This is a genomic window from Xanthomonas sp. NCPPB 1067 (assembly GCF_020783795.1).
In the GTDB taxonomy this organism is placed as follows: domain Bacteria; phylum Pseudomonadota; class Gammaproteobacteria; order Xanthomonadales; family Xanthomonadaceae; genus Xanthomonas; species Xanthomonas melonis.
In genome coordinates, this window is record NZ_JAJGQG010000032.1 from 1 (window position 1) to 46,551 (window position 46,551).

Below are 46,551 nucleotides of genomic sequence, written 5' to 3' on the forward strand. Positions count from 1 at the left end.
GGACCCGGGAAGAACCAAAGCCGGTGCCCGACGGGTCATGGCTGTCGCTGTCGCTGTCGCTCTTCCCGGGTCCCCGGTCCCCGGTCCCGGGTCCCGCCAGCTTCTCAGCCACCCGCAACACCGCGCTGCGGGCGCGCGGGTTGACGCTCAGTTCGGCGTCATCGGCCTTGATGGCGCCGCTGATCAGCTGCAGCGTGGGCACGAACGGCTGCGCTTCGGGCAGGCGGCGGTTGCTCGGCGGGGCCTTGGCGTAGCGGGCCATGAACTGCTTGACGATGCGGTCTTCCAGCGAATGGAAGCTGATCACCGCCAGCCGGCCGCCCGGCTTGAGCGCGTCCAGCGCAGCGTCCAGCCCGGCTTCCAGATCGTCCAGTTCGCGGTTGATGTAGATGCGGATCGCCTGGAAGCTGCGGGTTGCCGGATGGGTCTTGCTGTCGCCGCGCGGCATCACCGAAGCGATCAGATCGGCCAGCTGTGCGGTACGCAGCAGCGGCTGTTCGGCACGCCGCGCCACGATGGCGCGCGCGATGCGGCGGCTCTGGCGTTCTTCGCCGTAGGTCCACAGCACATCGGCGATCTCGCGCTCGCCAGCCTGCGCCAGCCACTGCGCCGCGCTCTGGCCACTGTCCGGATCCATGCGCATGTCCAGCGGGCCGTCCTTGCCGAAGCTGAAACCGCGCCCGGCCACGTCCAGCTGCGGCGAAGACACCCCCAGATCCAGCAGGATGCCGTCCACCGTCGCGGCCGCGACCACCTGACCGAGCGTGGCGAAACTGCCGCGATGGATGGACACGCGCGCATCGCCACCGAACCGTTGTTCGGCCACTGCGATCGCGTCGGGGTCCTTGTCCATCACCAGCAGTCGACCTCCCGGTCCAAGGTGTTCCAGCACGCCGCGTGCGTGTCCGCCACGCCCGAACGTGCCATCGAGGTAGGTTCCGTTGTCGATCACCTGCAGGCCGTCCAGAACCTGCGTGTACAGCACCGGCACATGCGCCGCCGGCGGCTGCGACACCGGGTGACCGGGCTGCGCTTCACCGCGCATCCGGGCACCCCGGCTCACAACCTGAGATCGAGCAATTCATCGCCCAGATCCCCGTCAGACAATGTCTGCTGGATCAGTGCGCGATGCGCCTGCTCGCTCCACAGTTCAAACTTGTCGCCCATGCCCAGCAGCACGGCTTTTTTCTCGATGCCCACCGCGTTGCGGTGGCTGGCAGGAATGCTCAGGCGGCCATTGGCGTCCAGCTCCAGCACGGCGGACGAGCCCACCAGCTTCTGCTGCAGCGTGCGGACCACGCGCTGGGTATTGGGCTTGGACATCACATCGTCGCGCACCCGCTCCCACTCCTTTTCCGCGTACAGCCACAAGCATCCGGCTTCGAACGGGTTGTAGGTGAGCACCAGGCGATTGCCGCTCACGCGCGCGACCAGGTCGCGATAAGCGGTAGGTACCGCCATGCGCCCTTTGTCGTCCACCGTGATGGCAGTCTCGCCCTGAAACACCGAATGCAACCTCGAATCACCGCTGGGGATCATTGAACCACGAAAAACCACAAAACACCTGGTTTTCCCTCCGATGCCCACCTTAGCAGCGCGTCAAAGGTTGTCAACAACTTTGATGACCCCAAATCGCCAGTCACATCAATGAGTTGCAGCAATCTTTAGAGACTTGTTCAAAGCTTATCCACAAGTTGCTGTTTCGTCTCAGATTTTGAGATTGAACGAAAATTCAGGGCGGTGAAGACCATGTAAACCCGACCCCGGTCTCACTTCACGTTGCGTCAGCTGCACACCGCAACTGCGCAAACCGGCGACAATCTGCAACATGTGCCTGGTTGCCCTTGCCTGGAAATCCCACCCGCGCTGGCGCCTGTTGCTGGCCGGCAACCGCGACGAATTCCATGAGCGTCCGACCGCCCCACTCGCGCGCTGGGCAGCACCCGCCGACAACGTGCTGGCCGGGCGCGACCTGCGCTCGGGCGGCAGTTGGGTCGGGTTGGGCAACGACGGCCGCGTTGCGGTGGTCACCAACGTGCGCGACCCGCTCGCCACTGCCTCGGGCCGCTCGCGCGGGCACCTGATTGCGGACTATCTGTCCGACGGCCTGGATGCCGCCGCGTACGCCCACGCGCTCGCTGGCGCCGCGCACGCGTTCCCGCCGTTCAATCTGCTGCTGTGCGACGCAGACCGCTGCGAGCACCTGAGCAACCACCCACCGTTGGCGCGCCAGCTGGAGCCAGGCATCCACGGCATGTCCAACGGCCTACTGGACGCGGCCTGGCCGAAGACGCGCGCCTTGACCGATGCCCTGCACGACTGGTGTCGCGTCGGCAGCGACGACCTGCAACCCCTGTGGGACGCGCTGGGCAACCGTGCCACCGCACCCGATGCGGTCCTGCCCAGCACCGGCGTGGATCTGGCCACCGAGCGCCTGCTCTCGGCGGCCTTCATCGCCGGCCCGGCCTACGGCACCCGCGCCAGTACCGTCGTGGCGATGGACCATCGAGGCCAGGGATTCATTCACGAGCGCCGCTTCGGCCCGAATGGGATCTTCCAGGGGCAGACCCGGCTGGAAATCACCAAAACGCGCTACTCACCGTGACTGGCCAAAGCGTCATCCTGCAACCGCTGGAAATGACCTCCGTGCCGCTGGCCGCCCTCAACACAGCGGCCGGCACATTGAAGGACCAGGGCCAGAGCATCATCGACGCACTGGGCGAGCTATTCACCCGCTCGTTCGGTTGAGCGCGATACAGAAAACGCCTCAAACAAGCCGCAGCAACGCACGCAGCGTCCGCCGCGAGGGCAAAGCCCAAACCAAGCACCAATGAGCGAAGCACCGGATCGCCTGGATCGCAGACGCGGCTGCACCAAGTGCTCGCCCCCATCCGCCCTTCGGGCACCTTCCCCCGCAAGCGGTGGAAGGGAACCGGCAGGCAGTCAATTGCAGTGCAACCGCCAGGTCCACGCGAAGCCAGAAGTCCCTCTCCCGCAGCCACAGGTGTCCCTTCTCCCGCCTGCGGGAGAAGGTGGCGCGCAGCGCCGGATGAGGGCAGCACCGTCGGTGCCAAGCGCTGCAGGCATGACGACCTGCGGCGCCGGAGTGTGGGCGCCCCCCCATCCGCCCTTCGGGCACCTTCCCCCGCAAGCGGTGGAAGGGAGTCGATCACGTAGTGCGCAGCGCCCCCGCCAACGAACTATCTGCAAGCCCCCTTGAGTCAAGGGGGCGCGGCGACAGCCGCGGGGTTGTGGCATGCCCGGAGCCGGGGCCCGCGTTTTGTACCGCCGAAGGCGGTACGAAGCGTGGGCGCCTTTTTTGGGCCTACGCCCAAAAAAGGCGGCGGAGCCGGCCGATAAGCCGGGTTCTGTCGTGGACAGTCATTCGTCTAGGCGCTACGTCACCGCAGCGCTCAAGCAACCTACCCGGATCCAGCGCGGGCCACGCCAATGGATCCCTATTTGGTCTTGCTCCAGGTGGGGTTTGCCGTGCCGGTCCGTTACCGGACTCGCGGTGCGCTCTTACCGCACCATTTCACCCTTACCGGCCCCTCGCCACCCCTCTGCGGCCTCCGAATGCACTTGGCGATGCAATGCATCGCTGACATGCTCCGGTGGCGACAGAGGGGTGACGAGGGACGTAGGCGGTATCTTTCTGTTGCACTTTCCGTCGGCTTGCGCCGCCCAGGCGTTACCTGGCACCTTGCCCTATGGAGCCCGGACTTTCCTCGGCACCCTTGCGGGTGACGCGACTGTCTGGCCGACTCCGCCAGCGCGCATTCTACGCTATCGCCGGCATGCGAGACGGCGCGACGATTCCGAGCGCGCCACTGCACGCCAGAAACTCCCGGGCGCGAGGGGCCGACCGAGCAACCCTGGGCAGGCACGCCCCTGCCACCACAACCCTAACCGCCGTACAGCGCCTTGCGCGGCGCCCCGGTCAATTCGGCGGCAAGCTTGGCGGCGGTGGACGGCGGCAGGTGTTCGGCGAGCTTGGCATAGACACGGCGGCCTTCGGCGAGCTGGCCGTCGGCGGCGTCGGCGGCGCCCTGCACCATCACCACGAACTCGCCCTTGCGCTGGTTGTCGTCGGCTTCGATCTGGGCCTGCACTTGCGCCAGACTGCCGTCGAGCACGGTTTCGAACAGCTTGGTCAGCTCGCGCGCGATCACCGCCGGGCGGTCGTCGCCAAAGGCAAAGCGCAGGTCGGCCAGCGACTCGACGATGCGGTGCGAGGACTCGTAGAACACCAGGGTGCGGGTCTCGCCGGCCAGCCGCGCCAGGCGTTCACGGCGGGCGGCGCTCTTGGCCGGCAGAAAGCCTTCGAAACCGAAGCGGTCGCTGGGCAGGCCGGCGACGCTGAGCGCGGCGATCGCCGCGCACGCGCCGGGCACCGGGCTGACCTTGATGCCGGCCGCGCGGGCGGCACGCACCAGCTTGAAACCCGGGTCGCTCACCAGCGGGGTTCCGGCGTCGCTGACGATGGCCAGCGACTCGCCCTCGCGCAGCCGCGCCACGATGCGCTCGGACATGGCGTCTTCGTTGTGGTCGTGCAGGGCCAGCAGCGGGCGGTCGATGCCGAAATGGCCGAGCAGCTGGCGGGTATGGCGGGTGTCTTCGGCGCAGATCGCGGCCACGCCACGCAACACCTCCTGCGCGCGCGGCGACAGGTCGGCCAGATTGCCGATCGGCGTGGCGACCACGTGCAGGGTTCCAGGGGACATCATCAGCGGTCTTCCGGGGGCAAAGGGTAGAATCGTAGCGGTTTTCCACGGGCCGCCCTGGCGACCCCTGTCCAATGGATCTGAAATGAACAAGCGTGTTGCAAGGATCTCCGCCCTGTCGCTGCTGGTCATGCTGGCCGCCGGTTGCGCCACCAGCAGCGTGACCCAGACCGCATCGCCGACGCAGAGTGCGGCGCTGGCGTTGCTGGACCAGGGCAAGCCGCGCGAGGCGGCGCAGCAACTGGAAGCCGAGGCCGCCAGCGCCAGTGGCGCACAGCGCAGCCGCCTGCTGGCCGCCGCCGCATTCGGCTGGCACGACGCCGGCGACGACGCGCGTGCACGCACACTGCTGGCACAGGTCAACGCACGCCATCTGGGCGGTGAAGAACGCGCCCGCTTCGGCCTGCTGACCGGCGAACTGGCGGTGCTCGACAAGCAGGGCGCACAGGCGCTGCAGGCGCTGGGCGACAGCCCGCAGGGATTGCCGCAGCCGCTGCAGACGCGCTGGCTGCTGGCCCACGCCGCCGCACTGGAAGCCAACGGCGACCTGTTCGGCGCCGCCGCCGACCGGGCGCGCGCCGACGCCAGCCTGACCGGCAACGCGCGCAGCGAGAACCAGCGCGTCATCGTGCGCCTGCTCGCCGCGCTCGACGACGCCACGCTCAAGGGCCGCACTGCCGCGCTGCCGGCCGGCGACCCGCTGTACAACTTCGCCGGGCGCGCGTTGATCAGCCGCGGCCTGGCGCTGCCCCGCGCCTTCGAGCGTGATGCGCAATGGGGCTTCGACACCAGCAAGCGGCCGCCGGCCGAACGCGACGGTTATCGCCCACCGGTCAAGCTGGGTGTGCTGCTCCCCCTCACCGGCAACCTGGCCACCGCCGCCGCGCCGGTGCGCGATGGCTTGCTGGCGGGCTATTACGCCGAAACCCGCCGCCGCCCCGAGCTGCGGTTCTTCGACACCGCAGGGACCGCCGCCGGTGCCAATGCCGCCTACGACAAGGCGGTGGGCGCGGGCGTGGACTATGTGGTCGGTCCGCTGGGCCGTGACGAAGTCAGCGCACTGTTCGCGCGCGGTCAGCTCGCCGTGCCGGTGCTGGCGCTCAATCGCCCCACAGACAACAAGGCTCCCCCCACCGGCAGTGCCGGCTTCTCGCTGGCGCCCGAAGACGACGGCATCATGGCCGCCGAATACCTGCTCGCGCGCGAGCGCCGCAACGTGTTGATCGTCGGCACTAGCGACGACAACGGCAAGCGCACCATCAAGGCCTTCCGCGACCGCTTCACCGAACGCGGCGGCAGCGTCGCCGGCAGCATCAGCGTGGCCGATGCGCCCGGCGACATCGGCGCGCAGCTGCGCAATTACGGCACCGCCGATGCGGTGTTCCTGGCGGTGCGCGGCAATATCGCGCGTGCGCTGGCCCCGCAGCTGGCGCTGGCCGGTTTTGCCGGCAAGTCGCGCGTGGGCACGTCGCAGCTGGTGGCTGGCACCGGCAAGGTCGAAGACGACCTGGCCCTGGACGGCATGATCTACCCCAGCGAAACCTGGACCGCCCTCGGGGTGTCCGGCCTGCCGGCGGCCAGCCAGGTGGCCAGCACGCTGCCCAGCGCGCGCGGCCCGGCCGCACGCCTGTTCGCGTTCGGCTACGACGCCTGGAAGATCAGCGCCTATCTGGAGAAACTGGCGACCGGCACCGATGGCGGCCTGCGCGGCGCCACCGGCGTGCTGCATCTGGATGGCTTCGGCAATGTACTGCGCACGCCCGCCTGGTCCACCTTCAGCGGTGGCCGCCCGACCCCGATCGCCGACGGCCGCTGATCCCCATGCCGGCAGCGCGCCAGCAACGCGGAGCGGCGGTGGAAGCGGCTGCGCGCGCGTTGCTGGAACAGTCCGGGCTGCGGCTGGTGGCGGGCAATGCCAACTACCGCGGCGGCGAACTGGACCTGGTGATGCGCGACGCTCAGATGCTGGTGTTCGTGGAAGTGCGCTACCGCCGCGATACCCGCTTCGGTGGCGGCGCGGCGTCGGTGGATGTGCGCAAGCGCCGCAAGCTGGTGCTGGCCGCGCAATTATTCCTCGGCGCGCACCCGGCGTTGGCGTCGCTGCCGTGCCGCTTCGATGTGGTGGACGCCAGCGGCGATCCGCCGCAACTGCACTGGATCCGCGACGCCTTCCGCGCCGACGAGTGCTGATCACCCCCGAGACGCGCACCGACGTTCCGATGCCGACGATCATGACCCACGCCGCGGTGCCGCTGGCGCTCTGGTGCGCCAGTGAACGCGGCCGCCTGTCGCCACGCCTGCTCATGGCCGGCGTCGTGGCGGCGATGCTGCCCGATGCCGATGTATTGGCCTTCGCGCTACAGATCCCATATGCCGAGGCCTTCGGTCATCGCGGTGCGAGCCATTCGCTGCTGTTTGCCGGCCTGGTCGCATCGCTCGGCGGCCTTGCGCATCGCCCCCTGCGTGCGGACGCCTTGCAGGCGGCCGCCTTCCTGTTCGTCTGCACCGCATCGCACCCGGTACTGGATGCGATGACCTCCGGCGGGCTTGGCGTCGCCTTGGCGTGGCCGTGGAGCGAGACGCGCTGGTTCGCACCATGGCGGCCGATTCGCGTGTCGCCGTTCGCCAATGGATTCTTCAATTCGCGCGGCCTCTCCACGCTGCTCTCCGAGCTGCGCTGGGTGTGGCTGCCGTTCACCGTCGCAGTGCTGGGCTGGAAATGCATCCAGCGCACGGCACCACAGGATCACCCGTCATGACCGATGTGCTTCCCACTGCCCTGGCCGCATTGCTGGCCGCGCGGCTTGGGCCCGATGGCTGGTTGACCGGCGACGACGCACGCCGCCGCCATGGCGAGGACGATTCGCGCCGCTGGGCGCTGCCCGCCGCCGTCGCCTTGCCGCGCGATACCGAGGATGTGGTGGCAATCGTGCAGGCCTGCCGCGCGCATGGCGTGCCGATCGTGGCACGCGGCGCCGGTACCGGCACCACCGGTGCGGCGGTGCCGTTCTGCGGCGGCGTGGTGCTCTCGCTGGCACGCATGAATCGCATCGTGGCGCTGCGCCCGCAAGACCGCTGCGCGGTGGTGCAGCCCGGCCTGCTCAATGGCGATCTGCAGCAGGCCCTGCAGCCGCATGGGCTGTTCTGGCCGCCGGACCCGTCCAGCGCGGAGATCTGCAGTATCGGCGGCAATCTCTCCACCAATGCCGGCGGCCCGCGCGCGGTGAAGTACGGCGCCACCCGCGACAACGTGCTCGGCCTGGTGGCCGTCACCGGCACCGGCGAGGTGATCCGTTGCGGCGGCGCCTACACCAAGAATTCCACCGGCTATGACCTCACGCATTTGTTGGTGGGTAGCGAAGGCACTCTGGCGATCATCGTCGAAGCGACCTTGAAACTGACCCCGCGCGCGGTGGTGCAGGCCGGGCTGCGCGCGCTGTATCGCGATGCGGCCAGCGCCGCGGCTGCGGTATCGCGACTGATGGCGCAACCGACCACGCCGACCATGCTGGAATTCATGGATGCCAGCGCGATCGCGCTGCTGCGTCGCAATGGCAGCGACGTGCCCGACGCCGGCGCGATGCTGCTGATCGAAGCCGATGGCGACCACGACACCCTGCCCTATGCGTTGCAGGCGCTGCATGACGCAGCCGATGGCGAGGGCGTGCTGAGCCTGGACGTGGCCGCCGACGGCAGTGCGCGCGACAAGCTCTGGGCCGCACGCCGTGCGTTATCGCCGGCACTGCGCACCATCAAGCCCGGCAAGATCAACGAAGACGTGGTGGTGCCGGTCTCGCGCATTCCCGAACTGGTGGCCGGCGTGGAAGCACTGGCGGCGGAATTCGCACTGCCGATCGTCGCCTTCGGCCATGCCGGCAACGGCAACCTGCACGTCAACATCATGTACGACCCGGCCGACGCCGACGAAGACGCCCGTGCGCATGCCGCATTGCCGCGGTTGTTTGCCCTGGTCCTGGCACTGGAAGGCACGCTCTCCGGCGAGCACGGCATCGGCGTGGCCAAGCGCGATTTCATGGCCCAGGCCTTCAATCCCGCCACGTTGTCAGCCATGCGCGCGATCAAGGCGGCGCTGGATCCGGATGGGATTCTCAATCCGGGCAAACTGTTGCCGGACGCCTAGTGACAGGCTCACCTCAACGCGCCACCCCGATAAACCGCAAGCCCACCCCCGGTTCGGTGACGATGTAGTGCGGGGCGGCGGCATCGTCATGCAGTTTCTGGCGCAGCTTGCCGACCAGGATGCGCAGGTAGTGGGTGTCTTCCTCGTGGGTGGGGCCCCACACTTCGCGCAGTAGTTGCGGCTGCGTCACCACGCGGCCGGCGTGCTTGAGCAGCAGCGCGAGCAAGGCGTATTCCTTGCGGCTCAGCGGCACCGCTTCGCCATCGAGGGTGACTTCGCGCAGGCCCAGGTGGATATGCAGGCGGCCATCGTCGAACACGCTTTCTTCCACCGTGCTGCCGGCGCCTGCCTGGCGCAGCAACGCGCGGATGCGCGCCATCAGTTCCTGCACGCCGAAGGGTTTGGTGACGTAGTCGTTGGCGCCGGCATCGAGTGCGGCGACCTTTTCGGCTTCGCCCGCGCGCACGGTGAGCATGATCACCGGCACGCTGGACCACTGGCGGATCTCGCGCAGCACCTCGTGGCCGTCGCGATCGGGCAGGCCGATGTCCAGCACCACCAGTTCGGCGCCCTGCCCGGCCAGCGTGGCCAGGCCTTCTTCGGCGGTGCCGGCCTGCAGCACGCGGTAGCCCTGCGCACGCAGGCTGATGTCGAGAAAACGGCGGATCTGCGGCTCGTCGTCGACGATCAGCACGCGGGCGGGCGGGATGGCAGCGGGGTCAGTCGGCATCGGGGCGAGGTGGCGCGGCGGGAACGAGCAACGGCAGCGTAATGCGAATCGTGGTGCCGTGACCATGCGCACCTGCCAATGCCTCCACGCTGCCCCCGTGCGCGCCGATCATGCCCTGGCAGATGGCAAGGCCCAAGCCGGTGCCGTTGCGCCCGCGGTCGCCACGTTCCACGCTGTAGAACATGTCGAAGATGCGCGCGCGCTCGTCTTCGGGAATGCCCGGGCCCTGGTCGCCGATGTCGATCTGCAGTGCGCCGGCACGCAGCTGCGCATGCACGGTCACCGGCACACCGGCTGGCGAAAATTTCGCCGCATTTTCCAGCACGTTGAAGATGGCCTGCTCGACCAGCGCCGGGTGCACCCAGATCGCCGGCAGGTCGGCAGCCAGGTCCAGCTGCAGGCGCACCTCGGGCTGGTAGCGCTGCAACCGGCGCGTGGCAGAGCCGATCAATTCGTCCACGCCGATCCAGTCGCGATTCAAGGTCAGCCCGGTGTGGCCGAGCCGGGTCATGTCGAGCAGGTTCTGGATGTAGCGGTCCAGCCGCTCGCCCTCGAGCTGGATGGTGTCGAGCAGACTGTGGCGGTCGTGCGCGTCCATCGCATCGCCGTAGCTGGCCAGGCTGCTGGCCGAACCGATCATCGAGGCCAGCGGCGAGCGCAGGTCGTGCGACACCGACGACAGCAACGCCGAGCGCAGGCGCTCGGTTTCGCCACTGACGCGTGCGCCTTCCAGATCGGCGACCAGGCGCGTGCGCAGCGCCGCCTGGCCGATGTCTTCCACCATCGCTTCGGCCAGCCGGCGTTGCTCAAGGCCAGGCCGTTGCGCGGCCTGTCGAAAGCGCAGCGCAGCCACGCCCAGCGTGCCGCGTTCGTGGCGCACCGGCAGGCACCACCACTGCGCCCCGGCCAGGGTATCGGTAAAGCGGCCGGCCGGCTGACCGTGGCGCTGGGTCCACTCTGCCGCGCTGCGGTCCAGCGCACCGAACCCGGGCGGCGCCTCGCTCTCGCGCTGCTCCAGGCGCAGCCAGACGTCGGCATCCAGCGCGGTGGCCAGCGCGCGACGGCCCGCTTCCAGCACCTGGCCCAGATCGGCAGCAGTGCTGAGCTGGCGGGCCAGCGCCTGCAACGCGTTGGCGTGCGCATTGGCGGCGCGCAAGGCCAACACCTGGCTGCGCAGGCGCGAGGCCAGCCGCCCGGCCACCAATGCGGCGATCAGGAACAGGCATACCGTCACCACGCCCTGTCGCGCGCTGATGTGCAGGGTGAAACGCGGCTCGATGAAGAAGAAGTTGTAGGCGACAAAACTCAGCAGCGCAGCGATCACTGCGGCTGCCATACGCGTGCGCGAGGCCACCAGCACCACCGCGACAATGAACACCATCGACAGGTCGTCGATGTCGGTCCAGCGTTGCAGCAACCACGCCACGCCGACCGCGCCGGCCGCGGCGATCGCCGCAAAGGCCAGGTCGTAGCGTTGCAGCCACTGGCGCGGGTTACGCCAGCGCTGACGCGCACGTGCGCGCGCATCGGCGGAGCTGACGATGACCAGTTCGTAATGCGCGCCACGCTGCAGCAATTGCTGGGTCAGCGTGCGGTTGAACATGCGCGCCAACGGACGTTCGCGGGTACGCCCCAGCACCAGGGTGGAAACGCCGTTCTGCGAAGCGAAATCCAGCAGTGCCTCGGCGACGTTGGCGCCGTGCAGCAGGGCGGTATCGCCGCCCAGCCGGCGCGCGAGGGCGAAGGCGCGATCGATCTCCAGCTGCCAGTCCGCATCGGCCACGGTGCGTGTCTGTACCGTGGCGACCGTCCACGGCGCATCGCGGCGCTCGGACAGCCGCCGCGCCACCCGCACCAGATACTCCGAACTGCCGCGGCCATCGATGGCCACCACCACCCGCCGGCGCAACGCGGCGGTGCCTGGCAGGCCGCGCGCGCTCTGGGTGTCGCGCAGATCGCTGTCGACACGATCGGCGGCGGTCTGCATCGCCAGCTCGCGCAACGCGGTGAGGTTGGACGGGGAGAAGAATGCCTGCAGCGCCTGCGTGGCCTGCTCGGGCAGATACACCTTGCCTTGCTGCAGGCGCTCGATCAGCTCGCGTGGCGGCAGGTCCACCAGCACGATGTCGCGCAGGCGGTCGAACACTGCATCGGGCACGGTTTCGGACACGCGCACGCCGGTGATGCGCAGCACGATGTCGTTGAGGCTTTCCAGATGCTGGATGTTGATCGTGGTGAAGACGTCGATGCCGGCATCCAGCAGCTCGACGATGTCCTGCCAGCGCCGCTCGTGGCGACTGCCCGGCACGTTGCGATGGGCCAGTTCGTCGATCAGGGCCAGATCGGGCTTGCGGGCCAGCAGCGCATCCAGATCGAGCTCTTCCAGTTCCCGCCCCTGATAGCTCACCCGCATGCGCGGCAACAGCGGCAGGCCGTCCAGCAGCGCGGCGGTTTCGCTGCGCCCATGCGTCTCCACTACCCCGGCCACCACATCCACACCCTGGCGCAGCCGCTCGCGCGCGCGCGACAGCATTGCGTAGGTCTTGCCCACGCCCGGCGCCGCGCCGAGGAACACCGTCAGCCGCCCGCCGCGTTCGCGTTGCAGTTCGCCGATCAGGGCATCGGCGTGTTGGGTGCGGGCGTCGGACATGGGGGCGGGGATTCGGGATTCGGGATTCGGGATTCGGGATTCGGGATTCGGGGTTGGGGATTGGGGGCGGGACCCGGGAAGCGTAGCGCGCAACGCTGCGCGATAACGGCGCTTGCCGTTCATGCCATCGGGGAGACACAACGCACAGGGCTGAGGTGCCCATGCTTTACCGGGTCCTGGGTCCTGGGTCCCGGGTCCCGGGCCCCGAGCCCCGAGAGTTACCGGTCCCTCGCAGCATCCAGCGCCAGATTCAGCGCCAGCACATTCACCCGTGGCTGCCCAAGCAGGCCGAACTGCGGTTGTTCGGTGGCGGCCTGCAGGAGTGCGCTAACGCGTTGTTCCGGCCAGCCGCGGGCCGCGGCGATGCGGCGCACCTGGACCTGCGCGCCGGCCGGGCTCAGGTGCGGGTCCAGGCCACTGCCGGACTGGGTCAGCAGTTCGCCGGGCACCGTCTCCGGTGCGATGCCGTCGCGTGCGGCGACCTCGGCACGGGTGCTGGCGATGCGAGCCTGCAGGTCGGGATTGGAACGCGCCTGGTTGCTGCCCGCCGCTGCAGTGGGATCGTATTTGGCCGCAGACGGGCGCGGCTGGAAGTAACGCGCATCGGTGAAAGGCTGCGCCACCAGCGCCGAGCCGACCACCTGCGCATCGGAACGCAGCAGCGAGCCGTGCGCCTGCGCCGGAAACAGCGCGCCGGTGATGCCGGTGGCAACCAGCGAATACATGAGACCCAGGCCGAGCAGCGTGAAGCCTGCAAGGCCGAGCGAGGCACGCAGAGCGCCCCCGTCACGCAATGGCAGTGAAGCGAACATGGCAGTGTGTTTGGACGAAGTGGTCATGACTCAGGTACCCAGGGTGGCGGCCAGCGCCAGGTCGATCAGTTTGATGGCCACGAACGGCAGCAACACACCGCCCAGGCCGTAGATCAGCATGTTCCGGCGCAACAGCGCCGTGGCGCTGGAAGGACGGAAGCGCACGCCGCGCAGCGCCAGCGGAATCAAGGCTGGAATGATCAAGGCGTTGAAGATCAGTGCCGCCAGCACCGCATGCCGCGGGCTGGACAACTGCATCACGTTGAGCGCGGTCATCGACGGAATCGCAGCGGCGAACAACGCAGGCAGGATCGCGAAATACTTGGAAACGTCGTTGGCCAGCGAGAACGTGGTCAAGGCGCCACGCGTGATCAGCTGCTGCTTGCCCACTTCGACCACCGCCAGCAGTTTGGCCGGATCCGAATCCAGGTCGACCATGTTGCCGGCCTCCTTGGCCGCCTGCGTGCCGGAGTTCATCGCCAGGCCGACATCGGCCTGGGCCAGCGCCGGTGCATCGTTGGTACCGTCGCCGACCATCGCCACCAGCCGCCCGCCGGTCTGCTCGGCACGGATGCGTGCCAGCTTGTCCTCTGGCCTTGCCTGGGCGATGTAGTCGTCCACGCCGGCCTCGGCGGCAATCGCGGCAGCGGTGAGCGGGTTGTCGCCGGTGATCATCACCGTCTTGATGCCCATCGCACGCAACTGCGCAAATTTCTCCTTGATGCCCTGCTTGACCACGTCGCTCAGCTCTACCACGCCCAGCACGTGCCGGCCTTCGGCCACCACCAGCGGAGTGGCACCGCCGCGCGCGACTTCCTCGATGCGGCCCTGCAGTTCCGGCGAGACCGTGGCGCCCTGCGCCTGCACATGCGCCACGATCGCATCGCCCGCCCCCTTGCGGATGCTGCGGCCACCGAGATCGACGCCGGACATGCGCGTCTGCGCGGTGAAGGCGATGAAATGTGCGCCCTCCGGCTCGACAGCCACCGCACCCTGCTGGCGTGCCAGCTTGACGATCGACTTGCCTTCCGGCGTCGGGTCGGCCAGCGAGGCCAGCATGGCCGCGTCACGCAGCTGTGCGCGATCGACGCCGGCCAGCGGATGGAACGCGGTGGCCTGGCGGTCGCCGTAGGTGATGGTGCCGGTCTTGTCGAGCAGCAGCACGTCCACGTCGCCGGCCACTTCCACCGCCTTGCCGGACTTGGCCAGCACATTGGCCGACAGCGCGCGGTTCATGCCGGCGATGCCGATCGCCGGCAACAGCCCGCCGATGGTGGTCGGGATCAGGCACACCAGCAGCGCGATCAGCAACAGCGGGTCCAGCGTGACGCCGACGAAGCCGGCGATCGCCGGCAGCGAGGCCACCACGATCAGGAAGGTCAGCGTCATCGCCGCCAGCAACAGGGTCAGCGCGATTTCGTTCGGCGTCTTCTGCCGGTTGGCGCCCTCCACCAGCGCGATCATGCGGTCCAGGAAGCTGTGGCCCGGCTCGGCGGTCACCTTGAACACGATCTCGTCGGACAGCACGCGGGTGCCGCCGATCACGCCGCTGCGGTCGGTGCCGGCTTCGCGCAACACCGGTGCCGATTCGCCGGTCACCGCCGCTTCGTTGATGGTGGCAAGACCACGCACGATCTCGCCGTCGGCCGGGACGAACTCGCCCTCGGAGACGATCACGTACTCGCCCGGGCGCAGCTCGGCTGCCGGCACCCGCGTTTCGCGCCCACCGAGCGCGCTGTCCACCCGCCGCGCCACCAGATCCTTGCGTGCACGACGCAGCGAGGCGGCCTGGCCGCGCCCGCGCGCTTCGGCGATGGCTTCGGCGAAATTGCCGAACAACACCGTCACGAACAGGATCGCGGTCACCGCCCAGCCGAAGCCGGCATGCGCGTGCCCGCTGGCGGTGATCACCGCCGCCAGCACCGTGCCACCCATCACCACCGCCATCACCGGGCTGCGCAGCAGATGCCGCGGCGCCAACTTGAGAAAGGCGGCACGCATCGCCGCAACCAGCACGGCGGCATCGAACAACGCTGCGTCACCGCGCTCGCGTTTTTCAGTCGTATCGATCGTAGACATTGCTCAAAACTCTCAGGACGCCGCCAGGGCGAGATGTTCGGCGATAGGACCCAGCACCAGTGCGGGCATGAACTGCAGCACGGTCAGCACGAGCACGATCGCCATCAGGGTCAACGCAAAGGTGGGCGTTTCGACCTGCAGGCTACCGGCCGATTCCGGCGCACGCCGCTTCACGGCCATGCGCGCGGCCACCATCAACGGCAGGATCAATGCCGGGTACCGCCCCAGCGCCAGCACCACCGAACAGCTCAGGTTCCACCAGTACGTGGCATCGCCCAGGCCTTCGAAGCCCGAGCCATTGTTGGCGAAGGCCGAGGTGTACTCGTAGAACACCTGGCTGATGCCATGGAAACCGGGATTGGAGTTGGCCGTGAACGCAGGCACCGCCAAGGTCACCGCAGTGAAGCCCAGCACCACCAGCGGCTGCAGCAGGATCAACAGCGCCAGCAACTGCACTTCGCGCGCTTCGATCTTGCGCCCGAACAATTCGGGCGTGCGCCCGGTCATCAAACCGGCAAGAAACACGCTCAGCAGCAGATACACCACGAACTGCTGCAACCCGCAGCCGATGCCGCCCCAGATGGCATTGATCAGCATGTCCACCAGCGTGACCAGGCCACTCAATGGCGCCAGCGAGTCGTGCATCGCATTGACCGAACCGTTGGAGGTCTGCGTGGTCAATGCTGCCCACAGTGCGGACGCATCGGCGCCGATGCGTACTTCCTTGCCTTCCATCAGCGCTGGCGATATGGCGCTGGCCGAATGCGCTTCGGTCCACAGCAACAACGCCGTGGACGCCGCGGACATCGTCAACATGGTCCCGAACACCAAAGCGGTGAGGCGCTTGCGCCCGGTCAGATAGCCGACCATGAACACCACGCTCATCGGCAGCAGCACCAGCGCCAGGGTTTCCAGAAGGTTGCTCAGCGGCGTGGGGTTCTCCAGCGCCACCGTGCTATTGGGCCCGTACCAGCCGCCGCCGTTGGTGCCGAGCTGCTTGACCGCCACCATCGACGCCACCGGGCCTACCGGGATGGTCTGCTTGGCCATACCGGCGCCGCTGTCCAGCGGCACTGCAGTGGCCGCACCCTGCAACGTGGACGGCACGCCCTGCCAACCGAGCAACACCGTCCACAGCAGGCACAGCGGCAGCAGCACCCGCACGCTGGAACGGATCACATCGGCCCAGTAATTGCCGACGTCGGCTTCGGGCAAGGTCTGCGCCCCGGACATTGCCGGCTGCGATCCCTGCCGCCGCAACGCCGGCTCCGCATCGTCCTGCACGGTCATCCCTGGCCGGGCGCTCGCGGTCGCGTCCGACGCCGACCAGGCATCAGACGAACCTGCGGCGGCTCGCCCACCGAACAAGGCACGCAGCGTCGCCACCGCCAGCGCCAGCCCCATCATCGGCGTCACCACCTGCAGACCGACAATGCCGGTCATCTGCGACAGGTACGACAACTGCGATTGGCCCGAGTAGTGCTGCTGATTGGTGTTGGTGAGGAACGACACCATGGTATGCAGCGCGGTATCCCACCGCATGTTGGGAATGGCATCGGGGTTGAGCGGCAGCCACGCCTGGGTCATGAACACCACCCAGGTCAGCAGGCCGACCACCAGGTTGCTGATCAGGAACGCCATGGCATAACCGCGCCAGGACATGCCCTGCTGCGGGCGTGTGCCGAGCAGCGCGTACAGGGGCCGCTCGATCAGCCCGAACACGCCATCGCCGCGCATCGGAGCACCGCGCATCACCGCCGCCATGTACCGGCCCAGCGGCCACGCCAGCACGATGGCCAGCACGTAAACAAGAAAGGTTTCAGTCATTGCAGCGCACTCGCATCAGAAGTCTTCGGGCCGCAGCACCACGTACAACAGGTACGCAGCGGCCACGAGTACGGCCAGGCCGCACAGCAGGGACAACCAGGCAGGCATGTCGGCTACTCCCCGAAAGACGCGCGAGCGTGCGATGGACCGCCCGCAGCTGCAGGCAGTTGGGTGATGACGACAGGGCAAGGCGCTGCCGCACCGCGCGCGCAACGCCGGTGGGGCAGACAAGTCAAGGGATGCATCGGAATCGTCCACGGCGGAACCGCTCCGCCAACCTGCGCAGTGTCTTCCCCGGCTGCGTAAAATCGCTACGGACCTACGCTGGCCACCGCGTAAATTCCGCATAAATCACCCACTGCAGACGATCCCCGGGGACGATGGCCGGAGCTCGAAACCGATATGCGTGGGAATCATGATGACCTCGGCAGGAAGCGGCATCCCTGCGCTTCCACGCCTACGCTTCTGCTGTGGTCCTTGCCTGTACACCGTCGCGTGACCTTACGCGGCATGGATGCCGCGTCAGCGCCGACAGGGACCTCACTTGCAGCGTGTTCCGCGATGGTGGCCGGCAAGAACCTGCAGCAAAGGCGCAGCACTGCGCCTGCAGAGCTGCAACGCCTTACCGCAGCGGCACCGTCAACACCGACGGGGTTGCGGCCGGCGAGGTGAAGGTCACCGTGCCGCCGCCATCGCTGGCATCGGTGTAGCGCGCATCGCGGGTATCGACGACCAGCACCAGCCGCTGCCCGGCCGGGATTTCGGTGGCAGCGGCCTGCAACGGCCAGTCCAGCGTCACCGCACGGCCGGCAGTGACACCGCGCAGCGAGTAGGGTGCATGGGTCACCAGCTGCGCCACGCCCAGCGCGTCCATGCGGTAGAGATACGCGAACAGACTCACGTTCGCCTGGCTGGGCACCACGGTCACGCGCAGCGACGGGCTGCCGGCCAGGCGTCGCGTACTGCTCGATGGCGCGCCCACCCAGACGGCGGCACCGGCGCGATTGACCAGCGGAATCGAGGTGGTCACCGGCACGCCGATGCCCTGCAGCAGACCGCTGACCAGCACCACGCCGGAGTCGGCCAGGGTGGGCACATCGGTGGCGATGCGCGACTGCCAGCCACTGGCGTTCCCGCCGATCAGGCCGCCGGTGGGACTGAGCAGGCCCGTAGGCGCAGAGAGGCCCAGCCGGGTGCCGCCCTGCTGCACCGCCGCCCAATCCGCGAACTCCAGCCATTGCCCGGCGCGCGGCGACAGCCGCACCGGCGCTTCGGCATCCACGCCGTTGTTGCGCTGCTTGAGATGGCGATCGAACCAGCGCGTGGCCGCAGTGTAGATCTCGTTCGGCAGGCCCAGCGCGCCCGGCAATTCGGTCGTTGCATGGTCGCCCTGGCTCAGCAGCAACTGTTTGGGTCCACGCAACCGATTGAAGAACGCGACGGTCTGGTTGGGCGGGAACAGGCCATCGTTGAAGGCGTTGCCCAGCAGCACGGCAGTGCGGTTGGCGTTGAGTGCGTCCACCCCGCTGGCCGGGCTGCGTGAGGCGGCCTGCGGCAGGAAACCCTGCACCGCGCCGTCGTAATCGCCTGCGGCGACCCGTCGACCGATCTGTGCAAGGTCGGGACCGGGCCGGCCGGTCAACGCGCCCGCCCCGACCAGCAGCCCGACACCCTGCTGGCTGACCGTGCGATTGGAATACAGCGAGGCCTCCAGATCGGCCCAACCGCTGAGCGCGGCCACTGCCTTGATGCGTGGATCGCGCTCGGCCGCGAGCAGGCTGATCCCGGCCCCGTACGAGATCCCCGACGCGCCGATCGCATTCGGGTTGGCCGGCGTATGCGCCAGCGCCCAGTCGATCACTGCGCTGACGTCTTCCACCGTGTCCGGCCCGGCGATATCGATCTGCCCGGCCGAATCCCAGAAGCCACGCGAGGTGTAGCTGACCACCACGTAGCCGTCGCTGGCCAGCTGGGTGGCGCGGCCGAGATACTCCAGATTCGGCAGCGACCAGCTGGCCGGCATCACGATCAGCGGAAACGGCCCGGCGCCCTGCCCCTGCGGCACCAGCACCAAGGCTCCCATCTGCGCACCATCCCAGCCGGGGATGCGTTCGTAGGTCTTGCGGAATGCGCCCGCCACTGCCGACGCCGATGCCATCAGCAACGCCAGGACGGCGATGCCACGAATCCAACGCTTGCTCATGCTGCTGTCTCCACGAAGGCCGGGCCGGGATGGCCCAGCGGCGACTGCCATGCATCCGTGGTTCGGGGGAGAACGCCCGTGAAACGTACCAGACGGTACGGTATGGCTCAAGGGCCGGGATTCGGGATTCGGGATTCGGGATTCGGGATTCGGGATTCGGGAGTCGGGAGTCGGGATTCGGGATTCGGGAGTCGGGAGTCGGGAGTCGGGAGGCGGGAGTCGGGAGTCGGGAGGCGGGAGTCGGGAGTCGGGAGTCGGGAGTCGGGTCTTGCTGCGCAGAGGCAGGTAACCCGCACGCGCCAAGCCAGCCACGATTCACCGGCACACCCCCTTCTCCCGCCTGCGGGAGAAGGTGCCCGAAGGGCGGATGAGGGCACCCAGTGGATCGGCACTTCCGACCATCGCCTCCGCAGCAACGCAGCGCTCGGTTACACCACGCGCTCGGCGCAGATCCCGCCCCGCTTTCTTCCCGCAAGCGTCAGCCGACGAAGTGCTGGTAGCCACGCTGCGGCGGATGCCACAGCGCACCGTCGGCGTCGTGCACGACCACGCCCGGTGCGGCCACGATGTGACCGATGCGTGTTGCCACCACGCCAGCGAACCCCATCGCCTGCTCCACCGCATCCCGATGCGGTGGAGCAGCGGTGAAGCAGAGCTCGTAATCGTCGCCGCCGCCAAGCTGCCAGCCCAGGCAGGTGTGCGCATCGATGTCGGCGCTTCGCCGCATCGGCGGCAATGCGGCAGAGAGAATCTGCGCGCCCACACCGCTGCGTTCGCACAAGTGGCCCAGATCGGCCAGCAGACCATCGGAGACATCCACGCAGGCGTGCGCAAGCCCACGCAGACGCAAGCCGGCCTGCACGCGTGGCTGTGGGCGCAGCAGACGGCCGCGCCAGGCCTCATGCAAGGGATCGGCCGCCACCTGCGTGACATCCAGCCGGCCGGCCTGCCACAGCGACAATGCGGCGGCCGCCTCGCCCGGCGCACCGGTCACCCACACGTCATCGCCTATGTGCGCGCCGTCGCGACGCAAGGCCGCGCCCGACGGCACGCTGCCGATCGCGGTCACCGCGCACGACAACGGCCCGCGCGTGGTATCGCCACCGACCAGGACGATGTCGTGCGCATCGGCCAGCGCGAAGAACCCATCGGCGAACGCATCCACCCACGCCGGATCGTCGCTGGGCAGCGACAGCGACAAGGTGCACCAGCGCGGCTGCGCGCCCATCGCGGCCAGATCGGACAGATTCACCGCCAGCGTCTTCCAGCCCACATCGGCAGCCGGCGTTTCGTGCGGGAAATGCACGCCGGCATTGAGCGTGTCGGCGGTGATCGCCAATTGCTCGCCCGCCGGCGGCTGCAGCAACGCCGCATCGTCGCCAATGCCCAGCGGCACATCCACGCGCGCGGCGATGCGTGCGCGCAGACGGGCGATCAGATCGAATTCGGGCATTTGAAGGGCCGGGATTGGGGATTTGGCATTCGGGATTCGTCACAGCGGGCTTGGTGAGGTGCGGCACCGGAGCTGGCCGGCCTCACGAACAATGAATGCGGCAGGGCGGAAACGGCCTCACTCGACCCACGACTGCCCGACTCACGCGCGCACCTCGCATCGGCGGAGTCGTCGCGCGCGACCAATCCCGAATCACGAATGCCGAATCCCGGCGTTTCAGGCGCCAGACTCGACCTTGCGCCACTCCACCGCGGCGCGATCGAGCACGCCATTGACATAGGTGTGGCCATGTTCGGAGCCAAAGCGCTTGGCGGTTTCGATCGCTTCGTTGATCACCACCCGGTACGGCACGTCCTGCCGGTACAGCAGCTCGTAGGCGGCCAGCCGCAGCACCGCACGCTCGATCGCATCCACCTCTTCCACGCCGCGGTCCAGATACGGCGTGAGCGCGGTATCCAGTTCGGCGCGATGGGCAATCACGCCATCGACCAGATTCTCGAAGTACGCCAGATCGGCGACTTCATGCGCCTGCTCGTGCGCGAACTGGGCGATCACCTGCTTGGCGAAGCCGCCAGAGATCTGCCATGCATACACCGCCTGCAAGGCACGGCGACGCGCGCGCGAACGCAGCACCGGGTCGATACCGTCGCGACGGCCGTGACGGGCGTGTCCACCGGACCTGCTCATGGCAACGCCTCCATCAGGTTCACCAGTTCCAGTGCCGCCAGCGCGCATTCCTCGCCCTTGTTGCCGTGGCTGCCACCGGCACGCGCTTCGGCATCCTCCACGCGTTCGACCGCCAGCACGCCGTTGAGCACCGGCACCCCGGTCTGCAACTGCACGCTCATCAGGCCTTCGGCACACAGGTCGGCCACATGTTCGTAGTGGCGGGTATCGCCACGGATCACGCACCCCAGCGCGATGATGGCACCGTGCTGGCCGGACTGCGCCACGCGATTGGCGGCCACCGGAATCTCCCACGCGCCCGGCACGCGGACCACGTCGATGGCGTCCTCGCCGATACCGTTGCCGGCCAGGCTCTGGCGCGCACCGGCGACCAGCACGTCGGTGATACGGGCATTCCAGCGGCTGGCGATGATGGCAAAGCGCGCGGTGGTGGGGCGAAGATCGCCTTCGTAGTGGGTCATGCGGGTCGGCAACTCGAGGGGGCGGCAAGTTTAACAGCTGCCGGGGCCAGCCCCCGGCCAGGGATCGTAGACAGCGGCACAAGCAGGCCCGGCCTGGCGGCCTGAGGCCCTGGCATGGCCACGATGCGCATGTGGCGGCGGCACCGCCGGCCGCTGCGCCCAAGGGCACCGGGCCGGGCAGCAGCGCCAGACCGTGCCTGGCGCCACCGATGCAACGCCGCGACGGCAACGCCGGCGCGGGAGGACCCACCACCGCACATCGCGCACGACCGGGCCGGGCGCACGCTTGGCGTGTGGCACTGCGCGTGGCGGTGGAGATACCGGGCGCATGCCTGCCTGATGGTCCCTGGCGCCCGCGTGAGCGCACGCGGTCTTACGGCATCGCGCCTGGCGGCACCGGGCGCATGCCTTCGCCGGGATGGCACTCCAGATATTCCACCACTTCCAGCCCGAAGCCGGCCAGGCCGATCTGGCGGCGCGGCGTGCCCAGCACGCGCAACTTGCCCAGGCCCAGTTCGGCCAGGATCTGCGCGCCGGCGCCGTTACGCCGCCACTGGCTCACGTCCTTGGCGTTGGCGGCCGCTTCGGGCTGCTGGCGCAGGCGTGCCAACAGCGCTTCGCCGTCGCGCGGCGCCGACAGCACCACCATCACGCCCTGCCCTTCGGCGGCGATGGCGCGCAAGGCGTCGGTGGCAGCGACGCCGAAGTCCTCGCGCTGCCAGTGCAGCAGGTCGGCCAGCGGATTCTCCACCTGCACCCGCACCAGCGTGGGCGTGTGCGGATCGGGAGTGCCGCGCACCAGCGCGAAGTGCAGGTCGTGCGCGATGCGGTCGCGATAGGTCACCAGCTGGAACGGCCCGAACTCGGTGGCGATCTCGCGCGCGTCCACGCGCTCGACGGTATGCTCGTTGGCCAGGCGGTAGGCGATCAGGTCGGCGATCGACCCCATCTTCAACCCATGCTCGCGCGCGAACACTTCCAGCTGCGGACGGCGCGCCATGCTGCCGTCCGGATTGAGCACTTCCACCAGCACCCCGGCCGGTTCCAGGCCCGCGAGCATCGGCAGATCGCTGGCCGCTTCGGTGTGGCCGGCACGCGTCAGCACCCCACCGGGCTGGGAAATCAGCGGAAAGATATGGCCCGGCTGGCTCAGGTCCTGCGGCTTGGCATCCGGACGCACCGCGGTACGCACGGTATGCGCGCGGTCGTAGGCGGAAATGCCGGTGGTCACACCCTCGGCCGCCTCGATGCTGACGGTGAAGTTGGTCTGGAACTGCGCGGTGTTGTTGCGCACCATCGGCGCCAGGCCCAACTGCGCGCAGCGCTCGCGGGTCAGCGACAGGCATACCAGACCACGCGCGTGGGTGACCATGAAATTGATGTCCGACGGCTTGACCAGCTCGGCGGCCATGATCAGGTCGCCCTCGTTCTCGCGGTCTTCGTCATCGACGATCACCACCATGCGCCCGGCGCGCAGTTCGGCGATCAGCTCGGGGACCGGCGCGAACTTCATGCCGCACCCCGCGTGCCGAGCAGGCGTTCGACATAGCGCGCCACCAGATCGATCTCCAGATTCACCGCCGCGCCGATCGCAGTGGCGGCGAACGCGGTATGCGCCACCGTGTGCGGGATCAGGGCGACCTCGAAGCCGGCATCGTCCACTTCGTTGACGGTCAGGCTGACCCCATCCACGCAGATCGAGCCCTTCTTGGCGATGTAGCGCAGCAACGCGTCCGGCGCGCTGAAGCGCCAGCGCTGCGCGCGGGCATCGCCATGCACCGATTGCACCTGACCCAGGCCATCCACATGCCCGCTGACCAGATGGCCGCCGAGCCGGTCGGTGGGGCGCATGGCGCGTTCGAGATTCAGCACGGCGCCTTCGGGCAAGGCACCCAGCGTGGTCAGCGCCAGGGTTTCGGTCGAGGCATCGGCCTGGAAGCTGCCGGCGTCGAACGCGATCACGGTCAGGCAGACGCCATTGACCGCGATGCTCTCGCCCAACTGCACGGCGTGGAACGGCAGGCTGCCGATGGCAAAGGTGAAGCGCACATCGCCACCCTGCGGCTGGCGCGCGGCCAGGCGGCCGACGCCTTCGATGATTCCGGTGAACATCAGCGTGCCCCCTCCTGCAGCGAAAGCTGCACGACTGAAGGGCAGTGATTGCATGCGGCAAGGCGGAGCGGGTGATGCAAGGACATTGTCGTTTCTCGCAGGAGTTGAGCGAAAAACGCCACCAGGCAAAGCAAACGGGCGCGCGCGCCGCCGCGAGGCTGCGCGTTGGCCGTCTTCTTTCATCCGGACTATACCGTCGGCTCCGGCATCGGACCGGATCTGCTGACCTTCTCCACCGTGCCCGCACGGGGCGGATCGGCGGCGAAGCGCTCGCGGGCTCGCACGTGTGCACATGCCTACCGCCGGTGGGGAATCGCACCCCGCCCTGAAGACGTTCGTGAGTGCCGGAGGACCGGCCGGCAGAGTCTACCAGCGCCGTGAGGGGCGTTCGCTGTCTGCGAGACATCCGCTGGCAGGACGCTGCGTCATGTCAGGGATTTCCCCATAGCCAGTATTGTGAAGGTTCTGTTAAATTGCGCGCCGCGACGGGAGACGTCGCCCCCGTCCCGCAACGGGATGGACTTACGGATATCACTGGAGAGAAGCACCCCATGCGCAACACCCTCATTCTGGCCGCCCTGCTGGCAGCCGCACCGTTCGCTGCGTCCGCCGAAGGCCTGAGCTACAGCTACGTGGAAGGCGGCTGGAACCGTACCGAGATCAGCGTGAACAGCGATTCCGATGACCTGGACGGTGGCTACATCCTCGGCTCCTGGCAGATCGCCGAACCGGTCTACGTGTTCGCCGGTTACCAGCGCGCCGAAAAGGACTTCAACCTCGGCGCAGGCTTCGTGCTCGAAGGCACCCTGCAGCGGGCGAACCTGGGCATCGGTTACCGCCAGGAAATGACCGAGCGGGTCGAGTTCATCGCCGACATCAGCGTGCTGCGCTCCAAGGTCGAATCCGACCTGCGCCGCGGCAACCGTTCGCTGGGCGATTCGTCCGATACCAGCACCCTGGGGTTCGGTAACCTGGGCCTGCGCGGCAAGCCCTCGCCGCGTACCGAAGCCTGGATCAAGGCTGGCTACATCGATGGCAGCGACGTGGACGAAGGCGAATTCGTCGGCACCCTCGGCGGCCAGGTCAACTTCACCCGTACCTGGGGCCTGGTCGGCGAAGCTCAGTTCATCGACAACGCGAACCAGTACCGAGTCGGCGTGCGCGCCAGCTTCTGATCGATCGCATCAGCGCAATACCAAGGCCCCGCATGCGGGGCCTTCTTGTTGGCGGGATCGCGGCTGTCTGGCGAGGATTCATCTGCTGGAACATCAATCCGCCGTCACTGGCGCATAGCGCAGGCGCAGGTCCTGCCCCAGCTGGCGAAGGTCGAGCAATTGCAGCTGTTGCCGCTGCGCCAGGGTTGGGATCTGCAGCCCTGCCAACAGCGGCCGCGCGGTATCGCCCAGCAGCACCGGCGCCACATAGACCAGCAGCTCATCGACCAGCCCGGCCTGCAGCAGCGCCCCGCTCAGGGTGGCGCCGGCTTCCACATGCACCTCGTTGATGCCGCGCCCGGCCAGCGTGGCCAACACGGCCTCCAGGTCGAAACGCCCCCCGTGCAGCGGCATGCCGAGGAACTCGGCATCTTCCAGCTGCGGCGGCATCACCGCTTCGCCATGCAGATACAGCGTCGACGCACCGCCCTGGCGGATGTTGCCGCAGGCAAGCGTCCCCAGGCCGGCATCCAGCACCACCCGCAGCGGCGGCACGCACGGCGTGTCGTCGCCCAGGCGCACCGTCATCGACGGGTCGTCGGCCAGCACCGTGCCGGCGCCGGTCAGGATCGCGCCGGCACGCGCGCGCCAGCGCTGCACATCGGCGCGCGCGTCGGCACCGGTGATCCATTTGGATTCGCCACTGGCCAGGGCAGTGCGTCCATCCAGGCTGGCCCCCAGCTTGACCCGCAGCCATGGCCGGCCGCGCTCCACCCGCGACAGAAACCCGTGATTGAGCGCGCGCGCCTGCGCCTGCAGCACGCCTGTGGTCACCGCAATGCCCGCTTCGCGCAGCAGCGCGAATCCGCCGCCATTGACCTGCGGGAACGGGTCGGCCATGGCCGCCACCACGCGTGCGACACCGGCCTCGATCAGGGCCAGCGCACACGGCGGCGTGCGCCCGTAATGCGCGCACGGCTCCAAGGTCACATAGGCAGTCGCTCCACGGGCATGCTCGCCGGCGGCACGCAGCGCGAACACCTCCGCATGCGGACCACCGGCGCGTTGATGGAAGCCTTCGCCGACACAGACGCCATCGCGCACGATCACGCAGCCCACCATTGGATTCGGCCGCGTGGTATAGGCACCGCGTTCGGCCAGGCGCAGGGCCTGCGCCATCCAGCGGTGGTCGTCGGCGGTGGCGGTCACGGCGCAAACGCTATCGGTCACGGTGCTGTCTCCTGCGGCGCGATGCACATCACCACGACCTGCATTGGCCCAAGTACGACTTCGGTGTGTATTTGCCATCCCAGGCGTCGATAGAACGGCGCCAGTTCCGGCAGGCAGTACAGGTACAACCGGCCGACGCGCAGGTCTGCAGCGGCCCGCACACAGCGTGCCACCAGCGCCTGGCCGACCCCGTGCCGGCGCGCCTGCGGCCGGACGTAAAGCGAGGCCAATCTGGGCGACCACTGCCGGTCGATCGCATCGTCGGCGTGCAGCAGGCTGACCGACCCAAGCCATTGCGCGCCATCGAGCGCAACCCACGTCGTTGCCATGGCATCGCCGTGCGCATGGCTGCGCAGCTGGTTCAAGGCCTCGGCAACGTTCCAGTCCGGCGACCACCTGCCGAACGCCTGCACATGCGCCCGCGCGATGGCCGGCAGATGCTCCGGTGCTTCCGCCACACGGGCGATGCGCACCAGGCGTCAGCGCTTGCCGGGCTTGCCGGCACGCTCCAGTGCCGCTTCCAGCAACGGCAGCTGCTCGCTGCCGACCGGAAGCTCCCGCTCGAGTTTTTCGATCTCTTCGCGGAAATCGGCCACGTCCTGGAAACTGCGGTAGACCGAGGCAAAGCGCACGTAGCCCACGTGATCGAGCTTGCGCAGCTCGGCCATCACGTACTCGCCTACCCGCAACGAACCGACCTCGCGCTCGCCGGACATCCGCAGCTGATGCACCACCGAACGCACAGCCGCCTCGATCTGCTCCTCGGCCACCGGCCGCTTCTGCAGCGCGCGATCGAAGCTGGTGCGCAGCTTGCGTGCATCGAACGCCTCACGCGCGCCGTCGCTCTTGACCACGGTGGGCAACTTCAGCTCGATCGTTTCCAGGGTGCTGAAACGCTCGCCGCAGGCTTCGCACTCGCGACGCCGCCGGATCGTGGTGCCGTCTTCGGACACGCGCGAATCGATCACGCGGGTGTCGTTGTGCTGGCAGAAGGGGCAGTGCATCAGGAGCGCCGGGACTCGGGACCCGGGACCCGGGACCCGGCAAAACACGAATCGCGCCCCGGTTGCGGGGCTGCACGCATGGCGGCTGGGATGCCCGCTCTTGCGGGTCCCGGGTCCCGGGTCCCGGGCGCCAGCATCTCAGCCATACACCGGATACTTCCTGCACTGCGCGGTCACCGCCTCGCGCACGCGGGCGATGACGGCTTCGTCGGTCGGCGCGTCGAGCACGTCGGCGATCCAGTTGGCCAGCTCGATGCTGTCCTGTTCCTGGTAGCCGCGGGTGGTGATCGCCGGAGTGCCCAGACGCAGGCCCGACGTCACGAACGGCGAACGCGGATCATTGGGCACGGCATTCTTGTTGACGGTGATATGCGCCTTGCCGAGCGCGGCCTCGGCGTCCTTGCCGGACACCTCGCGGCCGATCATGTCCACCAGCATCAGGTGGTTTTCGGTACCGCCGGAGACGATCTTGTAGCCGCGCGCGATCAGCGTGCTGGCCATGGCCTGGGCATTCTTGACCACCTGTTGCTGATAGGTCTTGAAGGCCGGCTCCAGCGCTTCCTTGAAGGCCACCGCCTTGGCGGCGATCACATGCATCAGCGGGCCGCCCTGGATGCCGGGGAACACGATCGACTGCAGCTTCTTCTGCAGGTCTTCGTCCGCCCCCTTGGCCAGGATGATGCCGCCGCGGGGGCCGCGCAGGGTCTTGTGGGTGGTCGAGGTGACCACATGCGCATGCTCGAGCGGGCTGGGATAGACGCCGGCGGCGACCAGGCCGGCGACGTGCGCCATGTCCACGAACAGGTACGCGCCGACGCTATCGGCGATGGCGCGGAAGCGGGCCCAGTCGATCTTCTGCGAATACGCGGAAAACCCGGCCACCACCATCTTGGGCTTGTGCTCGGTGGCAAGACGCTGCACCTGGTCGTAATCGATCAGGCCCTGTTCGTTCACGCCGTACTGCACGGCGTTGAACAGCTTGCCCGACGCGTTGACCTTGGCGCCGTGGGTCAGGTGGCCACCGTGGGCGAGGCTCATGCCCAGGATGGTGTCGCCCGGCTGCAGCAGCGCGAAGTACACCGCCTGGTTGGCCTGCGAGCCACTGTGCGGCTGCACGTTCGCATAATCGGCGCCGAACACCTGCTTGATGCGGTCGATCGCCAGCTGCTCGGCGATGTCCACGTACTCGCAGCCGCCGTAGTAGCGCTTGCCCGGGTAGCCTTCGGCGTACTTGTTGGTCAGCTGGCTGCCCTGCGCCTCCATCACCAGCGGGCTGCAGTAGTTCTCGCTGGCGATCAGCTCGACATGATCCTCCTGGCGGCCGGCTTCGTCGGCGATGGCCTTGGCCAGTTCGGGGTCGTAGGTTTCCAGTCGAACGTCGCGCGAGAACATGCAGAGCTCCGGGGCAGCTGTGGCCAGTGAGGCCGCCGATTGTAAGCGCCTCGCGTACGGGTGACCAATCCGCGCGCACTGGCGCAGCCTGCGCCAGGAGAGTGACAAACGCGACGGGCGCACCGAAGTGCGCCCGTCGCCTGGCTGGCTCACGGCGGCGGGCCTGCCCGGCCGCTGCCGCCTCGGTTGCTGCTGCCTCAGTTGTTGAGGACCAGGTCGGCAATCACGCCGGTGGCGATGGCCACCAGCAGGAAGTTGCCGGTGTTGTCGCGCTGCCAGCGGTAGCCGCGCGGCGGATAGCGCAGGTTGTAGCGGTCGTAATCGTTCACCACATAGACCGGACCGTGATAGCGGTGGCCACGCACATAACGCGGCCCGCCGTAATACCGCGGAGCGTCGTAATAGACCGGCGCCGGTACGTAGGTGTAGCCGCGACGGTAGCGGTCGCGGTAGCGCGCGTCCCGGTAGCCCTCGCGGTAGCCATGGCTGTAGACGCGGCGATCCTGGCGCCATTCGCGACGGTCGTAACGGCGGTCGTCGTGGCGCTCGGCCCGCCAATGGCGGTGGTCGCGGCGATCGTCGTGGTGACGGCGGTCGCGGTCGTGACGGCGGTCCCAGTCGTCAGCCGCTGCCGGGGCCACGGCGCCCAAGGCCAGAATGGAAGACAGCACGACGGTGACGATGCATTTGCGGTTCATGGCCAGCTCCTGGTTGCGATGTCGCAATTTCATTAAGGCGCTGGCTGCCTTAACGCCTTCTTGCTGGAAACGCTTACGAAATCGCCTATTCAGGTCATAGCTGGGATGCGGTTTAACTGGCAGTGCCCATCCGCGGCTCCAGGCACTTGCCGGTATAATCGATGGCATCCCTCTTCCGCCGCCTCCGGCCTTGGCCGGCGGGCTGCCTGCGTCTACGGAGCACCCATGTCGCAATACATCTACACCATGAACCGGGTCAGCAAGGTGGTGCCGCCAAAGCGGCAGATCATCAAGGACATCTCGCTGAGCTTCTTCCCGGGCGCCAAGATCGGTCTGCTGGGCCTCAATGGCGCGGGCAAGTCCACGGTACTGAAGATCATGGCCGGCGTGGACACCGATTTCGAGGGCGAGGCCCGCCCGCAGCCGGGCATCAAGGTCGGTTACTTGGCGCAGGAGCCGGAGCTGGACCCGAACAAGAGCGTGCGCGAATCGGTCGAGGAAGGCGTGGGCGAAGTGCTGCAGGCCCAGGCCGCCCTGGAAGCGGTCTATGCGGCCTATGCCGAGGAAGGCGCCGATTTCGATGCGCTGGCCAAGGAACAGGAACGCCTGGAAGCCATCCTGGCCGCCGGCGATGCGCACACCCTGGAAAACCAGCTGGACGTGGCGGCCGATGCGCTGCGCCTGCCGCCGTGGGACGCGAAGATCGCCAACCTGTCCGGCGGCGAGAAGCGCCGCGTGGCGCTGTGCCGCCTGCTGCTGCAGAAGCCGGACATGCTGCTGCTGGACGAACCGACCAACCACCTGGACGCCGAGTCGGTGGAATGGCTGGAGCAGTTCCTGGCGCGCTACACCGGTACCGTGGTCGCGGTGACCCATGATCGCTACTTCCTCGACAACGCCGCCGAGTGGATCCTGGAGCTGGACCGCGGCCGCGGCATTCCGTGGAAGGGCAACTACACCGAATGGCTGACCCAGAAGGACGAGCGCCTCAAGCAGGAAGACAACCAGGAGAAGGCCCGCCAGAAGGCGATCCAGAAGGAGCTCGAATGGTCGCGCCAGAACGCCAAGGGCGGCCGCTCCAAGGGCAAGGCCCGTCTGGCGCGCCTGGACGAACTGCAGTCGCAGGATTACCAGAAGCGCAACGAGACCAACGAGATCTTCATCCCGCCGGGCGAGCGCCTGGGCAACTCGGTGATGGAGTTCAAGAACGTCTCCAAGAAGTTCGGCGACCGTCTGCTGATCGACAACCTGTCGATGATCATCCCGCCGGGCGCCATCGTCGGCATCATCGGCCCCAACGGTGCCGGTAAGTCGACCCTGTTCAAGATGATCACCGGGCAGGAGAAGCCGGATTCGGGCGAGATCGTGGTCGGCCCCACCGTGCAGCTGTCCTACGTGGACCAGAGCCGCGACAAGCTGGAAGGCAACCACAACGTGTTCCAGGAGATTTCCGGCGGCCTGGACATCCTCAACATCAACGGCACCGAGATCCAGTCGCGCGCGTACATCGGCCGCTTCAACTTCAAGGGCCAGGATCAGCAGAAGATGGTCGGCTCGCTGTCGGGCGGCGAACGCGGGCGCCTGCACATGGCCAAGACCCTGCTGCAGGGCGGCAACGTGCTGCTGCTGGACGAACCGTCCAACGATCTGGACATCGAGACCCTGCGCGCGCTGGAAGACGCCTTGCTGGAGTTCCCCGGCAACACTTTCGTGATCTCGCACGACCGCTGGTTCCTGGACCGTATCGCCACGCACATCCTTGCCTTCGAAGGTGATTCGCACGTGGAGTTCTTCCAGGGCAACTACCGCGAATACGAGGAAGACAAGAAGCGGCGCATGGGCGACGATGCCGGCCCGAAGCGCTTGCGCTTCAAGGCGCTGAAGTAAGCAGCAGTGGGACGAAAAGGGCGCCGCAAGGCGCCCTTCTTGATTCATTGAGTCAGCGGCCGGGGGTCTGGTCTGTTGCCGTTGGTTGCTGTCTGCTTCGAAACCCTGCGCATCGACCGATCCGACCGGTCCTTGCCCGCTCACCGTCGCGGGACCTTGCACGGCATGGATGCCGCGTCAGCGCTTGCAAGGACGTGCTTGCAGCGTGCCCCGCGAGGGTGGGCGGGCAAGGGCCCGGCAGCAAGGCACGTGGAACCACTACAGGTCGTACGACAGCACGTCCTCGAAACCGAAGGTGTCGAAGTTTTCGATGCGCGAGGGATACAGGCGACCGATCAGATGGTCGTACTCGTGTTGCACCACGCGCGCGTGGAAGCCTTCGGCCTCGCGCTCGATCGGCGTACCGTCGGGCGCGAAGCCGCGGTAACGGATATGGCGATAACGCGGAATCACCGCGCGCAGGCCGGGGATCGACAGGCATCCTTCCCAGCCGTTCTCCATCGCGTCCGAGAGCGGTTCGATCTGTGCGTTGGCCAGCGCCGTGCGCGGTACGGCCGGCGCCTCGGGGTAACGCGCGCTGGCCTCGAAACCGAACACCATCAATTGCAGATCGACGGCGATCTGCGGCGCGGCCAGCCCCACGCCGTGCGCGGCGTCCATGGTCTCGAACATGTCGGCCACCAGCGCGTGCAGCTCCGCGCTGCCGAGGTCGGTCACCGGAGGCGCGACGCGCAGAAGGCGCTTGTCGCCCATGCGAATGATCTCGCGAATCATGCGGATGCTCCCGAGCAAACGATGCCGCGATCTTAGAACGTGTGGCGTACGTCGAGGTGAGCGAGGCGGCGTGCGGCGTTCAAGACCGAATGCAGCCGCCGACCGGCCGCCCCGAGTCATCCAGCACCGGTTCGCCATCTTCCTTGCAGAAGCCGCTGCCGGCGGGCGGCAGCACGGCCAGCACCTGTTCCGAGGGACGGCATAGCCGTGTGCCCAGCGGGGTCTGCACAAAGGGACGCTGGATCAGCAGCGGATGCGCCAGCATCGCGCTCAGCAACGTGGCGTCATCCAACGCCGGGTCGTCCAGCCCCAGGTCCAGATACGGGGTGCCCTTCTGCCGGATCGCCTCGCGCACCGACAGTCCGGCCTCGGCGATCAGCGCCTGCAGCGTCTGCCGGCTCGGCGGGTGCTGCAGGTACTCGATGATCTGCGGTTCGATGCCGACATGCCGGATCAGCGCCAGGGTGTTGCGGGACGTGCCGCAGGCGGGGTTGTGATAGATGACGGCGTGCATGCGGGACCTGAGTGGTGCGATGGACTCCGCGTGCAGCCCTGGTTGCCGGCCATCGCAGCGGGACGCGCAGTGTACGCAGGGACTGCGCGCATCTGCGACCCCGCTCTTGCTGCAATCTCTGCTTCTGCCCTGCCCTGCCGCTTGCGGGTACCGGTGGCGACCGGCCGCCCACTGCTGCGGGATCGCAACCTGCCGCATGGCAGGGCGCCGCTCTGCGCGGCCGCCTTGCCCGACGTATCCGCGCCGGAGCCCCGACCGGTCAGCGAATCCGAACCATGCATGGTCAGCGGCGATGTGGCCGCGACACGCGCCGTCCGTGCCCTGGCTAACCCGTCGCCCCGTTCCAGGCGAGCAACCGAAAACACGACACGCCCTCATGCATGTCGCCACGTCGGATTTCTGACGGAAGTCGCCAGCTCTTTTCCGGCTTCGCCGTAGTGCAAGCGTGAAACCACGCTTTTCATCACATGACTTCGCTTTTATGACCCCAGACTGTCAAAAGGTTGACACTCGTCACTGATTCATGATTCAGTCATGAACAGACTAAAACGGAAGGATTCTCCCGAACCCGGTTGTCATACGGCGTTCTTTTCTGCAGTTGGCCCAAGGAAACCCCAACGATGATGAGTTCTCGAAAGCCCGGATGGATGTTGTCCGGCATGCTGTGTCTTGCCTGCCTGCCGGCGATTGCCGGGGCCCAGGAGGTCGCCGCCAGTTCCAAGGTCGGTATCGATCCGGCCACCGGCAAGTTGCGCGCCCTGACCGATGCCGAAAGCGCGGCACTGGATCAACAGGCTGCCTCCGCTGCCCGCAGTGCAGCCGGTCGTGCCGCACGCACCGCGATGCCGCAGAGCGAAGCCGCCGCGCAGGCCACTGTCCGTCGGCTGCCCAACGGCACCGTGGCGCGCAAGTTGCCGGCCACGCAAATGAGTTCGCTGACCGCCACCCGTCAGGCCGACGGCCGCATCGTCATCGAACACGGCGAGGACGCCGACACCCAACCCGCCCACGCCGAGCACGGAGCGCTGCCGCATGAATAAGCCCTTGTTGCTATTGTCCCTGGCCGTGGGCGCAGCGCTCGCGCCGCTACAGGCATCGGCTGCCAACGTAACGCTGATCAATGGCGACGCCGGCACCGTGGTGGGCCTGAACGATCCCACCGCCGCCACGCCGCTGGGCGGCAATCCGGGCCGCTCGATCGGCGAGCAGCGCCGGATCGCCTACCAGTACGCGATGGATCTGTGGGGCGCGGTGCTGCAGAGCAATGTGGAGATCAAGGTCTATGCCTCGTTCGCGCGACTGACCTGTACCGCCACCGGCGGCACGCTGGGCCAGGCGGGGCCGAACTGGATCGTCAACAACTTCCCCGGCGCCAAACCCAACACGCTGTATCCCTCCGCGCTGGGTGATGCGATCGCCGGACAGGACCTGGTGCCGGATCCGGCCGACCCGGCCGACGTGTTCTCGCAGTTCAACGGCGACCTGGGCAAGGACGACTGCCTGGCCGGCTCCGGCTGGTACCTGGGCCTGGACGGCAAGACCCCGGAAGGCCAGATCAACTTCCTCAATGTGGTGATGCACGAGATTGGCCACGGCCTGGGCGCTGCCGGCTTCCTCAACAAGACCACCGGCGCGCTCGGTTCCGGCAGCGGGCTGACCGACGTGTATACCTCGCAAGCCTACGACAACGTGCAGAACAAGCGTTTCGACGACCCGGCCATGACCAACGCCTTGCGCGCCGAAGCGATGCGCACGCCGGGCCGTACGGTGTGGGCCGGCACCCGGGTCAATCGCGAGGCGACCCTGATCCTGGATCCGCGCACCCTGCTGCAGGTCACCGCGCCCAGCACCGCTGCCGGCAAGTTCGAAGTGGGCTTCGCCAGCTTCGGGCCACTGGCCACCGCAGGCAATTTCCCGGCGCGCGCGGTGGTGACCGTCAACGATGGCGTTGCGGCCGCATCGGCCACCGATGGCTGCGAGACGCCATTCGCCAACGCCGCCGAAGTGGCCGGCAAGGTGGCCTTGATCGACCGTGGCACCTGCGCCTTCGCCATCAAGGTCAAGAACGCCCAGCTCAATGGTGCGGTGGGCGTGATCGTAGCCAACAACGCCGCCGGCGTGCAGACCATGGGCAATGCGGCGCCGCCGATCACCGACATCACCATCCCGGCGATCATGGTTTCGCAGGCCGACGGTGCACGCCTGAAGGGCAGCACCGCCGTGGTGGCCGGACTGTACGAGGATCCGGAGCTGCTGCAGGGCACCGACAGCGCGGGCCGCACGCGGTTGTACGCACCCAGCGTGGTGGCCGGCGGTTCGACTTTCTCGCACTTCGATACCGACCTGCAGCCGAATGCGCTGATGGAACCGTTCGACACACCGGAGGTGCAGGCGCATCTGAACATCGACCTGACCCCGGCGATGTTCGCCGACATCGGCTGGACCTTGAACCAGGGCCTGACCCGGCTGGGCAACTGCAATACGCTGGTGCCCACCGTGGAGACCGGCGGTCTGATTCCCGGCGCCAACCTCACCGCCGAGAACAGCCTGTGCAGGACGCAGAATGCGGGCAACCGGTTCGGCTACCTGAGCTGCATGAACGACCATCTGCGCGAACTGCAGGACCAGGGGGCGATCAGCCGCGTGCAGCAGGCAGCGACCTTCATCTGCGCCACCAAGGTTCGCCCCTGAGGCGAGCGCGCATCACTTGATGGGGATGCAGACGGCGCCGCAAGGCGCCGTTCTGCTGTCGGGATGGCCGCCAGCCGACTGGCGCGCCGACGCTGACCGAGCCCCGATGTGCGGCAATGGCGCTGCCGCGTCGCAAGCACATACGACCTATTCCGCACCCTGCTGTTCCGGGCGTCGCTGCCCGATGGCCAGCGGTTGTCTGGCGCCACCGGCGTGGTGGCAGGCATCGGCGAAGAGGCAAGGCTGCTGCAGGGCGCCGACGCCAGCGGCCGCGCGCTGCTGTACACGCCCCCGTCGCGCTGCCCGCCTCGACCTTGACGCATTTCGATCCCGACCTGCATCCGGACATGCTGATGGAGCCCTACATCGGGGCGGCATCATCGGCGCATCTGCACGCTGGCCTGGTCCCGGCGATGTTCGCCGATATCGGGTGGACGCTGAACCGCGGGCCGGCGCGATTGGGCAACTGCCCGACGCAGGTGCCGATCCTGCAACCCGGCGGTTTCATTCCCGGCGCCAATGTCCAGGCCGCGAGCAATCTGTGCAGGAGCCGGAACGCCGGCAACCGCCTCGGGTACATGGCCTGCATGCAGGAACACGCGGCTGCGCTGCAGAACCAGGGTGCGATCAGCTTTCCGCAGCAGATGTCGGTCCTGGCCTGCGCAGCGACGGTGAATCCGTAGAGCGCGCCCCCGTCGCCGCAACGCAACTCGCACGAACGGCGCCGTGAGGCGCCGTTCGGCGTTTCGAGCAATCGGACCGGAGGGCGCCTCAGCGATCGGCGGCGTAGGGCGAGGTCAGCACCTGCGGTGCACGGCCCAAGGCGGCGCCCAACCGGTCCATCACGAACCGCAGATAGAGATTGCTGCTGAACTGGTTGTAGTCGCGCGCGTTGTTGAAGGTCATGCGCCCACCCAGGAACAACTGCGGCGCCACCTGCCACTCGGCCGCACCGCTGAGGTTGTAGGACACCCCGGTGCGGCTTTGACCCGCGTACACCGGATCGGTGTAGCGATCGACCAGACCGAGCAGCGCGGCCAGCGAGGCGGCGTCGTAGGCCGCCTGCTGCAGGCCCGGATCGGTGGGGAAGTACGGCGTGGGATCGGTCTTGAAATGCTGCACGCCGATGCTGGCATCGACCTTCCAGTTGACGCTCTGCCCCGCGCTGCGGCCGCTCCAGTGCACCGGGAAGCCGAGGTCCACATACTCCTGCGGGCTGAAGTAACCGCCGTGGCCGTAGGTGAAGCCGCTGAGGTTCTTGTCGTATTGCATGGCGGTGAGGTTGACGCCGGCGGTCAGCGACTGATTGCGGGTTTCCAGTGCATGCACATAGAAGCCCAGGTCGGCCTGGCGGTGGTCGTTGTCGGCCACATTGTTGCCGGTCAGGCGGTGCGCGGCGAGATTGGCGTAGCCGCCGAGCAGGCCGTTGTCGGCCGTGGCCGACAGCGCGATGCCGCTGCTGGTGACGCCGCCCCATTCGCGGCCACTGCGGCCGTCCTGCGTGCCGGCGAACGACAGCACGCTGTCGGTGACCGCGCGCCGCGAGGCATCGGCCGACCAGCTCACCGTCTCGCCGAGCTCGCCGCGATAGCCGACCCCGCCGACGATGTTCTGCTCCTGGAATCCGATCGGCGTGCTGCCCACATCGGCGCTGAAGCCGCCGTTGCGATAGCGCACGCCGACACCCACGCCGGTATCGTCCTGGCCGAGCCGGCGCGCGCCGTTGCCGGTGGCGGCCATGCCGTTGAGCGTGGCCGCCAGCGTGGTGGGCGTCTGCTGCGCAGCAGCGCTGCTGCCGGCCAGCGCCTGCAGCGCGGCGCCATCGCCAGCGGCGAGCTGCTCGCGGATGGCGGCGTTGCCGAGGATGTCGCGCGCCAGCTGGGCGATCGGGGTATTGGCGGCGTTGACGCTGAGCAGGTACGCCGGCAACGGTTCGTTGGCCAGCGCGGCCACCGCGGCCGGCGTGCTGTTGTTGTTCTCGGTCAGCAGCTCGCCGAACAGACCGGTGTTCAAGGCATAGCGACGCAGGCGTTCGCGCGTGGCGGCGGTATTGCCCTGGGTGGCGAGCAGTTGATACACCGAGGAATTGACCAGCGTATCGATGGGGCTGCGATCGGCGGCCAGCGCATCGTTGACCGCCGTCTGCGGGCCGGTGCCGAAGCGGCTGGCGGTGGCGTAATCGGTGGTCACGGTGCCGGCATCCACCACGGTCGGCGTCAGCGTCACGCCGAGCTTGCCTTCGCCGACCGCGAACTCGGCCTGCACCGGCATCTCGATGTCGTCCAGGCGGCCCAGGCCGTCCTCGCCATCGCGCGAGCGATACAGTGCGCCACCGGCGAGGTGATCGCTGTTTTCCGACTGCACCGCGCGCAGTTCGTCGAGCACGCTGTTGCCGCTGCTGGCCGCGGGCAGCGCCTGTGCCGCGACGCCGCGCGGACGCAGGTCGTCGGCCGCTGCCAGCGTTGGCGCGCTGCGCGTGGGCAGACGCGTACGGCTGGTCGGTGCGGGCAGCACCGACGGCGCTGCGCTGGCGCTCACCGGAGGCGGCAGGAGATCGGCACTACTGCCGGCATAGGCATCCGCACCGGCGGTGACAGGCGCGGTGACGGGCGCAGCGAAGCGGGCAGCGGCCGGTTGCGCGGGCAGCGGCACCAGCGCGGTCTGCGCGTAGGCACTGCCGGCATCCATGCGCTCGGACAGCACCGCCGGCGAACGCGGCGTGCCGCCGGTCATGCCGGAGAACGGATTGAGCGGGCGGCCGGACGAGGCCACGGCGACGGGGCCGCGGGCGGCAGGCAGGCCGTTGTCGAGCTGGCCGGCCTGGCGTTGCTGGGCGGCCAGCGCGGCGCGGAAATACTGCTCGGCCTTGCGGTTCTTGCCGGCGCTGCGATACACCCGGCCGGCCGCGGCGAGCACGTCCGGCGACTCCGGCGCCTGCGCCAGCGCGCGCTGCAGAAAGCTTTCGGCATTGCGCAGGTCCGACTGCGCGGCGGCGCTGTTGGCGGCGGCGGTGAGCGTGTCCAGATCGTTGGGATGGCGTTGCAGGATCTGCTGATAGAGCGCCAGCGCCTGCGGCTGGTCGCCGGCCGCGGCATACAGCCGGGCCAGCGCCGCCTGCGCGTCGCGGTTGTCCGGTTGCTGCGCCAGGATCGGCGACAGCGCGTCGTAGGCAGCTTCCAGATTGCCCAGCTCGCGCAAGGCATCCACCTGCCGCAAGGTGTAGGCGCTGCGCAGGCTCTGGTAGCGACGCAGCTGCTCCGGGGTCAGGGTGGTGGCCTGCAACTGGCGCAGCACCGCAGAGAGTTCGGCGTCCTGATGCGCGCGCAGCAACACGCCGGCATATTGCAGGCGGTCTTCGGTGCGCGGGTTGGCACCGGTGACCAGGCGCTGGGCCAGCACGAGGGCGCGCTGGGTGTTGCCGGCATCAGCGTGCGCGCCAGCCAGCGCGGCCAGCAGTTGCGGGTCGTCGAGCTGGTTGCCGAGCGCGGTTTCGGTACGCGCCAGCAGTTGCTGCGCCTCGCCGACCCGGCCTTGCTGCACCAGCCCGCGCGCCTGGCGTGCCTGCAGTTCGATCCAGGCGGTGGTGCGCAGCTGGGTCATCTCCGGCGTGCGCGCAGCAGCGGGAATGCGATCGAGGCTGTTGTAGGCCCCCTGCCAATCGCCGCTTTCCTGGGCGAACACCGCATTGGCATGCAGCGCTTCGGGTTGGTCGGCATGCACGGCAAGCAGGCCGTCCATGACGCTGCGGGCCTGGTCGGGGCGGCCGGCCTGTTGGTACAGGCGCGCCAGATCCAGGCGGATCCAGCCATCGCCAGGACGTTCGACCATGGCCGCTTCCAGCTCGGCCTGCGCGCTGACCGCATCGCCGGCTTCCAGAAACTGGCGGGCGCGGGCGCGCTGTACGTTGGAACGCAGCAAGGCCTGTCCACCGGACTTGGCGCGTTCGGCGGCCGGCAGGCGGTTGAACAACTCGGTGGCCTCTTGCATGCGGCCCTGGCGGCTGTACAGCCCGACCAGGCCCTGCAGGGCGCCGGCATTGTCGGCGTCGCGTGCCAGGGCCTTGCGATAGCTGGCCTCGGCCGCGACCGGATCGCTGGCGGCCTGCAATCCGCCCAGTGCCACGTGGCCGGCCGGCTCGTTGGGCAGCAACTGCACCGACTGCTCCACCAACTGGCGTGCCTGCGCCAGATCGCCGCGCGCGCGCGCGGCCTCCGCCTGCTGCAGCTGCTGCCAGTAGCGCGCGCTGTCCAGCGCGGTCTTCCACTTGCCGTTGCTGGCCGCGGCCGGGCGCAGCAACTCCTGCGCTTCGGAGAAGCGCTGCTGACGCAGGCGCACCGAGCCCAGCCCGCCCAGCGCTTCGGGATCGCGTGCCCGCGCGCGCAACACCTGGGTGAAGCGTTGTTCGGCCACGCCCAGATTGCCGGCGTTGAGCGCGCGGAAGCCTTCACCGAGTGCGATGCCGTTGGGATCGGCGGGCGCGCTCTCGGCAGTGCGGCGCTCGCTCAGCTGGCCGAGCTTGGCCGTGATGTCCGCATCGTTCGGGGTGCCGGCCAGGAACGCCTGGTACAGCGGCGCATCGGCGGTGCTGGCGTTGAGCCACAGCAAGGCCTGGCGCCAGCTGGTCCGCGCCGGGCCGCCCACATCGGCGCGCTGGGCCAGCGTGCGCAGCTGCGCGATGCCCTCGCGGCGGGTGGGTTCGCGGTAGCTCAGCACCTGGGCCAGCGCCAGTTGCACCGACGGGTTGGCCGGCTCGCTGGACTGCAGCTTGCGCAGACCGTCGCGGGCGCGCTCCCAGCCGGTAGGCGTGCCGGCCAGCGACTGGTAGTACTCCAGCGCCAGGTTCGGCGGCGGCGGCTTGCCGGCAAACGCGGCTTCGTAATTGCGCGCGGCTTCCACATACCGCCCGGCCGAGGCGGCGCGGCGCGCGTTGCGCAGGTTGGGATCCTCGCCGGCGCCGCCACTGCCGCGCGCGCCGATCGCCACGCGCAGGCGCTGGGCTTGCGGCGACTGCGGGTGGGCGGCTTCGAGCTGCTGCAGGCGCTTGCGCGCTTCGGACTGGCGGCCTTGTGCCAGATCGATCTGGGCCAGACCGAGCAGGGCGTCGGGCTGGTCCGGATCGATGCCGAGCAGCTTCTTCCAGGTATCGGCGGCCAGATCGTCGCGGCCCTGGTCGTGCCAGTAATTGCCCTGTCCGACCAGCTGCTGGGTGGCGCTGGTCTGCGCCTGCGCCGGGCCGGCGAGCAGGCACAGGTCGATCATGCCGGCGAGGTAGAGCGGGGTCAGTTTGTTGCGGAGCATGCAGGCGTTCTCCAGGCGGGCAGCAGGCGCCCGTCTGCGGCAAAGCGGTAGCGGTTCTCGAGCCAGCCCTGTCCGAACAGGGCCAGCGTGCGTTCGTAATACGGCAGGGCGGCGGCCGCAGGCTGGGCGGCGGCGGGAATGCGCTGCGCCTGCGCCTTGAGCAATGCGGGCTGGCGCAGGGCGCTCAGGTAGGGCAGCAGCGCGGCGGAAAACCCCACCGGCACCGCGCCGGTGCCCACGCCGCGCGCGGTATCGATCTTCTCGGCGAAGCCGGTGCCCGCCGCCAGCAGGTCGGCCGGGCCGGACAGGTCCTGCAGCAACTTGCTGCGCAACGGTTCGCCGGCATCGAGCATGCCGGCCCACAGATACACGCGGATGGCGTCGTAACTGCCCAGGTTGCCGCGTTTGGGATCGGCCGCGAAGGTCTTGCCATCCCACACCGTCCAGTCGGGGGCGAAGCCCACCGGCGCACTGTCGCGCAGCACGCGCGCGCTGTTGGCGGCGATGGCGGCCCAGGGGCCCTTGGGATCGGCGCCGGCGCAGCGGCGCAGCACCTGGATCGGCAGGTAGCTGGGGTTGAGCGTCCAACGGCCCTGTTCGAGGAAACCGCTGCGGCCGGGCAACAGCATCGGGCCCAGCCCCGGCAGCGTAGCCACTTCCTGCGCACGTATCAGTTGCAGGATCTGCTGGCCGGCCTTGACGTAGCCGGGGCGATTCCACAGCCGGCCGGCTTCCAGCAGCGCGTAGGCGATCCACAGCTCGCCGTCGCTGGCGGTGTTGGGGTCGAGCACACGCCAGGTGCCGGCTTCGTCGCGGCCCCACAGCCAGGCCGGCAGGTTCAGGTCCGGGCGACCGCCGCACAGGTTGTGCCGGGTCCAGCCCAGCACCTTGTCGAACAGCACCTGGTCGTTGGCCACCAGCGCGAAGAACAGCGCATACGACTGGCCCTCGGAGGTGGAGCGCTGATCGGCGTTGAGGAAATCCACCACCCGCCCGTCGGGCTGGATGTGCCTGGACACGAACGCGTTCCACAACGGCCAGCTGCCGCATTGCGCGGGCGCCGGCTTGGCGCCGGCAGGCAACACCGCGGCCAGGCCAGCCAGCGCACCGGCGCCCAGCAGGCGGCGGCGGGTCAAGACACGGCCGTTGTCGTGTGCGTTCATGTGCCCTGCCCCTCGTTGAGACGTTCTGCGGTGTGCCGGCGCAGCACCACGCGGGCGGCCAGGGCCAGCAACAGCGCCAGCAGCACCACGGTCAACGCCAGCCACACCGGGTGGTGCGAGAAGTACCAGCGCAACCAGGTCGGCAGCGGCAGGTGCCCGACATAATAGGTCTGGTTGCCGACCAGGCTGGTGACCTTCTTCTGCTGCAGCAGCACCACGCTGCCCTGGAAGTCCTTGAGCAGGGCCGGGTCGAACCAGGCATCGAACAGGCGGCTCATGTTGGCCGGGTCTTCGGTCTGGAACGCCACCACGCTGCGACCGGATTTCAACGGCGATTCGAAACCCATCAACAGCACGTCGTCCGGCTGCGGCTGCAGCGCGATCTCGGCGGTGGTCGGCAGGTCGGTGCGGCGCGCGTCGAAGGACAGGAAGCCAGGCAGCTTGTCCAACAGCCAGTCGGTCAGGCCCATGCGGCGGCTTTGCCCGTCCTGGCTCAGCGGCAGTTGCGCCTGCCATTGCTTGAACAGGGGCTGCGAGGTGGCGCTGCCGAGCAGCAGCAGGTCGCGATCGGCGTGTTGCTGGATCGCGCTGGCGCCGATGATCTGCGCATGCAGCGCCGGGTAGCCGGTGGAGGCGCCAAAACGGCCAAGCAGGGTCAGCACATTGCCCAGATCCTGGTCGCCGGGATTGTTGGGCAGCACGATGGTCGACTCGGACAGGTCGGCCAACCGGGTGAACGGATAACCGGCATTGGCGAAGGCGGCCAGGTTCGGCATCGCCATGTAGTGGTGGAAGCCACTCAGGTCGATGGTGGAATCGGCATCGATGGCGCCGGAGACGTCCGGGAAGGTGTTCTTGCATTCCTCGCCCTGCGGGCGATCGAAGAAGAAGTGGAAGCGCAGCTGGCTATTGGCCGAGAACGCGCCCACCGGCAAGGTCAGATCCTGATGCACCGGCATGCTGCCGCGCGCGCCCAGGCTGTTCCACCAGCGCACCGGGGTGGATTCGGCATACGGGCGCCCGGTCAGCGGCAGCGTGGTCACGAACGACTCGTTGATGCTGACGTTGAGCGCGGACTTGTTGTCCACCTCCGGCACCGTGTAGCGGTACTTCAGCGCCACCGGAATGCCGTCGCGTTCCCACACGAACAGGTCCGGCGGCAGCTGCAGGCCCACCCGGATCAGGTCCGGGTGATAGCCGGTGACGTTGAGCGCGCCGGGCTGGCTGACCAGATCGCCGAAGCGCACCGGATGCTCGCTGGACACCCACTTGGGCGCGTCGTAGGGCTGGCGCGGCGCCGGTGCGGACATCTCGCCGATCCGGGCCACCGCACCGGTCAACGGCGCACGCAGCGCCAGTGCGGCGGCGGCGCGCTGCAATTCCTCGGTCGTGCGGCCGAGTATCAGCAGCAGCTTGCCGTTGGGATCGGTCGGGTTGACCACCACCGCCACGGTCGGGCCGCGGATATCGGCCACGCCGCTGTCGGCGGTGGCGAATTGCGCCGGCAAGGTGGCGGGCGTGGCCAACACCACCGCGTTGCCACTGGCCGGCAGGGCCGTGGTCGAGGCCGGGAACACCGCGCCGCGATATCCGGCCAGGGTGCCGAACCACGAGGCCACCGTGCCGGCCGCCTGCAGCGTGGCCAGATCCGGCTGCTGCGGGAAATAGAACGGCAGTTCCAGCCGGCGCGTGTCGCGCACATCGAAGAACGGCACCGGCAGCAGCGCCAGGTTGTTGGCCAGCGCCAGCGGCGTGGTGGTCAGCGACAGGCTGGTGGCCGCGTCCACGTTCGCCCACAGGCTGCTGTGATCGGGGTCTTCGCACTCGCGCGTGTAGTGGCCGATCAGCTGCAGGTTGAGCTGGTTGTAGTCGGTGATCAGGCGCGGATCGACCGGCAGATCGGCCGAGAGCAGCTTGCCGGCATTGGCCTTGTCGGTCGGCAAGGTGGCCACGGTGACGCCGTTGATGGTGACCTTGACGTGCGACAGGTCCGGCAACAGCGACGGCGAATAGCTGTACTTGAGGTTGAGCGTGGCGGCGGTGACGATCTCGTCGCTGCGCACGCTGAAGGGCACGCCGGCGCTGCCCTGCACGCCGCGCAAGGTGATCTCGTAATCGATGCCCAGATCGCGCAGCGTGGCCGCGCGCGTGCTGCCGGCCGGCAGCGGCGCCCCCGGCGCCTCTGGTGCGGCGGACGCGATCGTGGCCTGCGGATCGGCGCCGGCCGGCGCTGCGGATGGCACGGCCTGCTGCGCCTGCGCCAGTCCGGTCAGCAGGGTGAGCGCGCAGGTCAACAAGGCGGGGGACATTCGCATCAATCGGTTCTTGGCAAGGGAAAGGGACACAGCACGCATCGAACTCACGACTCCAGATCCAGCGGACGCGCCGGGCGGAAACCCTGCCGTGCGCTGTCCACCATGTGCCGGCCCAGCCGCCCGAATCCGCGCGCGCTGGCTTCCAGCACCTGGCCCATCGAGCGCCAGAACGAATCGCGGTCGTGCTGGCCCCACTGCGACAGCCAGATATCGGCGCGCGCGAAGGTGGACGCCACCAGCCAGCGTTCCTGTTCCATCGACATCTGGGTGAACTGGATGCTGACCTGGCCGTCGCGATCCTGCCGCACCACCGCCGGCAAGGTCTGTTCGATGCCACGATGGCTCAGGCCGATCTGGACCGGCAGGCCGGGTTCGATCGGCTGCGGCTGATCAAGCTTGATTGCCATGCCGCCGGTGGAAAAATTCAGCGAGCGGCTGGCCAGCACGTTGCCATCGGGCAGGTACAGGTTGACCGGGATATCCAGCGGCACGCGGTGTGCGCTGCGCACCTGGCGGGTTTCGCTGGCAGTGGCGATCGTGGCGCCCAGCAGCACCATGTTGTACAGCGTCCAGGCCAGGTTGAACCAGATCGTCTGCTGCTCGCCGCTGCCGCCCACATAGATCAGCCGCAGCACGCCGGCCACCACGCCCACCACGTTGAGCAGCAGCAGGAACAGATAGGGCTTGGCGATCTGCGCGTCGAAATAGCTGCGCGCCACCAGGCCACCCTTCGGGGTCACGTTGAACTTGCCCAGCTTGGGATTGATCAGCGCCACCAGCGTCGGGCGGAAGATGTACCAGGCCAGCGTGGTCTCGTAGACCTCGTTCCATAGCAGATGCCGGAACCGGCTTTGCACGCGCAGATTGGTCAGGTTCGCCTGCAGGATGTGCGGCAAGGCGTACGCCAGGATCATCAGGGCCGAGGCCTGGATCACGTGCGCACCGAAGAACAGGTAGGCCAGCGGCGCGGTGAGGTAGATGATGCGCGGCAACCCGTAGAAGAAGTGCAGCATTGCATTGAGATAGCACAACCGCTGCGAGAGCCTGAGCCCGCGGCCGAGCAAGGGATTGTCGATACGGGCGATCTGCGCCATGCCGCGCGCCCAGCGGATGCGCTGCGCCACGTGGCCGGACAGGCTTTCGGTGGCCAGGCCCGCGGCCTGCGGGATGGCCAGATACGCGGTGCGATAGCCGCGGCGCTGCAACTTGAGCGCGGTGTGCGCGTCCTCGGTGACGGTTTCCACCGCCACCCCGCCCACCTCTTCCAGCGCGGTGCGCTTGATCACCGCGCACGACCCGCAGAAGAAGGTGGCATTCCACTGATCGTTGCCATCCTGCAGCAGGCCATAGAACAGCTCGCCCTCGTTGGGCACCTTGCCGTGGGTGTCCAGGTTGCGTTCGAACGGATCCGGCGAGAAGAAATAGTGCGGCATCTGCACCAGCGCCAGCTTGGTGTCGCGCAGGAACCAGCCCATCGCCACCTGCAGGAACGAGCGGGTGGGAATATGGTCGCAATCGAAGATCGCCACGTACTCGCCGCTGCACTTCTTCAAGGCGGCGTTGATGTTGCCGGCCTTGGCGTGCGCATTGTTGGTGCGGGTGACGTAGTTGATGCCGACCTCGGCGCAGAAGTCGCGGAACTCGTCGCGGCGGCCGTCGTCGAGCAGGTGGATGGTGATCTTGCCGGCCGGCCAATCGATCACGCTGGCGGCCAGCACGGTGGTGCGCACCACCGACAGCGGCTCGTTGTAGGTGGGAATGAACACGTCCACGCTCGGCCACAGGCTCTGGTCGGACGGCAGCGGCACCGGCTTGCGGTTGAGCGGCCACAGCACCTGGAAATAGCCCAGCACCAGGATCACGAAGGCATACAGCTCGGCACCCAGCAGGCCCAGGCCGAGGATGAAATCCACCGCACTGCCCACGCCCATGGTCTGGGTCATGCGCCACCAGATGTAGCGGCACGACACTGCCAGCGACATGCCCATCATCATCAGGATGACCAGGCGTCCGCCGCGGTTGCGCACCGCCAGCGCCACGGCGAACAGCACGCCGGAGAACACCAGCTGCTGGTTCACGTCCATCGGCACGGCCACCACGAACACCAGCAGCAACGCACCCAGCAACCACAGCGCCCAGGTCGCCAGCCTGGGCAACGGTGATGCGGAACGGGCACGGGTCTCGGTCATCGGGCGGATCCTTTCTGGCGTGGCGGCAAACGGAACGGGCAAGCGCAGCGGCGCTTGCGGCAAGTGACTCAATCGAGCGCGATCACCGCGAGCGCAGCCGCTTGAGCGGGCTGTGCGCCGAGCCGCGCGCATCGGCCTGCAACAGCCGCTGGAACAGGCGCTCCAGGGGTGTCTGCGCCGGCCGCTCGGGCGGGGTCAGCCCGCGCGGGCCGGGCTCGTCGAGTTGGCGCAGCTTGCGCAATGGCGCCAGTGCATCGGCCGGTAGGCTGGCCGCCTGCTCGGCGGACGCAGCGGCGTGCGGCGCAAGCCAGGTCGGCACTCCCGGCGCCGCTGCCGGTACGGGCGGCGGCACAGGCGCAGGCG

36 protein-coding genes, 1 other RNA gene, 2 pseudogenes and 1 riboswitch are annotated in these 46,551 nt (G+C 68.3%); of the genes and pseudogenes, 11 read left to right on the forward strand and 28 right to left on the reverse strand.

The features are described from left to right. Together rsmH and mraZ are read right to left on the reverse strand one after the other, a co-directional pair. The coding region (rsmH, locus tag LL962_RS18065) for a 16S rRNA (cytosine(1402)-N(4))-methyltransferase RsmH (protein ID WP_228317933.1) at nt 1-1,045 on the reverse strand (1,045 nt) is incomplete at its 3' end. A gap of 14 nt (nt 1,046-1,059) precedes the next feature. After that, on the reverse strand, nt 1,060-1,515 hold the full coding sequence (gene mraZ / locus LL962_RS18070; protein WP_005910933.1) for a division/cell wall cluster transcriptional repressor MraZ: 456 nt from the start codon (nt 1,513-1,515) through the stop codon (nt 1,060-1,062). Between the two features lie 313 nt (nt 1,516-1,828). Here mraZ and LL962_RS18075 point away from each other — a divergent pair, with 313 nt between their 5' ends. Together LL962_RS18075 and LL962_RS18080 are read left to right on the forward strand one after the other, a co-directional pair. After that, the gene (locus tag LL962_RS18075) at nt 1,829-2,605 is read left to right on the forward strand and encodes an NRDE family protein (protein ID WP_228317913.1); all 777 of its coding nucleotides are present in this window, start codon (nt 1,829-1,831) and stop codon (nt 2,603-2,605) included. Next, nucleotides 2,596-2,748, forward strand: a pseudogene (locus LL962_RS18080) (CcdB family protein); the annotation flags it as partial. The gene LL962_RS18075 and the pseudogene LL962_RS18080, both read left to right, overlap by 10 nt. A 593-nt stretch (nt 2,749-3,341) precedes the next feature. Here LL962_RS18080 and rnpB read toward each other — a convergent pair. Both rnpB and rsmI read right to left on the reverse strand, forming a co-directional pair. Continuing rightward, nucleotides 3,342-3,768: RNase P RNA component class A (gene rnpB / locus LL962_RS18085), an RNA gene on the reverse strand. Nucleotides 3,769-3,905: 137 nt separating this feature from the next. Further along, nucleotides 3,906-4,727, reverse strand: a complete 822-nt coding sequence (rsmI, locus tag LL962_RS18090) for a 16S rRNA (cytidine(1402)-2'-O)-methyltransferase (RefSeq protein ID WP_228317914.1) — start codon at nt 4,725-4,727, stop codon at nt 3,906-3,908. An 82-nt stretch (nt 4,728-4,809) separates the two neighbouring features. Between rsmI and LL962_RS18095 the strand changes: the two genes are divergently transcribed. Genes LL962_RS18095 through LL962_RS18110 form a run of 4 tightly spaced genes read left to right on the forward strand, consistent with a single transcriptional unit; the run spans nt 4,810 to nt 8,865 of the window. Beyond that, complete coding sequence (locus LL962_RS18095; protein ID WP_228317915.1) at nt 4,810-6,540, forward strand: penicillin-binding protein activator; 1,731 nt, start codon at nt 4,810-4,812, stop codon at nt 6,538-6,540. A 5-nt stretch (nt 6,541-6,545) separates the two neighbouring features. Continuing rightward, nucleotides 6,546-6,914, forward strand: coding sequence for a YraN family protein (locus LL962_RS18100; protein WP_228317916.1), 369 nt, complete (start codon nt 6,546-6,548; stop codon nt 6,912-6,914). Nucleotides 6,915-6,943: 29 nt separating this feature from the next. Continuing rightward, complete coding sequence (locus LL962_RS18105) at nt 6,944-7,483, forward strand: metal-dependent hydrolase (RefSeq protein WP_228317917.1); 540 nt, start codon at nt 6,944-6,946, stop codon at nt 7,481-7,483. Continuing rightward, on the forward strand, nt 7,480-8,865 hold the full coding sequence (locus LL962_RS18110) for an FAD-binding oxidoreductase (RefSeq protein WP_228317918.1): 1,386 nt from the start codon (nt 7,480-7,482) through the stop codon (nt 8,863-8,865). Before LL962_RS18105 ends, LL962_RS18110 begins: the two co-directional genes overlap by 4 nt. 13 nt (nt 8,866-8,878) lie before the next feature. Here the strand turns inward: LL962_RS18110 and LL962_RS18115 are convergent, their stop codons facing one another. The 12 genes from LL962_RS18115 to LL962_RS18170 all read right to left on the reverse strand — a co-directional run bounded on the left by LL962_RS18115 (nt 8,879) and on the right by LL962_RS18170 (nt 23,879). Continuing rightward, nucleotides 8,879-9,595 carry a response regulator gene (locus LL962_RS18115; protein WP_228317919.1) on the reverse strand — a complete coding sequence of 239 codons (717 nt, stop codon included), beginning with the start codon at nt 9,593-9,595 and terminating at the stop codon, nt 8,879-8,881. Then, nucleotides 9,585-12,245: a sensor histidine kinase gene (locus LL962_RS18120; protein ID WP_228317920.1), complete on the reverse strand. Its 2,661-nt coding sequence runs from the start codon at nt 12,243-12,245 to the stop codon at nt 9,585-9,587. Before LL962_RS18120 ends, LL962_RS18115 begins: the two co-directional genes overlap by 11 nt. A 218-nt stretch (nt 12,246-12,463) precedes the next feature. Continuing rightward, nucleotides 12,464-13,057, reverse strand: coding sequence for a potassium-transporting ATPase subunit KdpC (gene kdpC, locus LL962_RS18125; protein WP_228317934.1), 594 nt, complete (start codon nt 13,055-13,057; stop codon nt 12,464-12,466). Between the two features lie 30 nt (nt 13,058-13,087). Continuing rightward, complete coding sequence (gene kdpB / locus LL962_RS18130) at nt 13,088-15,136, reverse strand: potassium-transporting ATPase subunit KdpB (protein ID WP_228317921.1); 2,049 nt, start codon at nt 15,134-15,136, stop codon at nt 13,088-13,090. Between the two features lie 12 nt (nt 15,137-15,148). Next, complete coding sequence (gene kdpA / locus LL962_RS18135; protein WP_228317922.1) at nt 15,149-16,963, reverse strand: potassium-transporting ATPase subunit KdpA; 1,815 nt, start codon at nt 16,961-16,963, stop codon at nt 15,149-15,151. A 15-nt stretch (nt 16,964-16,978) separates the two neighbouring features. After that, entirely contained in the window at nt 16,979-17,071 is a 93-nt protein-coding gene (locus tag LL962_RS18140) for a potassium-transporting ATPase subunit F (protein ID WP_104584937.1), read from the reverse strand. Nucleotides 17,072-17,585: 514 nt separating this feature from the next. Continuing rightward, nucleotides 17,586-19,166, reverse strand: a complete 1,581-nt coding sequence (locus LL962_RS18145; RefSeq protein WP_228317923.1) for a CocE/NonD family hydrolase — start codon at nt 19,164-19,166, stop codon at nt 17,586-17,588. A gap of 478 nt (nt 19,167-19,644) precedes the next feature. Further along, nucleotides 19,645-20,619: a thiamine-phosphate kinase gene (thiL, locus tag LL962_RS18150; RefSeq protein ID WP_228317924.1), complete on the reverse strand. Its 975-nt coding sequence runs from the start codon at nt 20,617-20,619 to the stop codon at nt 19,645-19,647. A 216-nt stretch (nt 20,620-20,835) separates the two neighbouring features. Further along, nucleotides 20,836-21,306 (reverse strand): transcription antitermination factor NusB, encoded by a 471-nt coding sequence (nusB, locus tag LL962_RS18155; protein WP_104584943.1) that lies wholly within the window; start codon nt 21,304-21,306, stop codon nt 20,836-20,838. After that, complete coding sequence (gene ribH, locus LL962_RS18160) at nt 21,303-21,767, reverse strand: 6,7-dimethyl-8-ribityllumazine synthase (protein ID WP_104584945.1); 465 nt, start codon at nt 21,765-21,767, stop codon at nt 21,303-21,305. The genes nusB and ribH overlap by 4 nt, the downstream gene beginning before the upstream one ends. A 373-nt stretch (nt 21,768-22,140) precedes the next feature. Next, on the reverse strand, nt 22,141-23,280 hold the full coding sequence (ribB, locus tag LL962_RS18165) for a 3,4-dihydroxy-2-butanone-4-phosphate synthase (RefSeq protein WP_228317925.1): 1,140 nt from the start codon (nt 23,278-23,280) through the stop codon (nt 22,141-22,143). After that, a complete protein-coding gene (locus LL962_RS18170; RefSeq protein WP_228317926.1) occupies nt 23,277-23,879 on the reverse strand; it encodes a riboflavin synthase in 603 nt (200 codons plus the stop codon). Before LL962_RS18170 ends, ribB begins: the two co-directional genes overlap by 4 nt. 167 nt (nt 23,880-24,046) lie before the next feature. Then, nucleotides 24,047-24,216: riboswitch (FMN riboswitch) on the reverse strand. A 214-nt stretch (nt 24,217-24,430) separates the two neighbouring features. On the opposite strand from LL962_RS18170, the gene LL962_RS18175 reads away from it, so the two are divergent. Further along, nucleotides 24,431-25,054 carry a hypothetical protein gene (locus LL962_RS18175; protein WP_104584951.1) on the forward strand — a complete coding sequence of 208 codons (624 nt, stop codon included), beginning with the start codon at nt 24,431-24,433 and terminating at the stop codon, nt 25,052-25,054. A gap of 93 nt (nt 25,055-25,147) precedes the next feature. On the opposite strand, the gene ribD is transcribed toward LL962_RS18175, so the two are convergent. The 5 genes from ribD to LL962_RS18200 all read right to left on the reverse strand — a co-directional run bounded on the left by ribD (nt 25,148) and on the right by LL962_RS18200 (nt 29,357). Continuing rightward, nucleotides 25,148-26,242 carry a bifunctional diaminohydroxyphosphoribosylaminopyrimidine deaminase/5-amino-6-(5-phosphoribosylamino)uracil reductase RibD gene (gene ribD, locus LL962_RS18180; RefSeq protein WP_329957144.1) on the reverse strand — a complete coding sequence of 365 codons (1,095 nt, stop codon included), beginning with the start codon at nt 26,240-26,242 and terminating at the stop codon, nt 25,148-25,150. A 17-nt stretch (nt 26,243-26,259) separates the two neighbouring features. Then, nucleotides 26,260-26,736, reverse strand: a complete 477-nt coding sequence (locus LL962_RS18185; protein ID WP_104584953.1) for a GNAT family N-acetyltransferase — start codon at nt 26,734-26,736, stop codon at nt 26,260-26,262. A gap of 6 nt (nt 26,737-26,742) precedes the next feature. After that, nucleotides 26,743-27,267, reverse strand: coding sequence for a transcriptional regulator NrdR (gene nrdR / locus LL962_RS18190; protein WP_104584955.1), 525 nt, complete (start codon nt 27,265-27,267; stop codon nt 26,743-26,745). 138 nt (nt 27,268-27,405) lie between these two features. Next, nucleotides 27,406-28,659, reverse strand: a complete 1,254-nt coding sequence (gene glyA / locus LL962_RS18195; protein WP_104584957.1) for a serine hydroxymethyltransferase — start codon at nt 28,657-28,659, stop codon at nt 27,406-27,408. A gap of 197 nt (nt 28,660-28,856) precedes the next feature. After that, the gene (locus LL962_RS18200) at nt 28,857-29,357 is read right to left on the reverse strand and encodes an RcnB family protein (protein ID WP_228317927.1); all 501 of its coding nucleotides are present in this window, start codon (nt 29,355-29,357) and stop codon (nt 28,857-28,859) included. A 225-nt stretch (nt 29,358-29,582) separates the two neighbouring features. Here LL962_RS18200 and ettA point away from each other — a divergent pair, with 225 nt between their 5' ends. Further along, nucleotides 29,583-31,244 (forward strand): energy-dependent translational throttle protein EttA, encoded by a 1,662-nt coding sequence (gene ettA / locus LL962_RS18205; protein WP_104584959.1) that lies wholly within the window; start codon nt 29,583-29,585, stop codon nt 31,242-31,244. A gap of 258 nt (nt 31,245-31,502) precedes the next feature. Here ettA and def read toward each other — a convergent pair whose 3' ends face one another. Next, the gene (gene def, locus LL962_RS18210) at nt 31,503-32,018 is read right to left on the reverse strand and encodes a peptide deformylase (RefSeq protein WP_104584961.1); all 516 of its coding nucleotides are present in this window, start codon (nt 32,016-32,018) and stop codon (nt 31,503-31,505) included. Nucleotides 32,019-32,097: 79 nt separating this feature from the next. After that, on the reverse strand, nt 32,098-32,532 hold the full coding sequence (arsC, locus tag LL962_RS18215) for an arsenate reductase (glutaredoxin) (RefSeq protein ID WP_104584962.1): 435 nt from the start codon (nt 32,530-32,532) through the stop codon (nt 32,098-32,100). Nucleotides 32,533-33,152: 620 nt separating this feature from the next. Here arsC and LL962_RS18220 point away from each other — a divergent pair. From LL962_RS18220 to LL962_RS18230, 3 genes are all read left to right on the forward strand, one after another. Then, on the forward strand, nt 33,153-33,572 hold the full coding sequence (locus LL962_RS18220; RefSeq protein WP_146092301.1) for a post-PEP-CTERM-1 domain-containing protein: 420 nt from the start codon (nt 33,153-33,155) through the stop codon (nt 33,570-33,572). Then, the gene (locus LL962_RS18225) at nt 33,565-35,223 is read left to right on the forward strand and encodes a PA domain-containing protein (protein WP_228317928.1); all 1,659 of its coding nucleotides are present in this window, start codon (nt 33,565-33,567) and stop codon (nt 35,221-35,223) included. Before LL962_RS18220 ends, LL962_RS18225 begins: the two co-directional genes overlap by 8 nt. Nucleotides 35,224-35,339: 116 nt before the next feature. Next, nucleotides 35,340-35,906, forward strand: coding sequence for a hypothetical protein (locus LL962_RS18230; protein ID WP_228317929.1), 567 nt, complete (start codon nt 35,340-35,342; stop codon nt 35,904-35,906). A gap of 88 nt (nt 35,907-35,994) precedes the next feature. Here LL962_RS18230 and LL962_RS18235 read toward each other — a convergent pair whose 3' ends face one another. From LL962_RS18235 to LL962_RS18255, 5 genes and pseudogenes are all read right to left on the reverse strand, one after another. Then, nucleotides 35,995-40,521, reverse strand: coding sequence for a cellulose biosynthesis protein BcsC (locus tag LL962_RS18235; protein ID WP_228317930.1), 4,527 nt, complete (start codon nt 40,519-40,521; stop codon nt 35,995-35,997). Beyond that, on the reverse strand, nt 40,503-41,684 hold the full coding sequence (bcsZ, locus tag LL962_RS18240) for a cellulose synthase complex periplasmic endoglucanase BcsZ (protein WP_228317931.1): 1,182 nt from the start codon (nt 41,682-41,684) through the stop codon (nt 40,503-40,505). Before bcsZ ends, LL962_RS18235 begins: the two co-directional genes overlap by 19 nt. Then, nucleotides 41,681-43,999, reverse strand: a complete 2,319-nt coding sequence (gene bcsB / locus LL962_RS18245) for a cellulose biosynthesis cyclic di-GMP-binding regulatory protein BcsB (protein ID WP_228317932.1) — start codon at nt 43,997-43,999, stop codon at nt 41,681-41,683. Before bcsB ends, bcsZ begins: the two co-directional genes overlap by 4 nt. 44 nt (nt 44,000-44,043) lie before the next feature. After that, complete coding sequence (gene bcsA / locus LL962_RS18250; protein ID WP_104584974.1) at nt 44,044-46,188, reverse strand: UDP-forming cellulose synthase catalytic subunit; 2,145 nt, start codon at nt 46,186-46,188, stop codon at nt 44,044-44,046. Nucleotides 46,189-46,270: 82 nt separating this feature from the next. Beyond that, nucleotides 46,271-46,551 (reverse strand): annotated as a pseudogene (locus tag LL962_RS18255) (hypothetical protein); the annotation flags it as partial.

Coding starts and splice junctions, on each gene's coding strand:
- LL962_RS18075 (WP_228317913.1), top strand. CDS start 1,829: ATGTGCCTGGTTGCCCTTGCCTGGAAATCCCACCCGCGCTGGCGCCTG.
- rsmI (WP_228317914.1), bottom strand. CDS start 4,727: ATGATGTCCCCTGGAACCCTGCACGTGGTCGCCACGCCGATCGGCAAT.
- LL962_RS18095 (WP_228317915.1), top strand. CDS start 4,810: ATGAACAAGCGTGTTGCAAGGATCTCCGCCCTGTCGCTGCTGGTCATG.
- LL962_RS18100 (WP_228317916.1), top strand. CDS start 6,546: ATGCCGGCAGCGCGCCAGCAACGCGGAGCGGCGGTGGAAGCGGCTGCG.
- LL962_RS18105 (WP_228317917.1), top strand. CDS start 6,944: ATGCCGACGATCATGACCCACGCCGCGGTGCCGCTGGCGCTCTGGTGC.
- LL962_RS18110 (WP_228317918.1), top strand. CDS start 7,480: ATGACCGATGTGCTTCCCACTGCCCTGGCCGCATTGCTGGCCGCGCGG.
- LL962_RS18115 (WP_228317919.1), bottom strand. CDS start 9,595: ATGCCGACTGACCCCGCTGCCATCCCGCCCGCCCGCGTGCTGATCGTC.
- LL962_RS18120 (WP_228317920.1), bottom strand. CDS start 12,245: ATGTCCGACGCCCGCACCCAACACGCCGATGCCCTGATCGGCGAACTG.
- kdpC (WP_228317934.1), bottom strand. CDS start 13,057: ATGTTCGCTTCACTGCCATTGCGTGACGGGGGCGCTCTGCGTGCCTCG.
- kdpB (WP_228317921.1), bottom strand. CDS start 15,136: ATGTCTACGATCGATACGACTGAAAAACGCGAGCGCGGTGACGCAGCG.
- kdpA (WP_228317922.1), bottom strand. CDS start 16,963: ATGACTGAAACCTTTCTTGTTTACGTGCTGGCCATCGTGCTGGCGTGG.
- LL962_RS18140 (WP_104584937.1), bottom strand. CDS start 17,071: ATGCCTGCCTGGTTGTCCCTGCTGTGCGGCCTGGCCGTACTCGTGGCC.
- LL962_RS18145 (WP_228317923.1), bottom strand. CDS start 19,166: ATGAGCAAGCGTTGGATTCGTGGCATCGCCGTCCTGGCGTTGCTGATG.
- thiL (WP_228317924.1), bottom strand. CDS start 20,619: ATGCCCGAATTCGATCTGATCGCCCGTCTGCGCGCACGCATCGCCGCG.
- nusB (WP_104584943.1), bottom strand. CDS start 21,306: ATGAGCAGGTCCGGTGGACACGCCCGTCACGGCCGTCGCGACGGTATC.
- ribH (WP_104584945.1), bottom strand. CDS start 21,767: ATGACCCACTACGAAGGCGATCTTCGCCCCACCACCGCGCGCTTTGCC.
- ribB (WP_228317925.1), bottom strand. CDS start 23,280: ATGAAGTTCGCGCCGGTCCCCGAGCTGATCGCCGAACTGCGCGCCGGG.
- LL962_RS18170 (WP_228317926.1), bottom strand. CDS start 23,879: ATGTTCACCGGAATCATCGAAGGCGTCGGCCGCCTGGCCGCGCGCCAG.
- LL962_RS18175 (WP_104584951.1), top strand. CDS start 24,431: ATGCGCAACACCCTCATTCTGGCCGCCCTGCTGGCAGCCGCACCGTTC.
- nrdR (WP_104584955.1), bottom strand. CDS start 27,267: ATGCACTGCCCCTTCTGCCAGCACAACGACACCCGCGTGATCGATTCG.
- glyA (WP_104584957.1), bottom strand. CDS start 28,659: ATGTTCTCGCGCGACGTTCGACTGGAAACCTACGACCCCGAACTGGCC.
- LL962_RS18200 (WP_228317927.1), bottom strand. CDS start 29,357: ATGAACCGCAAATGCATCGTCACCGTCGTGCTGTCTTCCATTCTGGCC.
- ettA (WP_104584959.1), top strand. CDS start 29,583: ATGTCGCAATACATCTACACCATGAACCGGGTCAGCAAGGTGGTGCCG.
- def (WP_104584961.1), bottom strand. CDS start 32,018: ATGATTCGCGAGATCATTCGCATGGGCGACAAGCGCCTTCTGCGCGTC.
- arsC (WP_104584962.1), bottom strand. CDS start 32,532: ATGCACGCCGTCATCTATCACAACCCCGCCTGCGGCACGTCCCGCAAC.
- LL962_RS18220 (WP_146092301.1), top strand. CDS start 33,153: ATGATGAGTTCTCGAAAGCCCGGATGGATGTTGTCCGGCATGCTGTGT.
- LL962_RS18225 (WP_228317928.1), top strand. CDS start 33,565: ATGAATAAGCCCTTGTTGCTATTGTCCCTGGCCGTGGGCGCAGCGCTC.
- LL962_RS18230 (WP_228317929.1), top strand. CDS start 35,340: ATGGCGCTGCCGCGTCGCAAGCACATACGACCTATTCCGCACCCTGCT.
- LL962_RS18235 (WP_228317930.1), bottom strand. CDS start 40,521: ATGCTCCGCAACAAACTGACCCCGCTCTACCTCGCCGGCATGATCGAC.
- bcsZ (WP_228317931.1), bottom strand. CDS start 41,684: ATGAACGCACACGACAACGGCCGTGTCTTGACCCGCCGCCGCCTGCTG.
- bcsB (WP_228317932.1), bottom strand. CDS start 43,999: ATGCGAATGTCCCCCGCCTTGTTGACCTGCGCGCTCACCCTGCTGACC.
- bcsA (WP_104584974.1), bottom strand. CDS start 46,188: ATGACCGAGACCCGTGCCCGTTCCGCATCACCGTTGCCCAGGCTGGCG.